This window comes from Streptomyces sp. NPDC107498 (assembly GCF_055582805.1).
Genome location: NZ_JBVJPE010000024.1, coordinates 53,980 through 102,330 on the forward strand (window position 1 = coordinate 53,980; position 48,351 = coordinate 102,330).

At 72.6% G+C, this 48,351-nt stretch carries 49 protein-coding genes, 1 tRNA gene and 1 pseudogene; 26 read left to right on the forward strand and 25 right to left on the reverse strand.

Going from position 1 to position 48,351, the window contains the following annotated elements; translation table 11 throughout:
* The first annotated feature begins 24 nt into the window (after positions 1–24).
* The 3 genes from ACZ66Z_RS31140 (at position 25) to ACZ66Z_RS31150 (ending at position 1,486) form a co-directional block, all read left to right on the forward strand.
* Positions 25–417: a helix-turn-helix domain-containing protein gene (locus ACZ66Z_RS31140; RefSeq protein ID WP_469938832.1), complete on the forward strand. Its 393-nt coding sequence runs from the start codon at positions 25–27 to the stop codon at positions 415–417.
* A 37-nt stretch (positions 418–454) separates the two neighbouring features.
* Complete coding sequence (locus ACZ66Z_RS31145; RefSeq protein ID WP_469938833.1) at positions 455–1,051, forward strand: hypothetical protein; 597 nt, start codon at positions 455–457, stop codon at positions 1,049–1,051.
* Positions 1,052–1,141: 90 nt separating this feature from the next.
* Entirely contained in the window at positions 1,142–1,486 is a 345-nt protein-coding gene (locus tag ACZ66Z_RS31150) for a DUF2516 family protein (RefSeq protein ID WP_469938835.1), read from the forward strand.
* Between the two features lie 36 nt (positions 1,487–1,522).
* Here ACZ66Z_RS31150 and ACZ66Z_RS31155 read toward each other — a convergent pair whose 3' ends face one another.
* The 3 genes from ACZ66Z_RS31155 to ACZ66Z_RS31165 all read right to left on the reverse strand — a co-directional run bounded on the left by ACZ66Z_RS31155 (position 1,523) and on the right by ACZ66Z_RS31165 (position 5,251).
* Entirely contained in the window at positions 1,523–2,758 is a 1,236-nt protein-coding gene (locus ACZ66Z_RS31155) for a PP2C family protein-serine/threonine phosphatase (RefSeq protein ID WP_469938837.1), read from the reverse strand.
* Positions 2,759–3,081: 323 nt separating this feature from the next.
* On the reverse strand, positions 3,082–4,131 hold the full coding sequence (locus ACZ66Z_RS31160; RefSeq protein ID WP_469938838.1) for a C40 family peptidase: 1,050 nt from the start codon (positions 4,129–4,131) through the stop codon (positions 3,082–3,084).
* Between the two features lie 325 nt (positions 4,132–4,456).
* Complete coding sequence (locus ACZ66Z_RS31165; RefSeq protein WP_469938840.1) at positions 4,457–5,251, reverse strand: class I SAM-dependent methyltransferase; 795 nt, start codon at positions 5,249–5,251, stop codon at positions 4,457–4,459.
* Positions 5,252–5,456: 205 nt separating this feature from the next.
* On the opposite strand from ACZ66Z_RS31165, the gene mshA reads away from it, so the two are divergent.
* Both mshA and ACZ66Z_RS31175 read left to right on the forward strand, forming a co-directional pair.
* Positions 5,457–6,824, forward strand: coding sequence for a D-inositol-3-phosphate glycosyltransferase (gene mshA, locus ACZ66Z_RS31170; RefSeq protein ID WP_469938842.1), 1,368 nt, complete (start codon positions 5,457–5,459; stop codon positions 6,822–6,824).
* Positions 6,817–7,317 (forward strand): type III secretion system chaperone family protein, encoded by a 501-nt coding sequence (locus tag ACZ66Z_RS31175; protein WP_469938844.1) that lies wholly within the window; start codon positions 6,817–6,819, stop codon positions 7,315–7,317. The genes mshA and ACZ66Z_RS31175 overlap by 8 nt, the downstream gene beginning before the upstream one ends.
* 78 nt (positions 7,318–7,395) lie before the next feature.
* Here ACZ66Z_RS31175 and ACZ66Z_RS31180 read toward each other — a convergent pair whose 3' ends face one another.
* Entirely contained in the window at positions 7,396–8,682 is a 1,287-nt protein-coding gene (locus ACZ66Z_RS31180; RefSeq protein ID WP_469938845.1) for an MDR family MFS transporter, read from the reverse strand.
* Between the two features lie 194 nt (positions 8,683–8,876).
* Between ACZ66Z_RS31180 and ACZ66Z_RS31185 the strand changes: the two genes are divergently transcribed.
* Positions 8,877–9,638, forward strand: a complete 762-nt coding sequence (locus ACZ66Z_RS31185; RefSeq protein ID WP_469938846.1) for a phosphoglyceromutase — start codon at positions 8,877–8,879, stop codon at positions 9,636–9,638.
* 78 nt (positions 9,639–9,716) lie between these two features.
* Here the strand turns inward: ACZ66Z_RS31185 and ACZ66Z_RS31190 are convergent, their stop codons facing one another.
* The 6 genes from ACZ66Z_RS31190 to ACZ66Z_RS31215 all read right to left on the reverse strand — a co-directional run bounded on the left by ACZ66Z_RS31190 (position 9,717) and on the right by ACZ66Z_RS31215 (position 14,889).
* Complete coding sequence (locus ACZ66Z_RS31190) at positions 9,717–10,952, reverse strand: tyrosine-type recombinase/integrase (protein ID WP_469938848.1); 1,236 nt, start codon at positions 10,950–10,952, stop codon at positions 9,717–9,719.
* Positions 10,953–11,376: 424 nt separating this feature from the next.
* Positions 11,377–11,601 (reverse strand): helix-turn-helix transcriptional regulator, encoded by a 225-nt coding sequence (locus ACZ66Z_RS31195; protein ID WP_469938849.1) that lies wholly within the window; start codon positions 11,599–11,601, stop codon positions 11,377–11,379.
* A 240-nt stretch (positions 11,602–11,841) separates the two neighbouring features.
* Positions 11,842–13,500: an ATP-binding protein gene (locus tag ACZ66Z_RS31200; RefSeq protein ID WP_469938851.1), complete on the reverse strand. Its 1,659-nt coding sequence runs from the start codon at positions 13,498–13,500 to the stop codon at positions 11,842–11,844.
* Positions 13,497–14,054, reverse strand: a complete 558-nt coding sequence (locus ACZ66Z_RS31205) for an HNH endonuclease (RefSeq protein ID WP_469938853.1) — start codon at positions 14,052–14,054, stop codon at positions 13,497–13,499. Before ACZ66Z_RS31205 ends, ACZ66Z_RS31200 begins: the two co-directional genes overlap by 4 nt.
* Complete coding sequence (locus ACZ66Z_RS31210; RefSeq protein WP_469938855.1) at positions 14,051–14,503, reverse strand: helix-turn-helix transcriptional regulator; 453 nt, start codon at positions 14,501–14,503, stop codon at positions 14,051–14,053. The genes ACZ66Z_RS31205 and ACZ66Z_RS31210 overlap by 4 nt, the downstream gene beginning before the upstream one ends.
* Entirely contained in the window at positions 14,500–14,889 is a 390-nt protein-coding gene (locus ACZ66Z_RS31215) for a hypothetical protein (RefSeq protein ID WP_469938856.1), read from the reverse strand. The genes ACZ66Z_RS31210 and ACZ66Z_RS31215 overlap by 4 nt, the downstream gene beginning before the upstream one ends.
* Before the next feature lie 213 nt (positions 14,890–15,102).
* Here ACZ66Z_RS31215 and ACZ66Z_RS31220 point away from each other — a divergent pair, with 213 nt between their 5' ends.
* Positions 15,103–15,882 carry a GntR family transcriptional regulator gene (locus tag ACZ66Z_RS31220; protein WP_469938858.1) on the forward strand — a complete coding sequence of 260 codons (780 nt, stop codon included), beginning with the start codon at positions 15,103–15,105 and terminating at the stop codon, positions 15,880–15,882.
* Positions 15,879–16,439, forward strand: a complete 561-nt coding sequence (locus ACZ66Z_RS31225) for a P-loop nucleotide/nucleoside kinase family protein (protein ID WP_469938859.1) — start codon at positions 15,879–15,881, stop codon at positions 16,437–16,439. The genes ACZ66Z_RS31220 and ACZ66Z_RS31225 overlap by 4 nt, the downstream gene beginning before the upstream one ends.
* Positions 16,440–17,336: 897 nt before the next feature.
* Here ACZ66Z_RS31225 and ACZ66Z_RS31230 read toward each other — a convergent pair.
* Complete coding sequence (locus ACZ66Z_RS31230) at positions 17,337–17,693, reverse strand: hypothetical protein (protein ID WP_469938861.1); 357 nt, start codon at positions 17,691–17,693, stop codon at positions 17,337–17,339.
* Between the two features lie 605 nt (positions 17,694–18,298).
* A complete protein-coding gene (locus tag ACZ66Z_RS31235) occupies positions 18,299–19,549 on the reverse strand; it encodes a beta-ketoacyl-[acyl-carrier-protein] synthase family protein (protein WP_469938863.1) in 1,251 nt (416 codons plus the stop codon).
* 67 nt (positions 19,550–19,616) lie between these two features.
* On the opposite strand from ACZ66Z_RS31235, the gene ACZ66Z_RS31240 reads away from it, so the two are divergent.
* The 3 genes from ACZ66Z_RS31240 to ACZ66Z_RS31250 all read left to right on the forward strand — a co-directional run bounded on the left by ACZ66Z_RS31240 (position 19,617) and on the right by ACZ66Z_RS31250 (position 21,773).
* Positions 19,617–20,234, forward strand: coding sequence for a TetR/AcrR family transcriptional regulator C-terminal domain-containing protein (locus tag ACZ66Z_RS31240; RefSeq protein ID WP_469938865.1), 618 nt, complete (start codon positions 19,617–19,619; stop codon positions 20,232–20,234).
* A gap of 231 nt (positions 20,235–20,465) precedes the next feature.
* A complete protein-coding gene (locus tag ACZ66Z_RS31245) occupies positions 20,466–21,188 on the forward strand; it encodes a hypothetical protein (RefSeq protein ID WP_469938867.1) in 723 nt (240 codons plus the stop codon).
* Between the two features lie 117 nt (positions 21,189–21,305).
* Complete coding sequence (locus ACZ66Z_RS31250; RefSeq protein ID WP_469938869.1) at positions 21,306–21,773, forward strand: GNAT family N-acetyltransferase; 468 nt, start codon at positions 21,306–21,308, stop codon at positions 21,771–21,773.
* 56 nt (positions 21,774–21,829) lie between these two features.
* Here the strand turns inward: ACZ66Z_RS31250 and ACZ66Z_RS31255 are convergent, their stop codons facing one another.
* Together ACZ66Z_RS31255 and phoU are read right to left on the reverse strand one after the other, a co-directional pair.
* Positions 21,830–21,982, reverse strand: a complete 153-nt coding sequence (locus ACZ66Z_RS31255) for a hypothetical protein (RefSeq protein ID WP_469938871.1) — start codon at positions 21,980–21,982, stop codon at positions 21,830–21,832.
* A 91-nt stretch (positions 21,983–22,073) separates the two neighbouring features.
* Complete coding sequence (gene phoU / locus ACZ66Z_RS31260) at positions 22,074–22,754, reverse strand: phosphate signaling complex protein PhoU (RefSeq protein WP_093874867.1); 681 nt, start codon at positions 22,752–22,754, stop codon at positions 22,074–22,076.
* Between the two features lie 264 nt (positions 22,755–23,018).
* Here phoU and phoR point away from each other — a divergent pair, with 264 nt between their 5' ends.
* Entirely contained in the window at positions 23,019–24,248 is a 1,230-nt protein-coding gene (gene phoR / locus ACZ66Z_RS31265; RefSeq protein WP_469938873.1) for a two-component system sensor histidine kinase PhoR, read from the forward strand.
* Positions 24,249–24,253: 5 nt separating this feature from the next.
* Entirely contained in the window at positions 24,254–24,925 is a 672-nt protein-coding gene (gene phoP / locus ACZ66Z_RS31270; protein WP_465270246.1) for a two-component system response regulator PhoP, read from the forward strand.
* Positions 24,926–24,998: 73 nt separating this feature from the next.
* Here the strand turns inward: phoP and ACZ66Z_RS31275 are convergent, their stop codons facing one another.
* Positions 24,999–25,646 carry a DUF461 domain-containing protein gene (locus tag ACZ66Z_RS31275; RefSeq protein WP_469938874.1) on the reverse strand — a complete coding sequence of 216 codons (648 nt, stop codon included), beginning with the start codon at positions 25,644–25,646 and terminating at the stop codon, positions 24,999–25,001.
* Positions 25,647–26,275: 629 nt separating this feature from the next.
* On the opposite strand from ACZ66Z_RS31275, the gene ACZ66Z_RS31280 reads away from it, so the two are divergent.
* The 6 genes from ACZ66Z_RS31280 (at position 26,276) to ACZ66Z_RS31305 (ending at position 32,507) form a co-directional block, all read left to right on the forward strand.
* Positions 26,276–26,758, forward strand: coding sequence for a CarD family transcriptional regulator (locus tag ACZ66Z_RS31280; protein ID WP_003953493.1), 483 nt, complete (start codon positions 26,276–26,278; stop codon positions 26,756–26,758).
* A 317-nt stretch (positions 26,759–27,075) separates the two neighbouring features.
* The gene (gene ispD / locus ACZ66Z_RS31285) at positions 27,076–27,834 is read left to right on the forward strand and encodes a 2-C-methyl-D-erythritol 4-phosphate cytidylyltransferase (protein ID WP_469938876.1); all 759 of its coding nucleotides are present in this window, start codon (positions 27,076–27,078) and stop codon (positions 27,832–27,834) included.
* On the forward strand, positions 27,824–28,333 hold the full coding sequence (gene ispF / locus ACZ66Z_RS31290) for a 2-C-methyl-D-erythritol 2,4-cyclodiphosphate synthase (RefSeq protein WP_469938878.1): 510 nt from the start codon (positions 27,824–27,826) through the stop codon (positions 28,331–28,333). Before ispD ends, ispF begins: the two co-directional genes overlap by 11 nt.
* Positions 28,334–28,414: 81 nt before the next feature.
* Positions 28,415–29,812, forward strand: coding sequence for a cysteine--tRNA ligase (gene cysS, locus ACZ66Z_RS31295; protein WP_469938880.1), 1,398 nt, complete (start codon positions 28,415–28,417; stop codon positions 29,810–29,812).
* A 77-nt stretch (positions 29,813–29,889) separates the two neighbouring features.
* On the forward strand, positions 29,890–30,846 hold the full coding sequence (rlmB, locus tag ACZ66Z_RS31300; protein WP_469938882.1) for a 23S rRNA (guanosine(2251)-2'-O)-methyltransferase RlmB: 957 nt from the start codon (positions 29,890–29,892) through the stop codon (positions 30,844–30,846).
* 95 nt (positions 30,847–30,941) lie between these two features.
* A complete protein-coding gene (locus tag ACZ66Z_RS31305) occupies positions 30,942–32,507 on the forward strand; it encodes a DoxX family membrane protein (protein WP_469938884.1) in 1,566 nt (521 codons plus the stop codon).
* 83 nt (positions 32,508–32,590) lie between these two features.
* Here the strand turns inward: ACZ66Z_RS31305 and ACZ66Z_RS31310 are convergent, their stop codons facing one another.
* The 3 genes from ACZ66Z_RS31310 to ACZ66Z_RS31320 all read right to left on the reverse strand — a co-directional run bounded on the left by ACZ66Z_RS31310 (position 32,591) and on the right by ACZ66Z_RS31320 (position 35,134).
* A complete protein-coding gene (locus ACZ66Z_RS31310; protein WP_469938886.1) occupies positions 32,591–33,307 on the reverse strand; it encodes a nucleotidyltransferase family protein in 717 nt (238 codons plus the stop codon).
* Positions 33,308–33,419: 112 nt separating this feature from the next.
* Entirely contained in the window at positions 33,420–33,830 is a 411-nt protein-coding gene (locus ACZ66Z_RS31315; protein WP_469938887.1) for a hypothetical protein, read from the reverse strand.
* A 206-nt stretch (positions 33,831–34,036) separates the two neighbouring features.
* Positions 34,037–35,134 (reverse strand): ABC transporter ATP-binding protein, encoded by a 1,098-nt coding sequence (locus tag ACZ66Z_RS31320; protein WP_469938889.1) that lies wholly within the window; start codon positions 35,132–35,134, stop codon positions 34,037–34,039.
* 182 nt (positions 35,135–35,316) lie between these two features.
* Between ACZ66Z_RS31320 and ACZ66Z_RS31325 the strand changes: the two genes are divergently transcribed.
* Both ACZ66Z_RS31325 and ACZ66Z_RS31330 read left to right on the forward strand, forming a co-directional pair.
* Positions 35,317–35,390: transfer RNA gene (locus tag ACZ66Z_RS31325), tRNA-Thr, on the forward strand.
* A gap of 120 nt (positions 35,391–35,510) precedes the next feature.
* Positions 35,511–37,652, forward strand: a complete 2,142-nt coding sequence (locus ACZ66Z_RS31330; protein ID WP_469938891.1) for a restriction endonuclease — start codon at positions 35,511–35,513, stop codon at positions 37,650–37,652.
* Positions 37,653–37,702: 50 nt separating this feature from the next.
* On the opposite strand, the gene ACZ66Z_RS31335 is transcribed toward ACZ66Z_RS31330, so the two are convergent.
* The gene (locus ACZ66Z_RS31335; RefSeq protein WP_469938893.1) at positions 37,703–39,103 is read right to left on the reverse strand and encodes an NAD(P)/FAD-dependent oxidoreductase; all 1,401 of its coding nucleotides are present in this window, start codon (positions 39,101–39,103) and stop codon (positions 37,703–37,705) included.
* 67 nt (positions 39,104–39,170) lie between these two features.
* Here ACZ66Z_RS31335 and ACZ66Z_RS31340 point away from each other — a divergent pair, with 67 nt between their 5' ends.
* Genes ACZ66Z_RS31340 through ACZ66Z_RS31350 form a run of 3 tightly spaced genes read left to right on the forward strand, consistent with a single transcriptional unit; the run spans position 39,171 to position 40,938 of the window.
* Entirely contained in the window at positions 39,171–40,100 is a 930-nt protein-coding gene (locus tag ACZ66Z_RS31340) for an aminoglycoside phosphotransferase family protein (RefSeq protein ID WP_469938908.1), read from the forward strand.
* Between the two features lie 19 nt (positions 40,101–40,119).
* Positions 40,120–40,599 carry a GNAT family N-acetyltransferase gene (locus tag ACZ66Z_RS31345; RefSeq protein WP_469938894.1) on the forward strand — a complete coding sequence of 160 codons (480 nt, stop codon included), beginning with the start codon at positions 40,120–40,122 and terminating at the stop codon, positions 40,597–40,599.
* A 9-nt stretch (positions 40,600–40,608) separates the two neighbouring features.
* Positions 40,609–40,938, forward strand: coding sequence for a hypothetical protein (locus tag ACZ66Z_RS31350; RefSeq protein ID WP_469938895.1), 330 nt, complete (start codon positions 40,609–40,611; stop codon positions 40,936–40,938).
* Between the two features lie 97 nt (positions 40,939–41,035).
* Here the strand turns inward: ACZ66Z_RS31350 and ACZ66Z_RS31355 are convergent, their stop codons facing one another.
* Together ACZ66Z_RS31355 and ACZ66Z_RS31360 are read right to left on the reverse strand one after the other, a co-directional pair.
* The gene (locus ACZ66Z_RS31355) at positions 41,036–42,034 is read right to left on the reverse strand and encodes a zinc-binding dehydrogenase (RefSeq protein ID WP_469938896.1); all 999 of its coding nucleotides are present in this window, start codon (positions 42,032–42,034) and stop codon (positions 41,036–41,038) included.
* 52 nt (positions 42,035–42,086) lie between these two features.
* Positions 42,087–43,274, reverse strand: a complete 1,188-nt coding sequence (locus ACZ66Z_RS31360; protein ID WP_469938897.1) for an FAD-dependent oxidoreductase — start codon at positions 43,272–43,274, stop codon at positions 42,087–42,089.
* Positions 43,275–43,372: 98 nt separating this feature from the next.
* Here ACZ66Z_RS31360 and ACZ66Z_RS31365 point away from each other — a divergent pair, with 98 nt between their 5' ends.
* Positions 43,373–44,041, forward strand: coding sequence for a pentapeptide repeat-containing protein (locus ACZ66Z_RS31365; protein WP_469938898.1), 669 nt, complete (start codon positions 43,373–43,375; stop codon positions 44,039–44,041).
* A gap of 21 nt (positions 44,042–44,062) precedes the next feature.
* Here the strand turns inward: ACZ66Z_RS31365 and ACZ66Z_RS31370 are convergent, their stop codons facing one another.
* The 4 genes from ACZ66Z_RS31370 to ACZ66Z_RS31385 form a co-directional block, all read right to left on the reverse strand.
* The gene (locus ACZ66Z_RS31370) at positions 44,063–44,563 is read right to left on the reverse strand and encodes a hypothetical protein (RefSeq protein ID WP_469938900.1); all 501 of its coding nucleotides are present in this window, start codon (positions 44,561–44,563) and stop codon (positions 44,063–44,065) included.
* Between the two features lie 190 nt (positions 44,564–44,753).
* Positions 44,754–45,959 carry an FAD-dependent monooxygenase gene (locus ACZ66Z_RS31375; RefSeq protein WP_469938901.1) on the reverse strand — a complete coding sequence of 402 codons (1,206 nt, stop codon included), beginning with the start codon at positions 45,957–45,959 and terminating at the stop codon, positions 44,754–44,756.
* A 105-nt stretch (positions 45,960–46,064) separates the two neighbouring features.
* Positions 46,065–46,685, reverse strand: a complete 621-nt coding sequence (locus tag ACZ66Z_RS31380) for a response regulator (protein WP_469938903.1) — start codon at positions 46,683–46,685, stop codon at positions 46,065–46,067.
* A complete protein-coding gene (locus tag ACZ66Z_RS31385; RefSeq protein ID WP_469938905.1) occupies positions 46,685–47,851 on the reverse strand; it encodes a sensor histidine kinase in 1,167 nt (388 codons plus the stop codon). The genes ACZ66Z_RS31380 and ACZ66Z_RS31385 overlap by 1 nt, the downstream gene beginning before the upstream one ends.
* A gap of 264 nt (positions 47,852–48,115) precedes the next feature.
* Between ACZ66Z_RS31385 and ACZ66Z_RS31390 the strand changes: the two are divergent.
* Positions 48,116–48,351 (forward strand): annotated as a pseudogene (locus tag ACZ66Z_RS31390) (heme-binding protein); the annotation flags it as partial.

The following is a 48,351-nucleotide window of genomic DNA, read 5'->3' on the forward strand; positions in this document are numbered from 1 at the left end:
GCAATGGCTGGCATGGTCGAGGACATGGCATCGCTCAACGTCGGCAACCTCGGCGAGTACCTCCGCGAACAGCGGCGGACCGCGCAGCTCTCCCTGCGTCAGCTCGCCGACGCCGCCGGGGTGTCGAACCCGTACCTCAGCCAGATCGAGCGCGGGCTGCGCAAGCCCAGCGCCGAGGTCCTGCAGCAGGTCGCGAAGGCGCTGCGGATCTCCGCCGAGACGCTCTACGTACGGGCCGGGATCCTCGACGAGAAGGAGCGGGACGAGCTGGAGACGCGCGCCGTCATCCTGGCCGATCCCTCGATCAACGAGCGGCAGAAGCAGGTGCTGCTCCAGATCTACGACTCCTTCCGCAAGGAGAACGCCGCCGACGCCACCGCGACGGCCGACGTGGAGGCCGCACCGCCTTCGAGCTAGCCCGCACCAGTACGTCACATCCGGGAGGACCACCAGCATGGCCATCATCGACGAACTGCGTACCCCCCTCTACTTCGCCGCCGGCACCGCCGACCTCGCCGTCCAGCAGGCCAGGAAGGTTCCCGGCCTGATCGAGCAGATCGCCGCCGAGGCGCCCGCCCGCATCGACGCCGTACGGAAGACCGACCCGAAGGCCGTCCAGGAGAAGGTGACCGCGCAGGCCAAGGAGGCCCAGGCCACCGCGCGGACGAAGTTCGCCGAGGTCGTCGGCGGCCTCGACACCGACCTCAAGAAGCTCGGCGAGACCGCCCAGGACCTGGCTCTGCGCGGGGTCGGCGTCGCCGCCGAGTACGCGGTCAAGGCGCGCGAGAAGTACGAGGAGGTCGCCGCGCACGGCGAGGAGGCCGTCCGCGCCTGGCGCGGCGGGGTCGCCGACGAGATCACCGAGATCGCCGTCGTCGTCGAGCCGGAGTCGAGGCCCGAGCCGGAGGCGAAGCCCGAGCCCGGGGCGAAGGCGGACGGAAGCGCCGACGTCTCCGAGCCCGGGACCGGGGAAGAGGAGGCGCCCGCGCGGAAGACCACCGCCCGCAAGGCCTCCGCCAAGAAGACGCCCGTCGCCGCCGAGAAGGAGTAGGGCGGGCACTCCTGGGGGTACCCGGTGCGTTGTACCGGGTACCTTGACCGCGAGGCGCTCTCTCTCCATCCCCACTAGGCGGTGCTCAGCATGTTGCGCGCGGGATTCGACTCCCTTCTCTCCCTGGTGATCTTCCTTGTCTTCACCGGCTTCGCCGTCGCCGCGCTCGTCTTCGCCGCCATGGCGCGCGAGGACGCCTACCGCGCCGCCGACAAGCAGACGAAGAAGTTCTGGCTGATCGTCCTGGGCATCAACCTCGTCCTGAACCTGCTGCTGCCGATGCTGTTCCTCCAGATCGCGGGGCTGATCGCCGCCATCGTCTTCATGGTGGACGTGCGGCCCGCGCTCGCGCAGGTCTCCGGCGGCGGCCGGGGCGGCCGCCGCGGCGGCTCCAGCAGCGACGGACCGTACGGCCCGTACAACGGCGGCCGTTAGGCGGTACGGCTCACACGGACAAGGACCCGGGAGGTGCTACCCCCGGGTCCTGTCCCTTTCCAGGGCCAGGACGGCGACGTCGTCCGTCAGCTCGCCGCCGTTCAGGGACCGGACCTCCGTCACGGCCGCCTCGAGCAGCTCCTCGCCGCGCAGGCCCGAGGCCAGCTGGCGGTTGATCATCTCGACCATCCCGTCCTGGCCGAGCCGCGGCGAGTCGGGGCCCGCCGAGCGGCCCTCGATGAGGCCGTCCGTGTACATGAGCAGGCTCCACGCCCCGCCCAGCTCGACCTGCCGGCGCGGCCAGCGGGCGCGCGGCAGCAGCCCGAGGGCCGGGCCGCCGTCCTCGTACGGGAGGAGACGGGCGGCCCGCCCCTGCCGGGCGATCAGCGGCGAGGGGTGCCCGGCCAGGCAGAGCCCGGCCCGGCGCCCGTCGGGCGCGATGTCGACGGTGCAGAGGGTCGCGAAGATCTCGTCGCTCTCCCGCTCGTGTTCCAGGACCTGCTGCATCGTGGAGAGCAGCTCGTCCCCGCAGAGGCCCGCGAAGGTCAGCGCCCGCCAGGCGATCCGCAGCTCGACGCCGAGCGCGGCCTCGTCGGGGCCGTGCCCGCAGACGTCGCCGATCATGGCGTGGACGGTGCCGTCGGGGGTGCGGACGGTGTCGTAGAAGTCGCCGCCGAGCAGGGCGCGGGAGCGGCCGGGCCGGTAGTGGGCGGCGAAGCGCAGGTCGGAGCCCTCCAGGAGCGGGGTCGGCAGCAGCCCGCGTTCGAGCCGGGCGTTCTCCTGGGCGCGCAGCCGGGACTCGGCGAGCTTCACCTGGACGGCGTCGGCCCGCTTGCGTTCCACGGCGTACCGGATGGCCCGGCTGAGCAGCCGCCCGTCGAGCTCCTCGCGGAAGAGGTGGTCCTGGGCCCCGACGCGCACCGCCTCGGCCGCCAGTTCGGCGTCGGCGGAGGCCGCGAGCGCGAGGACGGCGTGGCGCGGGGCGAGGCGCAGGATGTGCCGCAGCGGGGCGAGCGGGTCGTCGCCGGCGGCGGCCCGGGGGCCGGGCAGGGAGAGGTCGACGAGGACGCAGTGGACGTCGTCGGTGAGGAGCCGCTCGGCCTCGGTGAGGTTCCGGGCGGTGCGGATGCGGACCCGTGTGCCGGCGGCGTCGGCCGCGTCGAGCAGTTCGGGCACGGCGAGGGCACCCGCCGGGTCGTCCTCGACGACCAGGAGGGTGAGATCGGTACGGTCGGTGCCGGTGACTGTGCCTGTCATGGGAGTGGCGTCCATTGGGGTGGCCCCGCCGGGTCCCGCAGCGGCAGAGACGTTTCTCTGACGCGGTACGGATGCGGGCATCGGTCCGGGTTTCCTTCCCTCCCCCGAGGGTGCGCAGGGCGCCGGGTGGCGTCCCGCCCGTCCCGGACCATAGCGGTAGGGCGGTGCGCAGCGGAATGGTGATCAGTCCCCGAGGGCGCGCGCCGGACTTGGCATATGCCGCGGAAGGGGAGGTACTTGCCCCGTGCGGTCCCGCGAGGAGGCCCCGGACCCATGAGAAACGTCACGCGGTGGCAGTGGCGCCGGTCACGCGCCCCGGGTGCCGGAGGTGGCTCCCGTCACGAAGGACGGACCACGCCCAGGATCTCCATCGAGCCCGCGCCCGCGAGGGTCACGTTCCGCCCCGGGCGCGGCGCGTGCACGATCATCCCGTTCCCGACGTACATCCCGATGTGGCTCGCGTCCTTGAAGTAGACGATCAGGTCGCCGGGCCGCATGTCCCCGATGTCCACGTGCGGCAGGAGCCGCCACTGCTCCTGCGAGGTGCGCGGGATGCCCTGGCCGGCCGCGCCCCAGGCGCTCTGGGTCAGCCCGGAGCAGTCGTACGAGAGCGGTCCCTCGGCGCCCCAGACGTACGGCTTGCCGATCTGGGCCGTCGCGAACTCGACCGCCTTCCTGCCCTCCGTGGTCGCGCCCTCCTTCAGGCCCTTGAGGACGCCGGTGCCGAGCCAGGTCGTCTGGGCCCGGTTCTGGGCCTGCTCCTCCAGGAGCCGCAGCCGCTCGCGCTCCTCGGCGGCGAGCTCGGACTCCAGCTTCTCGGCGGCGGCGATCCTGTCGTTGATCTCCTTCTTCGCCTTCGCCTGCCGGACGCGGTTGGCCTCCAGTTTGGTCCAGTTGGCGCCGGCGTCCTTGGCGTACGTGTCCAACTCGGCCTGGGCGCGGACCATCTCGCCCAGGAGGTCGTGGGTGGCCTTCGCGCCGGCCTGGAGCCGTCCGGTGGCGTCGAGGAAGAGCTGCGGGTCGTTCGTGAGGACGAGCTGCGCGCCGTCCGGGAGTCCGCCGTTGCGGTACTGGGCGCGGGCGGCGGCGCCGGCCTTGGCCTTGAGGTTCTCGATCTTCTCGCGGCCGTCCGTGATCATCCGGGCGAGCCGGACGATCTCGGCGGACTGCTCCTTCGTCTTCTCCTCGGCGAGGTTGTACGCGTCGGTGGCGACGGCGGCCTTGCGGTACAGGTCGTCGATCTCCGCGCGCACCTCCTCCAGGCTCTTCCTCGGCGGGGGAGGCGGGAGCGGCGCGGCGGCGGCCTGGAGGGTCAGCGCGGGAGAGGCCAGCACGGTCAGGGCGCAGATCACGGTGATCGCGGCGATGGCGTGGCGGCGTCGGTTCACGAGCTCCCCCTCGAGTGACCCATATCTGATTTACCGTCAGTAACTTGGTGGTGGCCTGGCGATAGTGCCATGCGGAACCGGAAAACGACAGGGGAAACCGGGGCCTGGCGAGCCCGCTCCCCCCACGGGTGACGAGTGATGCGCGTGTGGCGTTCCCTGCGCACGGGAAATTCAGTGGGAGTTGGGGAAAAAGGGGGAGGAGAGCCCCGGCGGAAGCGCCTGCCGACGCACCGCGGAAGCACGTGCCCCCGCACCGTCACCCACGTGCCGCCGCAGCTACCCCCCGCACCGTCACCCACGCGGCGCCACCGCTTCTTTCGGGCCCTCACCCGCGCGGCGCCAGCGCCTCCCAGCGGACCGTCACCTCGCCCTGTCGCCAGCGGCGCGGGCCGTCCGTCAGCGGCCAGTCCGCCGCGAGGTCGCGGACGGAGCGGATCCAGCGCTGCCGCGCGCCCAGCGAGGCGTACGGGGCGGCCGCGGCCCACGCCCGGTCGAAGTCCCGCAGGAAGGCGTGCACCGGCTCGCCCGGCACGTTCCGGTGGATCAGCGCCTTCGGCAGCCGTTCCGCGAGGTCCGAGGGCCGGTCGAGCGAGCCGAGCCGGGTCGCGAAGGTCACGGTGCGCGGCCCGGCCGCGTCGAGCGCCACCCACACGTGCCGGCGGCCGATCTCGTCGCAGGTCCCCTCCACCAGCAGCCCGCCGGGCGCGAGCCGCCCGCGGAGCCTCGCCCAGACGGCCGCGACCTGGTCCTCGTCGTACTGGCGCAGCACGTTCGCCGCCCGGATCAGGGCGACCCGGCCGGGCACCGGCACCTCGAAGCCGCCGTGCAGGAAGGAGAGGCCCTCCCGCTCGTACGGCTTCGCGGCCTCGACCCTGGCGGGTTCGATCTCGATGCCGTAGAGCCGGGTGCGGGGCTCGGCGGTGCGCAGCCGGGCCAGGAGCTCCACGGCGGTCCAGGGGGCGGCCCCGTATCCGAGGTCGACGGCGAGCGGGGGCTCGGGGGAGCGGCGCAGGGCGGGGCCGTGGACGGCGGCGATCCAGCGGTCCATGCGGCGCAGCCGGTTCGGGTTGGTGGTCCCGCGGGTCGGGGTGCCGACGGGGCGGGTGGTGCGCGGGGCCATGCCACGAGCGTAAGGGGTGCGGGGGAGGGCCCCGGGCGGGGCGGCGGCCCGGCAACGAATTGGCAAAGCGCCCCGCCGATGGAAATGAAAGGGGTGATTCCGATGTTGTCGCCGCTGGAGGACGCACCCCGCCCTCCACCTGCCCTGCCCGCCCAGCTCAGCCCCCGGGGCCCGTGAGCGGCCCCCGAGCGGAAGGACCGCCGACGTGAGCCAGTACGTGTCCCGGTTCACCGGTACCCGGCACCGGCACCCGGCGCCGGCCAGGCTCCGGCTCCCCGGACGGCACCGCACCCCCCGGCGCGTGGCCATGCTCAGCGTCCACACCTCGCCGCTGCACCAGCCCGGCACGGGCGACGCGGGCGGCATGAACGTCTACATCGTCGAGCTGGCCAAACGCCTCGCGGCCATCGACGTCGAGGTGGAGATCTTCACCCGGGCCACCACCGGCGGCCTCCCGCCGGTCGTCGAGCTGACCCCGGGCGTGCTCGTGCGGCACGTGGACGCCGGTCCGTACGAGGGACTGGCCAAGGAGGAGCTGCCGGCGCAGCTCTGCGCCTTCACGCACGGCGTGATGCAGGCGTGGGCGGGCCACCGCCCCGGCCACTACGACCTGGTGCACTCCCACTACTGGCTCTCCGGCCACGTCGGCTGGCTCGCCGCCGAGCGCTGGGGCGTCCCGCTCGTGCACGCCATGCACACCATGGCGAAGGTCAAGAACGCCGCGCTCGCCGAGGGTGACACGCCCGAGCCGGCGGCCCGGGTGATCGGCGAGACGCAGATCGTCGCCGCGGCGGACCGGCTGATCGCCAACACCGCGGAGGAGGCCGACGAGCTCGCCCGCTTCTACGAGGCCGACGCCGGCAAGATCGCGGTCGTGCACCCGGGCGTCAACCTCGACCGCTTCCGCCCCGCCGACGGCCGCGCCGCCGCCCGCGCCCGCCTCGGCCTCCCGCAGGACGCGTTCGTCCCGGTCTTCGCCGGCCGGATACAGCCGCTGAAGGCCCCGGACATCCTGCTGCGCGCCGCCGCCCGGCTGCTGGAGCAGGACCCCTCGCTCCGCTCCCGGATGGTCGTCCCGGTGGTCGGCGGCCCGAGCGGCAGCGGTCTGGCCAAGCCGGAACAGCTGCAGAAGCTGGCCGCCCGGCTCGGCATCGCGGACATCGTGCGCTTCCACCCGCCGGTGGGGCAGGACCGTCTCGCCGACTGGTTCCGCGCGGCGAGCGTCCTCGTCATGCCCTCGTACAGCGAGTCCTTCGGCCTGGTCGCGATCGAGGCGCAGGCGGCCGGCACCCCGGTCGTCGCGGCGGCGGTGGGCGGTCTGCCCGTGGCCGTACGGGACGACGTGACCGGCTTCCTCGTGCAGGGGCACGACCCGGCGGACTACGCCCGGGCGCTCGGCCGGTTCGTGGCGGACCCGTCGCTGTCGGCCCGGATGGGGGAGGCGGCGGCGCTGCACGCCGGCTCCTTCGGCTGGGACACGGCGGCCTCGGGCACGGCGGACGTGTACACGGCCGCCATGCACGACCACCGGCTGCGCGAGAACCGCCGTCGCGTACGCTCGCACCATGGCTGAGGACGTTCGGCGGATCATCGAGGACACGTTCAACGACGCGGAGCTGGACTGGGAGTCCCCGGAGCCCGGCTCGTACGTCGTGAAGCTCCCGGGCACGCGCAAGCTGTTCACCACGCTGTCGCTCCGGGTGGGCCGCCACTCCCTCTCCCTGAACGCCTTCGTCATCCGGCACCCCGACGAGAACGAGGCGGGCGTCCACCGCTGGCTCCTTGAGCGCAACCTCAGGCTGTACGGCGTGAGTTACGCGGTCGACGGCCTCGGCGACGTCTACCTCGCCGGCAAGCTCCCGCTCTCCGCCGTCACGCCGGAGGAGCTGGACCGGCTGCTCGGCTCGGTCCTGGAGGCGGCGGACGGCGACTTCAACACGCTCCTGGAGCTGGGCTTCGCGTCGGCGATCCGCCGGGAGTACGAGTGGCGGGTCTCGCGCGGCGAGTCGACCCGCAACCTGGACGCGTTCAAGAACCTGACCGGGAAGTCCTCGCACCAGGGGTGACGGGGCGTGCGGGGCGGGCCGGCCACCACCGGGCGAGGTGCGCCGTCGGGGGGCCGGCCCGCACGGGCGCGGACGGGGTCAGGCGCTGACGGAGGGGGCCGGGGCGACGACGGGGGCCTCGGGAGCGACGGCCGCGACCGCTGCCTCGGCCGCGACCGCTGCCTCGGCCTCGATCCCGGCCCTGGATTCGATCCCGGTCTCGATCCCGGTCTCGACGTGGTCGTCCGCGAGCGCCTTCCGCAGCCGGGTGAAGTACCCGACGGCGGCGACGACGCCGATCACGGTGGTCGCGGCCCACAGCACGTCGGGGCCGGGGCCGTCGACGATCGCGCCGGCGCCGATCGGGGCGACGAAGCCGGCGACGGCCCAGGACATGCCCATCACGCCCTGGTAGCGGCCCCGGGCGTGCTCCGGGGCGAGGCGGGCGGTGGCGGCGGCGTTCGTCGGGACGTGGATCATCTCGCCGACCGTCCAGACGACCACGGTCGCGGCGAAGGCGACGGAGGAGCCGGCGAGGGCGGTGGCGCCGGTGCCGAGGGCGAAGAGCAGGGCGGAGAGGGTCAGCAGGAGGACCGGGGAGCGCTTGTCGGTCAGCTTGTTGACGAGCAGTTGGAAACCGACGATCACGATGCCGTTGACGGCGATGACGACGCCGTACGAGGAGGGGGAGAGGCCCTGGTCCGCCATGGTGAGCGGCAGGCCGATCCACGGGGCGGTGAAGACGAGGCAGACGAGGAGGTTGAGGAGCACGAGCGTGCGGAAGGGCGCGTCGCGCAGCACGGTGAGCATGCTGACCTTCTCCTCGGCGACCGGCTCGCCCTGTGCGCCGACGGCGGCCTCGGGGCGGGTCTCGGGGAGCCGGAGGAAGACGATGACGGCGCAGAGGGTGGTGGCGACGGCGTCGACGACGAAGAGGGTGCGGTAGCCGAGGAAGGCGGCGGCGCCGCCGCCGATGGAGGCGATGGCGAAGCCGAGGTTGAGGGCCCAGTAGTTGAGGGCGTACGCCCGGCGCACCTCGTGGGCGGGGACCATGTCGGCGATGGTCGCGTTGATGGAGGGGCGGACGGCCTGCATGGCGACGCCCATGAGGAGGACGACGGCGGCGATGGCCCAGGCGCTGGTGACGACGGCGAGGGCGGCGGCGCAGGCGGCGGCCGCGAGGTGCATGGAGACCATGGTGGGGCGGCGGCCCCAGCGGTCGGTGAGCATGCCGCCGAGCGGGGAGCCGGCGACACCGCCGAGGCCGTGGAGGGCGACGACGAGACCGGCGAACCAGGCGGAGTGCCCGAGCTCGACGGTCAGGTAGAGGGAGAGGAAGGTGAGGACGAAGGCCCCGGTCCGATTGACCAGGGTCGACAGCCACAACCACCAGAAACCTTGGGGAAGACCGGAGACCGTCGCCCGGGCTGATCGTCTGAGCGAATCGATGGACATGTGTGGCGGCCCCCTGCTGTACGTAAGCCCTGCTTCCGGCTCTCGTAACTTACGCATCTCAGGTGCCGGACGCCAGCGAATTGACGACGCGCGTCAATCGTCAGCGGTCGATTAGGCTCGTGCGCATGGCCGACGCACCGTACAAGCTGATCCTCCTCCGCCACGGCGAGAGCGAGTGGAACGAGAAGAATCTGTTCACCGGATGGGTGGACGTGAACCTCACCGCCAAGGGCGAGAAGGAGGCGACGCGCGGCGGCGAGCTGCTCAAGGACGCCGGCCTGCTGCCCGACGTGCTGCACACCTCCCTCCAGAAGCGCGCCATCCGCACCGCGCAGCTCGCCCTGGAGTCGGCGGACCGCCACTGGATCCCGGTCAACCGCTCGTGGCGCCTCAACGAGCGCCACTACGGCGCCCTCCAGGGCAAGGACAAGGCGCAGACGCTCGCCGAGTTCGGCGAGGAGCAGTTCATGCTGTGGCGCCGCTCGTACGACACCCCGCCGCCGGCCCTGTCCGACGACAGCGAGTACTCGCAGGCCCACGACGCCCGCTACCAGACGATCCCGCCGGAGCTGCGCCCGCAGACCGAGTGCCTCAAGGACGTCGTCGAGCGGATGCTCCCCTACTGGTACGACTCGATCGTCCCGGACCTCCTCGCCGGCCGCACGGTCCTGGTCGCCGCCCACGGCAACAGCCTCCGCGCCCTGGTGAAGCACCTGGACGGCATCTCGGACGCCGACATCGCGGGCCTCAACATCCCGACGGGCATCCCCCTCGCCTACGAGCTCGACGAGGACTTCAAGCCCCTCAACCCGGGCGGCACCTACCTCGACCCGGAGGCCGCGGCCGCCGCCATCGAGGCCGTCAAGAACCAGGGCAAGAAGAAGTAGGAATAGTGATCATGCCCCTGACCTGCGCACACGGCGCAGATCAGGGGCATTTTCGCGCCCTGGGCCCACCCTGGGCCCTCAGCGCGGAGAGTCGTCCGGCCTCAGGGCCCTGCCGAGGGCAAGCCGTGCGCGGTCACGGCTGCTCGGCATCAGGTGGGCGTAGACCTTCAGCGTGAGCCCCGGGTCGGAGTGGCCCAGGTACTCGCTCACGGCCTTGATACTCTCGCCGGCGTCCAGCAGCACCGAGGCGTAGAAGTGCCTCAGGGCGTGCATGCCGTGCTCCCGCGCGGCGGCGTGCTCCCGGCTCTTTGCCGTGGGAATGACGCCCACCTTGGCCAGCGCGGGCTTCCAGTGGTCCTCGTTCAGTGACGTGCGCCAGACGTGCCCGCCCAGCGGTCCAGTGAAGAGCAGCCGCTTGGTCACCGGCGGACCGCCGGCGCGCATCCAGGGCAGCGTGATCTCGACTGGCGGGAAGAGCTTCATGTGGGCCTTGAGCGCGTCCGCCACGGGGTCGGGCAGGGGTACGTCACGCAGCTTGCCGCCCTTCGGCGGGGCGAACACCGGCTGACTCAGGCTCAGCTTGAGCTGCTGTACGACGTGCAGCGTGGCGTTCTCGAAGTCCAGCTCCTCGACGGACAGCCCGAGGATCTCGCCCTGCCGGAGACCGCATCCGGCGCCCACGTCCACCATGGGCTGGAACCGCTCGACCAGGGCCGCCCGCATGGCGAAGACCCGTTCCGGCGTCCAGGGGACCACCCGCCGCGCGCCCATCTCCGGGAGCGTCACCGTGCGCGAGTTGCAGGGGTTCCGGGGCAGGCAGCCGTCCTCGACGGCCGCGCTCAGGATGGCGCGCACGTTGGAGAAGATGACGCGGGCGTACGAGCCGGACATGCCGGAAGCTTCGAGTTGCGTCACGAACTCGCGGATGTGGCTCGGCTGGAACGAACCCAGCGGCCGGGTCCCGATCCGCGGGAAGGCGTGCAGCTTGAGCTGTGACTGCATCGACGCCTTGGTGTTCGGGTCGCCGCTCTGGCTCGCCAGCCACCGTTCCGCGAACTCCTGGAAGGTCGTCCGAGCTGCGTTCGGGTCGATGTACTGGCCCCGGGCCACGTCCGCGCTGATGCTGCTGAGCCACTGCTCGGCGAGACGCTTCTGCCCGTCGGCGAAGGACTTGGACTTCCGCTTGCCGTCCGGCGCGAAGTAGCGGGCCCGGTAGCGCAGACCGCTGCCGTGGCGGGCGGTCTTGGTGCGAACGGTCTTGCCGCCGGCGTCGGTCTCGGTCTTGAACCAGCGGTCCTGGATGCTGCCAGCCATCTGGGCTGTGTCCTCTCGGTTGGTGGTGTGCCTGCCCTCAGGGAGGGAGGCATGGGGGTGCCGTGGAAGCGGCTGTGGAGGGTGTTCGGGCGGCCGGGGAGGTTGCCTCCCTGCCTCCCTGGATGGGGTTCTGCGCAGGTCACCGGCAGGGAGGCGGGCCAGGGAGGCGCTGAGGGAGTTCTCCCTGCCTCCCTGGCGCCTCCCTGACCGTGACGGGGGCGTGACGGGGGGAGTCACGGCCGTGACGGCCCCCTTTACCCGCCTTACCTCGCAGGTCAGCGGCCTTTACCGCCCCCTCTACCGGGGTAGAGGGCTCCCTCTACCTGAGGGGCTCAGGCGGGGGGTGTGACGGTGGGGTGTGACGGGGGGTGTGACGGCGTCACGGGTAGCGGGGAGGGGCTTTACCTCCCGCTCGGCCGGCGGGTCATGCGGCGGTGTCGTGGGCTTCCTGGTGCTGGACCCAGGTGCGGACGGCGGCGGGGTCGTAGCGGACGTGGCGGCCGACGCGGAAGCCGGGCGGGCCGGTGCGCTGCTTGCGCCAGCGGTAGACGGTCTCGATGGGGACGGAGAACATCGCGGCGATGTCCTCGGGGGTGAGGTAGCGGTCCGGGAGTCCGGCGCGCAGGGCCTCGATCGGCTCGTTGGCCATGGGTTTGGGTGACTCCTCGTGTCCGGTGCGCGGAGGGTGGGAGTGGTGCCGGTGGCCGTCCTGGAGAGTTGCCGCATTTCAGCGTCCGCAGCGTCCCAGCGTCCGCACCGACCAGTCTTCGCAGGTCGGATGGGGTGAGGGTTGCGGACTCTGGTGCGGACGCTGCGGGAACTGGACGGCTGTAGCGTCCGCAGCTCCGGCCGTGTCCGGGCCGCTGGTGTGCGGCCCGGTCCGGCATCGTCAGTACTGCTCAGAGGGCTTGTGGCCCTGTCCGATCGGGGGTACGTCGGGCCACAGGGAGCCCGTCTGGGGCTCGGACGCTGTCCCCTGCGGGAGGTCGGTCCGGGTCAGGATGAGGAGCTTGTGTCGGTGCCGGTCCCGGCTGCGTTGCGTGTCGTCCACGGTGATGCCGATCGACCGCAGGAGCGGGGCGAGACGCTTGACCTTCCCGCCGGCGCGGGTGGCGTCCTTGGGCCACGTGGGCGGCCGGATGCCGCCACCCGGGGGCTGGGCGTGCTCCAGGAGCTGCGCGGCGGTCCCGGTCCAGGTGCCGCACTGCTCGACCAGCGCGGCGACGGCCGAGCCGAACGGGTCGCCCTCCAACGCGTCCCCGGCGACGTTCGCGGACGCGGCCAGGTAGTCGTTCAGCGTCGTCCACTCCATGACCTGGTCGACGGCCGCGAGGATGCGGGCGAAGTCGGCCATCCGGGGAAGCGAGTCCAGCTTCACGTGAGGCAGGACGGCGAGGACGGACGCGAGGAGGTCGAAGAGTGAACCGAGAACGGCCGGCCGGATGGTCTCGAACGCGGTCGCCAACTCCTCCTCCGTACGCCGCTGCTCCGGCTCGATCAACTGCAGGTCGAGCATGAGCAGCCGCTCCGCCAGGTCCCCTGCGAGAGCTCCGGCGTCGATGGTCGTCATGGCCAGCACCCGGCGGAAGGAGAGGACCACGACGTCGTCGTCGGTGTAGAGGGCCCGGTCGACGATCCCGTCTCCGGTGACCGCCTTGCACAGGGTGTCGGAGAGCCACTGCGGCAGGGTGGAGATGTTGTCCAGGCACAGGGCCCAGGAGCTGAACGCCTGTGTCGCCCACGCCTTGTGGTCCCTCGGCTGGGAGCGTTTCGCGGCCGGGGAGGGGTCGATCAGGTTGACCATCATCTGCGCGGCGGCGGACTTCCCCGTGCCCTGCTCGCCCTTGAAGGTGAGGACGGGGTGGGGGATGGTCGGCATCCACGCGGCGATCAGCCATGTGACGAGTTGCCGGAAGGCGGACTCGTTCATGTTCAGCAGGCTGTGGAGCATGGACAGCCCGTCCCCGAGAAGGACCGGTGCGGGCATGGGCGCCATGGCCCCGGACCGGCGGAAGAGGACCGGGGAGCGCTCGACGACGTGCCAGCCGCCGGCGGTGACGGTGACCGCGCGGCCGTCGGCGGTGCCGAGGTCGACCACGATCGTTCCGGCGTCGTCGTGCCCGACCCGCAGGTGCACCGGCACCGGGTCGTCCGACTCCGCGATGCCCTCCAGCACGGTCATCGCGTCCGCCAGAGCCGACTGAGAGGCCACGTCCCCGTCGAACGTCTCCGCGTACAGGCGGGCGAGACGCTGCCGGACGCCGGACCGGCCGCGCAGAGGCAGGGCGATGTTCGGGCCGTCGATCGCGACCGCGTAGGGGCGGCCGTCGGTCGACATGACGAACCGGTACCGCTCCCGAGCAAGGGCGACCAGCCGCACGGCGGCCGACGGCTTCTTGCCCCCGTCGTCGACCGGCGGGCGCGTGTTCACGGACCCCCTCCCGGTGTTCACGGCCGACTGCCCGGTGTTCACGGGCGCCGGGTCGGTCGACCGGGCGGAGTCGACCGGTCGGGCGGTTCCGTTCACCGGCTTGGTGGTGCTGTTCACGCGCTCACCCCTCGATCGGTCGACTGCTCACAGGTGTTCATCCGGGCCGTACGCCGCCGCTGGTCGAGTCGACCGACCCGCACGCGACGCTCGGCCGGTTCGCGATGCTTTGCCTGGTCAGCGGTAGACCGTGCGGCCGATGAACGGGCGTGAAGAATCCGCGCGAGCATCAGCCAGTCGACCCGGTCCGGCCCGAACCGGAACGGCTCCGAGTCGGCCGACGAGTCGGGCGCAGGGGACGGCAGGTCGGTCGGGGCGTCGGTCGGCTGAACACCCTTGAACGCGGGGTCGGTCGACCAGACCAGCAGCAGCGCGAGCGACAGGAACAGTCGGTCGGCCTTGGCGTGGTTGCAGGGCTGGCAGGCGAGCACGAGCGCGTTCGCGGACCACGACCGGTAGAGCGAGATCGGCACGACGTGATCCATCGTCGCCTCACGCAGATCGCGGAAGCGGTGCCGGCAGTAGGCGCACCGCCAGCCGTCGCGGGCCGCGAGCTGGACCTTGCGGGCGCGGCGGCGGGCGGCGTTGAGCCGTGGAGAGGCGTGCAGGCTCACCGGGCCACCCCGGAGACGTCGACCAGGTCGAGCACGGTCCGCAGCGCGGCGGACAGGGAGCCCAGGTGCATGGCCATGGCGGTCGGGCTCGCCGTGCCGAGGTCGAGGTTCTCGACCCGGCTCAGCGCGTCTCGGGCGGCCGTCAGCAGGACCGGCGGCACCGGCACCACGGCGGGCGCCTGCGGGGCCAGTTCCTTCGGGCGCATGGCGGGCCACAGGTCCCACACGGTCGTCCCCAAGACGCGGGCGACAGCGTGGGCGTGACGGGCGTAGGGGCGCCGTCCGGGCTCGTTCACCCACCGCTCGACGGTCTTGGGGTCCACCTGGAGCGCTTCGGCGAGTTCGGCGTAGGTGAGACCGGCTTCGACGACGGCCGCCGCCAGCCGCATGTTCCCCTCGGCGAGTACGGGGGTCGGCAGCTTCAACGGGGTCTCGGGTGTGATCGTCACAGCGCCGCCTCCAGCCCGAACACGCGGGTGATCGCGGAGCCGACGCAGCGCAGGTACTCGAACGGCGGCATGGCGTGGCTCCGGGGCGCGTCGCCCCGGTAGATGGCCATGACGCGTTCGGACCGCTGGTCCAGGGAGAGGAGATCCGTGGTGATCAGCGCGAACCGAACCGAGTCGCGCACGACGTCGTCCCTGACCAGGTCCGTGTACTCCAGGCACACGCCCGGCGTCGTCACCAGCAGCGTCAGCAGCTCCGCGAACGACACATGCGCTGCGACGGGGATGCTGATCCGTACCGGCTCGTTCGGGTCCGGGTCGCCGAACGCGTCGACGTGACCGCCGGCCGGGCGACTGACTAACCCAAGAGCAAGAGATCCAGGCATCATGGGAATACCCCTTCGTGGGTCGGGGAGCGGCTATCTGCTTGGCGGTAGGGAGCCGCTCCCTGCTTCGTCCTAGGCCACTGACCAGGACTTTTCCATGCCTCAGCCCCCATGCAGGGAGCCGTACCCGCTTCGATCGAACCGACCGGCGGGCACATCCCTAAGGTTCCCTAGGGCACCCTAGGGTGTCAAGCGGTACGCTAGGGAACGCATCCAATGAGCAAGGGAGTTGACGTGGTGTCGGATCAGGCCGGCCATCGGGCGCCGTACGCACGGATCGCCGCGCACTACGAGGAACTGATCACGTCCGGCCAGCTTCAGCCGGGCGAGCTGCTGCCCAGCATCAAGACCCTCTCCCAGGAGTGGAGCGTCAGCACCGCGACCGCCGAGAAGGCACTCCGGAAGCTCCGCACTGACGGGCTCGTCCGGGGTATCCACGGCATCGGCACTGAGGTGATCGACCGCCCCGCTCCCATGTCCTCCGGCGCCCAGCGGCAGGACCGGGGCCGCCGTAGTGGGTCGAGCTGGGGAGCGGGCGAACGATCCGACTCCCACAAAGCAGCGGTGGTCTCGGCGCCGGCCGACGTGGCGCAGGTGCTCGACATCGAGCCAGGCGCGGACGTGATCCGCCGTAGCCGCGTCTACCGTGACCGGCACGGCATCGTCGCGCACTCCACGTCGTGGATCCCAGTGCAGTACGGGAAGCTTGTCGCCCAGCTTGCGGAGAGCGAGCGTCTGACCGGCGGAACGTCCCTCCAGCTCATCGCCCAAGCCACGGGACGGCCGATCACCCGCCGGATCGACACCGCGTCGGCCCGACTCCTGACGCCGGCGGACGCGGAGCTCCTGGAGCTGGACCCCGCAAATCCGCCCACGGAACCGGTGGTCGTGATGACCGCGAAGTTCGTCGACAGCGGGGACCACGTCGTGGAGTACGGCGTGGACCTCGGCGGCCCGGGCCGGACGTGGCTCACGGAGTCGGAGCTCGCGCAGTGACGGCGGACCAGGCCGCGGGGCCCTTCTGCGTGCTCATGGCGGGGCTTCCCGGGTCGGGCAAGACGACGCTCTCGCGCGCGCTCACGGCTCGCGGGTTCGTCCGGCTGTGCCCGGACGAGGAGATGTTCCGCCGACACGGCGTGTACGGGGTCGACTTCCCGCGGGGCACGTTCCCGACCCTGGAGCGCCCAGTGCTCGAAGAGATCGCCGTGGAGCTCGGTGACCACCTCCGAGCCGGCCGCAACGTGGTGGTCGACCACGGATTCTGGACTCCCGACGACCGTGCCCGGTGGATGGCGATTGCCACGGACGCCGGCGCCCTGCCGCTGCTGGTCTACCTCGAAGCGAGTCACGAAGAGCTCTGGTCGCGGGTGAGCCAGAGGAACGCTCAGCACGAAGCTGATCCGAACTCGATCTACTTCTCGGAGAACGACCTGGCCCGCTACCGGACCCGGTTCGTCCCCCCGGAGGCTGCGGAGCCTCACGTCCTCTACAGAGGTGACCCCGAGTCGGTGCTGAAAGCGCTCGAAGGGGCTGGGCTGAAAACTGAGTGCTAGACGCTAGATCGCAGGTCAGGAGCCCATTCGCCTGCTAGCGCCCCTGCTAGACCTAGCGGCAACGGCTGCTAGACCTAGCAGGGGCGCTGCGGTGTCAGGAGGTGTCATGCGCGGGTGTCAGGGCAGTGTCACGCGAGGTGTCAGAGCGCGTGACACCCACGTTCGCCTAAGGGTTTGGGTGTCAGGGGCCCGTGACGGTGTCAGACATCAGGCCGCTGTCAGGCCCGGTGTTCCGATCGGAGAGAGATCGAAGACGGGTGCCCTGCGGGCACGCGACCTTTGGCAGCTCGCTCCGCTCGCGCTGCGGCGATCGCCGTCGGAAGCGGGCCGGTATGCGCTCTTCGCCTTGTCGCTTGTCTTGTCGCCCATCCGGAGGCGCCCGCTACATCGGTCCTTGCGCGCCCAAGGGCCCTCTGACCTGCGGGGCGACAAGCGACAAGACAAGCGACAAGACAAGCGTCAGCGCTCCGTCCTCGGGACCGAGGGGCCCTGAGCGGTAGCCGCGTACAGACAAGAGGAGCACGCCGCGCCCGCCCGGGGTGCTCCTCTTGCCTGTACGCAGTTCCGTGACACGGGAGGTTCAGCGTCCGACGGCCGTTCTGCCCTAAGAGCGCTCTGGCCTGGGGTGACGCGCTTAGAGGGGAGTAGATCTCGCGGACGCTGCGGATGCTGGCGGACGCTATGAATCTTGTTTAGCGTCCGCACGGGAGTCGCAGGTCAGGAACCGTACGGGACGGGTTGCGGACGCTGCGGACGCTGTTTTCCCTCAACTTTCCAGGACGAGAGGAAGAGGCTTTTCAGTGGCGGGGTGGCCGAGGGTGCGCACCGTTCTCCGACCCTTTGAAAAGCCCTCCCGGAGCTCCGTGCAGCGGCAGGTGCCCGGGGCCAGGCAGTGGGTCAGTTCACAGCTAGGGTGCCCTGTTCTGTCTCGTAGAAGGACAGCCCGCGGCGGATGTCCTCGCGGGTGTACGGCATCGGCTCGAAGTTGCCGATGATCAGCTGGTAGTTCTCAGATGCACCGGGAACCTTGAACGAGAAGTCGACTGAACAGCCCTTGACCAAGGCGTGGCCCCGCGTGATGCCGCCTTCGATCTTTCCAGTGCCGAGGACGGTGCCTTCGCCATCCGTCACGCGAACCTCCTGCCCGAGCTGTGTTTTTGCGTTCGGCGGGGGCGTGCACGGTGCGTTGAGCTCGGCACCGGCACCGTTGTTGGCCAGCATGACGTCGATCCCGCCGCTGATGGCGAGCATCACGGGGGAGGGCGTCGCGGTCGGCGGTGTGCCTCCCGCTTCTTCCGAGGTGCTTGTGCAACCCACCAGACCAACCACACTCAGAACCGCGCCACAAGCCCACAGCGTTCTCATACGTCCCACCCCTTGCATCCTGCGGACAGACCGTCCACCGCAGGTAGCGTGCACCCTACATAGGCGTGTTCCGTTCCAGCTCGCCTTTCTTCGGCGGCCGGCGGTAGCGGCCCCGCCGGCCGGTTCCACTCACCGCCTCACGCCGAGATTTGGCATGGCGGTCGGACGGCAGCTAACGGCTAACACGCTGCTCACGGCTGGTTTGGCCCGCTAGCGGGGGCGCTAACGTTAGCGGGCCGTACCGCTAGCGCTAGCGGCTTTGGCGGGCCCTGGGCTGGGCCCTCTCTGGGCCCTCCGAGGGTGACCGGTGACGACCAACAGCGACCAACAACGACCGCTCGACCGCAGGTCACTTGGGGTGCGCGACCCTCTGACCAGGGGCGGAAAACGGGCCCGCCAGACCCAGGGCAAGAAGAAGTAACCCTTTTGTTCTCTTATCTCCGAAAGAGCCCCCTCCCTGCGGTTTCCCCGCTGGGAGGGGGCTTCTTCGTGGGTCAGGGCGTGCGGGGCGCGTGGGGGCGGGGGGCGGTGACGACGAGTGAGACGTTCTGGCCGCCGAAGCCGAAGGAGTTGCTGAGCACGGCCTCCTGGGGGACGTCCCGGCGCTCCGTGACGACGTCGAGGTCGATGTCGGGTGCGACGCCGGCCGCGGCGAGGTTGCGGGTCGGCGGGATGACGCCGTGTTCCACGCTGAGGACGGCGATGAGCGCCTCGATCGCGCCGGCCGCGCCGAAGAGATGGCCGAGCGCGGCCTTGGGGGCCGTCACGGTGGCGCGGCCGAAGACCTCCCCGATCGCGCGCGCCTCCGCGACGTCGCCGACCGGGGTCCCGGTGGCGTGGGCGTTGACGTGGCCGATCCGCTCGGGGGCCAGGCCGGCTTGTGCGAGGGCCTTGCGCATGGCCGAGATCTGGCCGGAGCCGTCGGCGGCGGGGGCCGTGATGTGGTGGGCGTCGGCGGCGATGCCGGCGCCCGCGAGCACCGCGTGGACGCGGGCGCCCCGGGCGGCGGCGTGCTCGGCGCTTTCGAGCACCACGACGGCGGCGCCCTCGCCGAGGACGAATCCGCTGCGGTCCGCGGCGAACGGCCGGGACGCCGAGGCGGGTTCGGCGGCGTGCCGCGACAGCGCCTGCGCCTGGGCGAAGCCGGCGACGGTGATCGGGGTGATCGCGGCCTCGGTCCCGCCCGCGATGACCACGTCCGCCTCGCCGGCGCGGATGAGCCTGGCCCCCAGGGCGATCGCCTCGGCACCGGAGGAGCAGGCCGAGACGGGCGTGTAGACCCCGGCCCGGGCGCCGTACTCGATGCTGATCAGCGCCGCCGCCGCATTGGGCATGAGCATCGGGACCGTGCGTGGCGAGACGCGCCGCACCCCGGTCGTCTCCAATATGTCGTCCTGCTCCAACAGCGTGCCCACACCGCCGATGCCCGTGCCGATCGCCGATGCGAGCCGGTCCGGATCCACCTCCGGGGCGCCGGCGTCGGCCCAGGCCTCGGCCGCCGCGGTGAGGGCCGCCTGCTGCGAGCGGTCGAGCCGCCTGGCCCGTGCCGGCGGCAGCGACCCGGCGGGGTCGCTCGCCATCGTCCCCGCGGCGACGTCGGGAAGGCCGGTGGCCCCGTGGCCTCGCAGGGCGCCGGCGCGGATGCCGGACTCGCCGGCGAGCAGGGCTTTCCAGGTGGACTCCACGTCTCCGCCGAGTGGCGTGATCGCGCCGAGTCCGGTCACGACGACCTCGGTCCGGTGCATGCCTTTCCACCTTTCTTGTATGCGATACAAGCGAACAGGCCTTTGTTGTATCACATACAATTCGGGGGTGGAGAAGAAGCGAACCGAAGCCCGGGCGACGTCGGCGCGGCCACGTGACCGCGGTCGCGCGACGAGGCGCCGGCTGATCGAGGCGACCGCACGGCTCTGCAAGGAGCGGCCCGGAGCCGAGGTGAGCGTCGCGGAGATCGCGAACGCGGCGGGCGCCTTCCCCAACCAGGTCACCTACTACTTCGGCTCCAAGGACTCGCTGCTCGTGCACGCCGCCTTCCTCGGGCTGCTGCACGACGCCCGGCGCATCGAGCGCATCGGACGCCAAGCCCCCGACGCGGCCGCGTTCCGGCGGAACATCGCCCGCGCCGTACTGGCCATGCCCTCGCTCCCGTCGGTCGCGCGGGCGCTCGCCGCGGCGATCTCCAGGCCCGAACTCGCCCCCGTGGTCGACCGGCACCTCCAGTTGCTGTTCCGGCAGTCCGAGCACTTCGTGCGCCGGCTCGTCGACGGTCGCGGCTGGAGCGCCCGCCGACCGCTCGACGTGGAGGCCAGGACGTTCTGGAGCACCGCGCTCGGCGCGGTGCTGCTGGTCCGCGCCGGAGCGCAGGGCACGGGTGCCGATCTCGACCTCGCCGGAGCGCTGACCATCCACGACGGACCCGGGCCCGGCTAGCCCGGCCGCGCGGGCCCGCGGCGACGGCGTGCGTGGTTCCCGCGCGACGGCGCCGCAGGCGCGGGGAGTCCGTCGTGCTCCGGGGGCGTTCCGCAGGTGTTCCGGGGGCGTTCTGGGGGCGTACCAGGTGTGTGACATCGCGAGCTGGGGCGCTGTGCCCGGGGGCGGCCGTTGCTACGTTTCCCGGAGGGGGCGGCCGCGTGGGGCCGTCCGTGAAGAGGGGGACTTCCGATGAACGCCGACCGTCTCAGACCTGCTGTCCTCGCGCTTGCCGCCGGCGCGCTGGCCGTCGTCCTCACCGGCTGCCAGGAGGGCGGCACCGCCGCCGGCCCCGCGCCCGCCGCGAGCACCGCGGCCCCCGCGCCGGCCGGAGCGGGCGGGGACGCCGGGCCGAGCTCCGCCCCCGCCGCCCCCTCCACCGCTTCGACCGTCGCTCCGGTCGTGAAGAAGCCCGCCGCCCCGAAGACCGACGCTCCCGAGCCCACGGCCCCGCCCGCGCCGAAGCCCCAGCCCAAGTCCAAGCCCCAGCCCAAGTCCAAGCCCAAGTCCACGCCGACGTCCGGGCCCGCCGCGGCCGGTGGGGACTGTGTCGACTCGCCGCCCGGGCCCGACGACGTCGACCCCGCCGCGTTCGCCCTCTACCGGATCGAGGAGCTCGACGGCAGCACCGGGAAGGTGAACCTCGTCGTCCAGCACGGGGCTTGGGGCTGCCCTTCGGCGGACTCCGACGGCGTTCCGTTCGTCGGCACCGGGGAGGAGAGCCGCTGGGCGCTCGACCAGGCCGCGTACGTCACCGTCACCAACCCGATCGTCAGCAGCTCCACGAACCGCCGGATCGGCGTGCAGGAGCTGATCGACTGGGTCCGCGCCCACCCCGACTCGGGGCTCGTCTTCCGGTACGAGACCGGGGACGACGGGGCGATCCACCGTCTCGAAGAGGTCTACGCACCGTAGCCCCGCCCTCGCGCCGGACGGGCGAGGGCGAAACCTGCCGACCGTGATGTCGCCGCGCGCGTCTGCGCCTCGATATTCGCGCGCGGTGACCGCGGGTCCGTCGTTACCGTCCACCGCATGAGCACGTCACTTCGCCTGGAGCAGGTCACCCCCGCCACCATCGACGCCGCACTCGCCCTGCGCGTCCATCCCCATCAGGAGCGCAACGTCGCCCCCGTCGCGCACTCCCTCGCGGAGGCGTACGCCTTCGGAGAGAACGCCTGGCCGCGGCTGATCTTCGACGGCGACCGGCTCGTCGGCTTCCTGATGGCCTTCCTCGACATCCGGTGGAACGAGGAGAAGGACCCGGACGACCGGCGCAGCGGCCTCTGGCGGCTCAACATCGCCGCCGACGCCCAGGGCAAGGGGTACGGGCGCTTCGCCGTCGAAGCCGTGCGCGACGAACTGCGGCGACGCGGCGAGCGGCGGTTCCACGTGACCTGGGAGCCCGGCGGGGACGGCCCCGGCGCCTTCTACGAGCGGCTGGGATTCCGTACGACCGGCGAGACCAGCGGCGGCCAGACCGTCGGCGTGCTCGACATCTAGGAGCGGGCGGGCGGGGGCGGGGTGCGTGCCCGCACCCCGCCCCCGCCCCTCACCGGTCAGCCCGAGCAGCCCCCGCACTGGCACGGGGAGCCCGACTGGCAGCCGCAGCCGCAGCCCGAGCCGCAGCCGCAGGCGCCGAGCACGGGCAGGAACACCGCCTCACGCGGCGCCTCCGTCCCGGATCCGGTCGTCATGGGGGATTCGGCCATGGGGGTCCCTCCCTTTCGAGGCGCGTCTCGCCTCCCCCCATTGCATGCCCACTCGGACCGGCGCATCAACGGCGCATCGGCGCCCGTGCGCCTATGCGCCCTCCACCGGCGCGTCCGCCGCCTGCAGCTCGTCCGCGTGCTCGCCCGTCACCAGGTAGACGACGCGCTTCGCCACCGACACCGCGTGGTCCGCGAACCGCTCGTAGTACCGGCCGAGCAGCGTCACGTCCACGGCCGTCTCGATGCCGTGCTTCCAGCGGTCGTCCATCAGGTGCTGGAAGAGCGCCCGGTGCAGCAGGTCCATCTCGTCGTCGTCCTGCTCCAGCTGGAGCGCCAGGTCGACGTCCTTCGTGATGATGACCTCCGCCGCCTTCGCCATCAGGCGCTGCGCCAGCTGGCCCATCTCCAGGATGGTCGCGTGCAGGTCCCGCGGCACCGCCGTGTCCGGGAACCGCAGCCGCGCCAGCTTCGCCACGTGCTGCGCCAGGTCGCCGGAGCGCTCCAGGTCGGCGCTCATCCGCAGCGAGGTCACCACGATCCGCAGATCCGTCGCCACCGGCTGCTGCCGGGCCAGCAGCGCTATCGCCCGCGCCTCCAGGTCGTGCTGGAGGTCGTCGACCTTCTGGTCCGCCGCGATCACGCTCTCGGCGAGCTTGAGGTCCGCGTCGAGCATCGCCGTCGTGGCGCGCCCGATCGCCGACCCGACGAGCCGGGCCATCTCGACCAGGCCCTCGCCGATCGAGTCCAGTTCCTCGTGGTACGCGTCCCGCATGGATGTCCCTCTCTACGCAAAGCTCCGGGGTCCGGGTGGGGCTCGGACCCCCACGCTCCCACGTTCGGCCCCCTGTGCGTCCGGTTTCACCCCCTGATGTGAACCGGCACTTTCCCCCAGGTGAACTCTGGGCGACACGCGCCACCCCGGTCGCCGGGGCAAATGAACCACCCGGGTCTCCTCGGTGAACTCTGGGCGACGACTGTTCGAGCAGCCGCTCGGACGGCTGGGAGAGTGTCCGTGACCCCGCATAACCTTGGGGACATGGACGTGAACGCGGCGGTCGCCGCATTGGCAGCGATCGCCGGAGTGTGCACCGGCGTGATCGCCGTGCTGGCGTTCCGCTGGAGCGAGCGCGACCAGGCGCGACCGACCCGTACCTCACTGCACACCGACGCCGTGCTCCCGCCCGGCGTCGACACCGTGCTGTCCGTGCTCCGCTCCTCCGCGGTCGTCCTCGACGAGAGCGACTCCGTGGTGAAGGCGAGCTCGGCGGCGTACGCGCTCGGCCTGGTCCGCGGCGGCAAACTGGCCGTCGAGCCCATGCTCAACATGGCCCGCGACACCCGCCGCGACGGGGAGATACGGCAGGTGGAGCTGGACCTGGCCCGGCGCGGCACCGGACGCGGCGAGGTCCTCGCCGTCTCCGCCCGGGTCGCCCCGCTGGGCTCGCGGCTCGTGCTGCTCCTGGTCGAGGACCTCACCGAGGCCCGCCGCATCGAAGCGGTGCGGCGCGACTTCGTCGCCAACGTGAGCCATGAGCTCAAGACCCCCGTCGGCGCGCTCTCCCTGCTCTCCGAGGCGGTCATGGACGCCTCGGACGACCCCGAGGCGGTCACCCGCTTCGCCGGCCGGATGCAGATCGAGGCGACCCGGCTCACCAACCTCGTACAGGAGCTCATCGACCTCTCCCGCGTGCAGAACGACGACCCGCTGGAGGACTCCGAGCCGGTGTCGGTGGACGAGCTGGTCGCCGAGGCGATCGACCGCTCCCGGCAGCCCGCCTCCACCAAGCAGATCAGCATGGTCTCCGGCGGCGCCGCCGGCCTGTACGTGTGGGGCAGCCGGGGCCAGCTCGCCGCGGCCCTCGGCAACCTCGTCGAGAACGCCGTCAACTACTCGCCGGCCCGCACGAGGGTGGGCATCGCGGCCCGCCGCGTCGCCGCGCCCTCCGGCGACGTGATCGAGATAGCCGTCACCGACCAGGGCATCGGCATCCCCGACAAGGACAAGGAGCGCGTCTTCGAGCGCTTCTACCGCGTCGACCCGGCCCGCTCCCGTGCCACCGGCGGTACGGGACTCGGCCTGGCCATCGTCAAGCACGTGGCCGCCTCGCACGGCGGGGAGGTCACCGTCTGGAGCACCGAGGGTCAGGGCTCCACCTTCACCCTGCGGCTGCCCGAGGCGGGCGCCGTACGGGACCGCCGGTCCGACTCTTCCCCCACCCCAGATCTCATGACCGAACCGCTTCCCGCCCCGGAGGTCCTTCCGTGACCCGAGTGCTCGTCGTCGAGGATGAGGAATCCTTCAGCGACGCCCTGTCGTACATGCTCCGCAAGGAAGGGTTCGAGGTCGCCGTCGCGGCGACCGGGCCCGACGGCCTCGACGAGTTCGAGCGCAACGGAGCCGACCTCGTCCTCCTCGACCTGATGCTTCCGGGCCTGCCCGGTACCGAGGTGTGCCGCCAGCTGCGCGGCCGCTCGAACGTCCCGGTGATCATGGTGACCGCCAAGGACAGCGAGATCGACAAGGTCGTCGGCCTGGAGATAGGGGCCGACGACTACGTGACCAAGCCCTTCTCCTCGCGCGAGCTGGTCGCCCGCATCCGTGCGGTGCTGCGCCGTCGCGGGGAGCCGGAGGAGGTCACCCCGGCGGCCCTGGAGGCCGGCCCGGTCCGCATGGACGTCGACCGCCACGTGGTGACGGTCTCCGGCGGCAAGGTCGACCTGCCGCTGAAGGAGTTCGACCTGCTGGAGATGCTGCTGCGCAACGCGGGCCGCGTGCTGACCCGCATGCAGCTCATCGACCGGGTGTGGGGCGCGGACTACGTCGGCGACACCAAGACCCTCGACGTCCACGTCAAGCGCCTCCGCGCCAAGATCGAGCCCGACCCCGGCGCGCCGCGGTACCTCGTGACGGTGCGGGGCCTGGGCTACAAGTTCGAGCCGTAGACACGCGAGGCGTGCGGTACGCCGAAGGGGCGCCCCCGGACGGGGGCGCCCCTTCGCGCGTGACCGCGTGCCGTCAGTGGCCGGCGGTCGTCGCCTCGCCCGACGCCGGGGTCCCGGCACCGTGCGAGGCCTCGCCCGAGGGGGAGGCCGGGGTGGCCGGCGTGCCGGTCGGCGCGGGGGTCGGCGTGGCGGCCGGAGGAGCCGGGACGGTCTCGGGGCCGAAGTCCGCGAAGTAGCTCGTCGCCGGGACGATGAAGGCGTTCAGGGCCACGTCGCCGGTCTTGCTCAGCTTGAAGACGACCTTCTGCGCGTCGCCGTTGCGGGCGGCCTCGGAGCCGTTCTCGATGACGGCGGAGGCGTTGCCCTTGCCGCCGATCAGGACGGAGCCGTGGGCCGGGACGGTGATCGGGCCGGTGCCCTCGGCCGCCTTCAGCTTCACGACGGCGGTCGTGCCGGGCAGGCTGATCGCGTCGATGGTCTGCGGCAGGCTGCCGTTGTTGAAGACGGCGGCCGAGACGGCGGCCGGGCCCTTGACGCCGGGCTCGGGCTGGGTGACGACCAGCGCGTTCTGGATCTTGACGTCGTCGACCGTGACGGCGGCGTTGTCCGGCCGCACCTCCAGCGTCTGCGCGTCGTTGCCCGCACCACAGGCGGACAGCGCGGCGATGGAGAACACGAGGGCGGTGGCGGCGAGGGCGCCGCGTCGAAGGCTGCGGCTCACGGCGGCGGCATCTCCTAGGACGTACGGACGGGCGTGGGAACCGAGGGACAGCTAAGGGTGTGTCAGCGCGCTTAGGTTACCGAGCCTCCCTCCGCGTCCCGCACCCGACCCGCCCCTAACCGGTCGCGGCCGTCCCCCGGGAGGCACCGCCGGGACGCCCGCGCACCCGTCGTACATCGGCCCGTGTGGCCGGATCACGCCCCATTGACCCGGTGTTCACATAACCGCCTTGATCAATTCGGAGACGTCCCCGCATTCCCCGCAGCCGCCCGCGCGGAAAATCCCGCACCGGCATCACTTGATGTCCACTGATCAATTTCGGGAATCTCCCCCACATGCATCCGTACGGGTGACCGATCCTCGAACGGAGTACGTGAAGAAGGCCACTCCGAACCCGACAAAACAGGACATCACCCCTCCTTGGGGGGTCTCCGGGCATGTGTAACGTGTGCGTTTCTCTCCGTCCGCACAGCCGCTCCGACCTGCGAATACCGCCTTCCGCAAGGCCTCCGCAGCACGTCCCTGTCACCGTTGTCAAGCCCCGAGATATGCCCTGACCTGCGAAAACGCCATTCAGAAGAAGCCGAATCCGTGTTACCCTGGATAGCCACGGAAGGGGTACCTGTCACATGACGTTCAAGGTTGGCGACACCGTGGTCTATCCCCATCACGGGGCCGCGCTGATCGAGGCCATCGAAACTCGCCAGATCAAAGGCGTGGACAAGACCTACTTGGTGCTCAAGGTCGCGCAGGGCGACCTGACGGTTCGCGTGCCGGCGGACAACGCGGAGTTCGTCGGTGTTCGCGACGTGGTCGGTCAGGACGGGCTGGACCGGGTCTTCGAGGTGCTGCGTGCGCCGTACGCCGAAGAGCCGACGAACTGGTCCCGTCGCTACAAGGCAAATCTCGAGAAGCTCGCCTCCGGCGATGTCATCAAGGTCGCCGAAGTGGTGCGTGACCTGTGGCGTCGTGAGCGCGAGCGCGGACTTTCCGCAGGTGAGAAGCGCATGCTCGCCAAGGCTCGGCAGATTCTGGTGAGCGAGCTGGCCCTCGCGGAGAACACGAACGAGGACAAGGCCGAGGCTCTCCTCGACGAGGTCCTCGCGTCCTGAGCCGCCACTCCGCGATGAAGCACGGCGGAGTGGCGAAGTAGTGAGCGATGCCGCGGTGCCCGCTGGCGTACTGTGATCCACACAGTACTGTCGCCGGGCGCTGCGGCATGTTCGCATACGTATGCGGCTCGGCCCTGTGGCCGCACCGCTGCAGTAACCCGCACCCCCTGAACTTTCTCTCCACGTCCGAGCCCCTGTGCCGACGCGGCCACGCCTCGACCGTCGTCACGGAAAGGGCCCGGTCAAGGCGGAGCGTCCGGCACGGTGAAGGCCATACCCATGTCGGCCGCGGAAACAAACCTGCCGGAGTGCAACCGATGTCAGACGAAGAGCGTCCCCGTCGTACCGCCGTGGTGATCCCGGCCGCAGGGCGGGGCGTACGCCTCGGCCCGGGCGCCCCCAAGGCGCTCCGCGCGCTGAACGGCACCCCCATGCTCGTCCACGCCGTCCGCGCGATGGCCGCCTCCCGCGCGGTCTCGCTCGTCGTCGTGGTCGCGCCCCCCAACGGCGGTGTCGGGGCCGCCGAGGTCAAGAACCTCCTCGACGCCCACGCCCTGCCCGAGCGGACCGACTACCTCGTCGTCCCCGGCGGCGAGACCCGCCAGGAGTCCGTCCACCTCGGCCTCCAGGCGCTCCCCGAGGGCATCACCACCGTCCTCGTCCACGACGCGGCCCGCCCCCTGGTCCCCGTCGAGACCGTGGACGCCGTCATCGAGGCCGTACGGGACGGAGCCGTCGCCGTCGTCCCCGCGCTGCCCGTCGCCGACACCGTCAAGGAGGTCGAGCCGGCCGAGGAGCCCGGCGGCCCCGAGCAGGTCGTCGCCACCCCGGTCCGCGCCCGCCTCCGCGCCGTTCAGACCCCGCAGGGCTTCGACCGCGACACCCTGGTCGACGCCCACGCCACCGTCGCCCTCACCGGTGAGGGCGCCACCGACGACGCCGGCATGGTCGAGAAGCTCGGCGCGCCCGTCGTCGTCGTGCCCGGCCACGAAGAGGCCTTCAAGGTGACCCGCCCCCTCGACCTCGTCCTCGCCGAGGCCGTACTCGCCCGCAGGAGGGCCAACGATGGCTTCTGAGCCGCCGCTTCTTCCCCGTACCGGCATCGGCACCGACGTCCACGCCTTCGAGAAGGGGCGGGAGCTGTGGTGCGCCGGCCTGCTCTGGGAGGACTCCGACAGCGACGGCTACGGCCTCGCCGGGCACTCCGACGGCGACGTCGCCGCCCACGCCGCCTGCGACGCGCTCTTCTCCGCCGCCGGCATCGGCGACCTCGGCGCCCACTTCGGCACCTCGCGCCCCGAGTGGTCCGGCGCGTCCGGCGTCGCCCTGCTCGCCGAGGCCGCCCGGATCGTCCGCGCCGAGGGGTACGAGATCGGGAACGTCGCCGTGCAGGTCGTCGGCGTGCGCCCCAAGATCGGCAAGCGGCGCGACGAGGCCCAGAAGGCGCTGAGCGAGGCGGCGGGCGCGCCCGTCTCCGTCTCCGGCACCACCACGGACGGACTCGGCCTCACCGGCCGCGCAGAGGGCCTCGCCGCCCTCGCGACCGCACTCGTGTACCCCGTCGTCACCCCGTAGCGCCCCGAGAGCGGTGAAAAACGTCATCGGTGACCCCGATCAGGTCGCGGGGCACCACCACGCGCCCACTACCCTGGAGGGGTGACCATTCGCCTGTACGACACCAGCGCCCGGCAGATCCGTGACTTCACCCCGCTCACGCCGGGCTGCGTCTCGATCTACCTCTGTGGTGCCACCGTGCAGGCGGCCCCGCACATCGGCCACATCCGGTCGGGGCTGAACTTCGACATCATGCGCCGCTGGTTCGCGTACCGCGGCTACGACGTCACGTTCGTCCGCAACGTCACCGACATCGACGACAAGATCATCAGGAAGGGCGCCGAGCAGGGCCGTTCCTGGTGGTCCATCGGCTACGAGAACGAGCGCGCGTTCAACGCCGGTTACGAGGCACTCGGTTGCCTCCCGCCGACCTACGAGCCCCGCGCCACCGGCCACGTCCCCGAGATGATCGAGATGATGCGGGGTCTGATCGAGCGCGGCCACGCGTACGAGGCGGACGGCAGCGTCTACTTCGACGTGCGCTCCTTCCCGGGGTACCTGGAGCTGTCCAACCAGGACATCGACGACCTGCGTCAGCCCGACGAGGGCGTCTCCGGCAAGCGCGACCCGCGCGACTTCGCCATGTGGAAGGCGACCAAGCCGGGCGAGCCCGACTGGGAGACCCCGTGGGGCCGCGGCCGTCCCGGCTGGCACCTGGAGTGCTCGGCCATGGCCCACAAGTACCTGGGCTCCGCCTTCGACATCCACGGCGGCGGCCTCGACCTGATCTTCCCGCACCACGAGAACGAGATCGCCCAGGCCAAGGCCTTCGGCGACGAGTTCGCCCGGTACTGGGTGCACAACGCCTGGGTCACCATGAGCGGCGAGAAGATGTCGAAGTCGCTCGGCAACAGCGTGCTGGTGTCCGAGATGGTGAAGAACTGGCGCCCCATCGTCCTGCGCTACTACCTGGGCACCCCGCACTACCGCTCGATGATCGAGTACAGCGAGGAGTCCCTGCGCGAGGCCGAGTCGGCGTTCGCCCGCATCGAGGGCTTCGTCCAGCGCGCCACCGAGAAGGCCGGGGCGGCCGTCGCCCCCGCCGACGAGGTGCCGCCGGCCTTCGCCGAGGCCATGGACGACGACCTGGGCGTGCCGCACGCGCTCGCGATCATCCACACCACCGTCCGCCAGGGCAACAGCGCGCTGGCCGCGGACGACAAGGACGAGGCCATCGCCCGCCTCGCCGAGGTCCGTGCCATGCTCGGCGTCCTCGGCCTGGACCCGCTCGACCCGCACTGGGCCGAGGAGTCCGGCGGCGGCGAGGAGCTCCACGGCGTCGTCGACACCCTCGTGCGCCTCGTGCTCCAGCAGCGCGAGTCGGCGCGCGAGCGCAAGGACTGGGCGACCGCGGACGCGATCCGCGACCAGCTGTCCCAGTCCGGCCTCGCCATCGAGGACAGCCCCGACGGCCCCCGCTGGACGCTGGGCAACCGTTAGAAGAAGTGCCGCTCGGGACTCCGGGCGGCACACTTCAGTTACAGACTTCGTACGTCAGCAGAGGAAATCAGGTAGTCATGGCCGGGAACAGCCAGCGCAGGAACCGTCGCACGTCCAACAAGAAGGGTGCGACGGTCGGCAGCGGTGGCCAGCGGCGCAAGGGCCTCGAAGGCAAGGGTCCGACGCCCAAGGCCGAGGACCGCAAGGGCCACAAGGCGTACCGCGTCTCCAACGCGATGGCCCGGAACGCGGCCAAGCGCAAGCCCGTCGCCCGCCGCGGCGGCAAGGGCCTGTCCGAGATGGTCGTCGGCCGCAACCCGGTCTTCGAGGCCCTGCGCGACGGCGTGCCCGCCACGACCCTGTACGTGCAGCAGTTCATCGACAACGACGAGCGCGTGCGCGAGGCCCTGAACCTCGCCACCGGCCGCGGCAACATCCACATCATGGAGGCGCCGCGCCCCGAGCTCGACCGGATGACGAACGGCCTCAACCACCAGGGCCTCGTCCTCCAGGTCCCGCCGTACGAGTACGCGCACCCCGAGGACCTCGCCGCGGCCGCCTACGACGACCACGACGACCCGCTGATCGTCGCCCTCGACGGCGTCACCGACCCGCGCAACCTCGGCGCCGTCGTCCGCTCCGTCTCCGCCTTCGGCGGCCACGGCGTCGTCGTCCCCGAGCGGCGCGCCGCCGGCATGACCGCCGGCGCCTGGAAGACCTCGGCCGGCACCGCCGCCCGCACCCCGGTCGCCCGCGCCACCAACCTGACCCGCTGCCTGGAGCAGTACCAGAAGGCCGGTCTCACGGTCGTCGGCCTCGCCGCCGACGGCGACCGCGAGGTCCACGAGCTGGAGGAGCTGGGCGGCCCGGTCGTCATCGTCGTCGGCTCCGAGGGCAAGGGCCTCTCCCGACTCGTCGGCGAGACCTGCGACTTCCTGGTCCGCATCCCGATGCCGGGCGGCGCCGAGTCGCTCAACGCCGGTGTCGCCGCCGGCGTCGTGCTCTACGAGGCGGCCCGCCGCCGCATGGGCTGACCCGAACGAGGGACGCGCCCCGGCCGTGATCTTGACGGGCCTCGGACATTTGGCAACCGTCAAGGCAGTGTCCTAACCGCACATCACTCGGTTAGATGAGTGTGGACACCAGAACGCCCCGGCCGGGGTTCGACGATCAGCCCGCGCTGAGCATGGTCAAGGTGGATTCCGATCCCGCCCAGGTGATCGTGAACCACGCCAGCTTCCGTGTGCGGCTCGCGCCGGCCCCGCAGCCGAAGTTCGCGGCCCGCACCGCCGCCCTGTCCGGAGTGGGCGCGGCCGGCCCGCGCCGTCGCCCCGTCGTGTGGACCGGAAAGTCCACGCCGGGCGCGACCGGCCTCCTCCAGGCCGTGCGCGAGTCGTCCGTCTCCACGCTCGAACCCCCCGGGCCCGGCGGCCACGGCGTCGGGGACACCCAGGCCATCCCGCGCATCGACGCCACCACGGCCGCTCCCGTGGTGCCCGCCGGGGCCGGTCCCCTGTTGCCGCCGATGCGCCGCGCCGAGGGCGCCTACGACGAGCTGTACGACCTCGGGCCCGAGCCCGTCGAGCCGTACGAGAACGACGAGCCGGGCGCCCGGGCCGCGCAGCGCCACGGACAGGACAACGTCCGGCACGCCTACTACCCCGGGCGCCGGATGAACCTCGGAGTCGTCCTCCTCCCGCTCCGCGTCTTCCTCGGCTTCATCTCCATCTACGCGGGCATGGGCAAGCTCTGCGACCCCGTCTACTTCGACGGCGGCGAGCGCGGCTCCATGGTGAAGTGGCTCAACTCCCTGCACCCCTGGGCGCTCGCCGAACCGCTGCGCGACTTCGCCCTCCAGCACCCCGTCGGCGCCGGACTCACCGTCGCCTTCCTCCAGGTCGTCGTCGGCGTCCTCACGGTCCTCGGCCTCTGGCAGCGCGTCGCCGCCGTCGTCGGCGGCCTGCTCTCCGCCGCCCTCCTCCTGACCGTCAGCTGGAGGACCGTCCCGGTCTACGACTCCGCCGACATCATCTACCTGGCCGCCTGGTCCCCGCTGATCATCGCCGGCGCCCCCGTCTACTCCCTCGACGGACGCCTCGCCGGCGAGGCCTGGCGCACCCTCGGCCCCCGCGCCGAACTCTGGGACCTCCGCCGCCGCGTCACCCGCCGCAGCACCCTCCTCGCCGCCGTCGTCGTCGGCCTCACCCTCCTCGTCGGCTCCGTCCTCGGCGGAGCCGTCCGCTCCACCGAGATGGTCACCGTCCCGGGCCCCAACGACGACCCGATCAACCACCTCCCCGGTCAACCGCTCCCCGAGGAGCCGACGCGCAGCGCCCCGTCGAAGAAGGCCGCCTCCACCGCGCCCGAGCCCGCCGCCGCGACCGCGACCAGCGAGGCGCCCGCGCGGAGGGAGGAGACCCAGGAGGCCGCGCGGCCCACCGAGACGACCCGCGAGTCCACCCGGACCCGGGAGCAGCGCCCCACCGCCACCCAGGGCACGAGCACCGGCGGCACCACCAGCCGTACGCCCACGCACTCCAAGCCGGCGCCGCCGCCGACCACCAGCGACAGCCCGGCCGGCACCACCGGGGGCACGACGAGCGGGGGTTCGACGGGCGGCTCCACCAGCACCCCGTCCGAGGGCGGCTCGACGACGGGCGGCGCGCGGAACCCGATCGGCGGCCTGCTGGGCTGACGCCGGTACGGGAGAAGAGGAAGGGCGGCACCGCGAGGGGCGGTGCCGCCCTTCCGCGTCCGTACCGCGGTCAGGCCTTCCGGTCAGGCCTTCTGGGCGGCCAGTTCCTTGGCCGCCTCCGTCAGGTCCTTGGCGGTGTCGATGGCCCTCCAGTAGGCGCCCTGGGGCAGCGGGAAGCCCGCCAGGCGGCGCTCGCGGGCGAGGCGCGGGAAGGTGGCCCGCTCGTGGTCGCCGACGTCAGGGAGGAGCTCGGTGAAGGACGCGGAGAAGACGTACACGCCCGCGTTGATCAGGAACGGCGAGGGCGGCGCCTCGATGAAGTCGGTGATGTTCCCGAAGGTGTCGGTCTCGACGGCGCCCCACGGGATCCGGGGGCGGGCCAGGGCGAGCGTCGCGAGGGCGTCCCGCTCCGTGTGGAAGGCGGCCATCTCGCGCAGCGAGAAGCGGGTCCAGATGTCGCCGTTGGTGGCGTACCAGGGCCGGTCCGGGGCGGGCAGGTGCGCGGCGGCGTGCTTGAGGCCGCCACCGCGGCCGAGGGGTTCGGTCTCGACGACCGTCGTCACCCTCAGCGGCAGGTCCGCGGAGGCCAGCCACTCCTGGAGCACTTCGGCGAGGTGGCCGCAGGAGACGACGGCGTCCGTCACGCCCTCGGCGGCCAGCCAGGAAAGCTGATGGCCGATGATCGGGGTCCCGGTGCCCGGGATCTCGACCATCGGCTTGGGGCGGTCGTCGGTGTACGGGCGGAGCCGTGAGCCCTGGCCGCCCGCCAGGACCACGGCCTGCGTCGGAGTGGTGTGCATACGGGGAACGATAGGGGCCCGGTACGCGCCAGGCCTTTCAGGTCGCGACCTTCCAGCTCGCGGCCCTTCGGTTCGCGGCCCTCGGGCTCGCGGACGTTCAGCTCGCGGCCCTTCAGCTCGCGCGCATCACGCCGGTCGCGTACGAGGTGTCGCAGACCGGGCGGGAGAAGGACTGGGCGCGCGAGGGGCCGTAGTGCTCGACGGCGGCGCGGCCGAGGGCGCGGGCGATGGAGAAGCAGTGCCTGGCGAGGGAGGGCCGGTTCTCCACCTCGCGCTGGAGGTGGGTGAGGGCCGTGCCGGGGTCCTTCTCCTGAAGCTCTGCGAGGAGCTGGTCGCGGAGAACATCCTGCGGGGCACGGGACTTGGCCCGGGTGGAGACGTCCGTGGAGGACGCCGTGAGCTGGGTCCCGGAGTCCTGGCCGGCCCACGGAACGGCGGACACCGCGAGCGTTCCCGAGAGCACCAGGACGACGGGCAGGACGAGGGCGAGAGAGCGGCCGATTCGGCGGGCAGTGTGCGTCACGCAGGCGAGCGTAGCGGCCGGTAGTGATATGGCGACATTTAGTCACTCTCGCGAGCGATGGTTCGAGGCGCCTTTTCGAATTCCGTGTTGACGCGGCGGCCCGGACGGGGCCCTGAATGCCGGGGTTTTCCGGAGTAAGCCCGTTTAAACGAACGGCCCCGCATCTGCAACAGACGCGGGGCCGTACGGCAGAGCTCGGGGCGGTCTCAGTCGCTGAGGCGCTCGCCCGTGGAGGTCGAGAAGACGTGCAGCTCGGCGGCGCGCGGGACGACGTGCAGCGTGGAGCCCTTGGCGGGCACGTCACGGCCGCCGACGCGGACCACCAGGTCCTTGTCCTCGCCGCCGACGCGGGTGGCGCCGTACACGAAGCCGTCCGAGCCGAGCTCCTCGACGACGTTGACCGTGACCGCCAGGCCGTCCTTGCTCGTCGGGCCCGAGACGTCGAAGTGCTCGGGGCGGACGCCGACCGTCACCGTGGTGTCGCCCTTGGCGGACGCGGCGGCGATCGCGTCGCGGGAGACGGGGACGACGCTGTTGCCGAACTTCACGCCGCCGTCGGTGATCGGGACCTCGACCAGGTTCATGGCCGGGGAGCCGATGAAGCCGGCGACGAAGAGGTTGGCGGGCTTGTCGTACATGTTGCGCGGCGAGTCGACCTGCTGGAGCAGACCGTCCTTCAGGACGGCGACGCGGTCGCCCATGGTGAGCGCCTCGGTCTGGTCGTGCGTGACGTAGACCGTGGTGATGCCCAGGCGGCGCTGGAGGCCCGCGATCTGCGTACGGGTCGAGACGCGGAGCTTGGCGTCGAGGTTCGACAGCGGCTCGTCCATGAGGAAGACCTGCGGCTCGCGGACGATGGCGCGGCCCATCGCGACGCGCTGGCGCTGACCGCCGGAGAGCGCCTTCGGCTTGCGGTCCAGGTACTCGGTGAGGTCGAGGATCTTCGCGGCCTCCTCGACCTTGGCGCGGATCTCGGACTTGTTGACGCCCGCGATCTTGAGCGCGAAGCCCATGTTGTCGGCGACGGTCATGTGCGGGTACAGCGCGTAGTTCTGGAACACCATGGCGATGTCCCGGTCCTTCGGCGGCAGGTGCGTGACGTCGCGGTCACCGATGCGGATGGAGCCGGCGTTGACGTCCTCGAGACCCGCGAGCATGCGCAGGGAGGTCGACTTGCCGCAGCCGGAGGGGCCGACGAGGACGAGGAACTCGCCGTCGGCGATCTCGATGTCGAGCTGGTCGACGGAGGGCTTGGTGGCACCCGGGTAGACCCGGGTGGCCTTGTCGAACGTGACGGAAGCCATGGTGATGCGTCCCTTCACCGGCAGGAACGTGCCGGACGATCCGAGTAAAGGAAGGATTGAGGTCTAGTCCACCAGGGTGAACTCCGGGTGACGCTACCCCGCGCCGCCCGATCTGTCAGCACTCACGGGCCCGTGAGATTTCCGACCGTCGCCCCGGCCGGGTTGGTTACACTTCACTCGCTGCCGCCTTAGCTCAGTTGGCTAGAGCGCTTGACTTGTAATCTTGAGGTCGTCGGTTCGATTCCGACAGGCGGCTCTGATCGTTCAGGTGTCCCGGACCACTTCGGTCCGGGACACCTGTGCGTTGCGGGGGTGCGGTGCGCCCATGGTGGGGGCGCGCCCGTGAGGTGGGGTTTCTCCGGGGAGGGGTGCGCGGATGGGTCGGCGTTCCGGTGGGCTGATCGGGGTGTGGGCCGAGCAGCAGCGGGTGGCGCAGCGGCAGCGGGAGGGGCAGCACCAGGCGGCGCTGCGGCAGCAGCGGGACGCGGAGCGGGCACAGCGGGCGCACGAGCGGGACGTGGCCCGGACGCAGCGGGAGCAGCGGGCCGCCTACCGGCAGCAGCGGGACGCGGACGCCCTGCGGCGGACCCAGGAGCTCGACCAGCGGGTCGCCGTGCTGGAGTCCCTGCTCGCGACGGGCTGCCGGGCGCCCGCCTTCGGCGTGGAGTCGTTGCGGCGGGAGGACGACGTCGCGCCGTTCGCCCCCGGGCCGCTGGGGGAGCCCGTCGCCATGCCGGACCGGCGGTCCTACCAGCCGCAGGGGGCCTGGACCGCGTCCGGGCGCGCGCAGGCCGAGCGGGACGCGCGGGCCCGGTTCGAGCGGGACCGGCACGCGGCCCTGGTTGCCGAGGCGCGGCGGGTCGAGCAGCTGGCGGCGTACCGGCGCGCGTACGACGACTGGGCGGCTGCCCGCCGCGCCGAGACGCGCGCCCACAACGGCGGGATCGACGGGACCGTCGCGGCCTTGCGGGAGGGGGAGGCCGGGACGGTCGTCGAGTTCTTCTCCGCCGTGCTCTTCGCGTCCGCCTCGTGGCCCGAGGGCTTTCCGCGCGAGGTGTCGGCGGCGTACGACCGGTCGGGCCGGAGCCTGGTCCTCGACTGGGGCCTGCCGGGGTACGAGGTCGTGCCGGAGGCGAAGGGCGTCAAGTACCTGCCGGGCACGGACCAGGAGAAGGAGGTCCCGCGGCCGGTGACGCAGCGGCGCGCGCTCTACCGGGACGTGCTGGCGCAGAGCGTGCTGCTCGCGGTGCGGGAGCTGTTCGCCGCGGACCGGTTCGGGGCGCTGGACGCCGTGGCCCTTAACGGGTACGTGAGCGGGGTGGATCCGGCGACGGGCCTGGACGCACGGGTGTGCGTGGCGTCCGTGCTGGTGGAGCGGCGGGCCTTCGAGCGGCTGAACCTGGAACTGGTGGCGGCCGTGGAGTGCCTGACGGGGGCGCTCGGGGGCCGTCTGTCGGCGAAGCCCGAGGAGCGGGCGGCGGTGGAGCCGCTGATGCTGCCGGGCCGGGTCGGTTCGGACGTGGTGTCCCAGGGGGACGGCGAGGAGCCGGACCTCCTCGCCATGGATCCGATCGCCTTCGAGGGGCTCGTGGCCGAGCTGTTCCGGGCCCGGGGGCTCCAGGCGGTGACCACGCGGCGGTCGGGCGACGGCGGGGTGGACGTGGAGGCGCTGGATCCCGATCCGATCAGCGGCGGGTCGATCGTGGTGCAGGTGAAGCGGTACCGGAACACCGTGCCGCCGAGCGCCGTACGGGACCTGTTCGGGACCGTGCAGGACAAGGGGGCCAACAAGGGCGTCCTCGTCACGACGTCGAAGTTCGGGCCCGGTTCGTACACCTTCGCCAACGGCAAGCCGCTGACCCTGATCCCGGGGACCGAACTGGTGGACCTGCTGCACCAGCACGGTCTGCGGGGCCGGTTGGGCGGGCCCGCCCCGGCGACGGCGCCCGCGTCCGGCTCCGCGTCCGGTTCCGTGTCCGGTTCCGTGTCCGGCTCCGCGTCCGGTTCCGTGTCCGCCCCCGCCGAGGCCGCCGAGGACTTCAACCTGCTCGGGATGGTGTGGTCGGGGTCCGCCGCCCTCGACGTCTGCGCGCTGGTCTGCGCGGGGAACCGGGTCCTCGGCGACGAGTGGTTCGTCTTCTTCAACAACCCCGCGACGCCCGACGGTTCGGTCGCCGTGGTGGCGGCCGTGCCCGGTGACCGCGCGGCCGTGCGGGTCGGCTTCGACGCGCTGCCCGCACGGGCGGACCGGCTGGTCCTGGTGGCGGCCGTGGACCCGGAGGTGAACCCCGACGCGGATCTGGGCGGGTTCACGGAGGCCGGGATACGGCTGCGGGACGACGCGGGCGCCGAGCTCGACCGTCTGGAGGTCTCCGACGGCCGGCCGGGGGAGAAGGCGCTCGTCCTCGGGTCCTTCCGGCGGCGGACCGGCGGGGACTGGGACTTCGTCCTCGGCGGGAAGGGGTACCGGGGCGGACTCGAAGAACTCGTGGGGGACTTCGGCATCGAGGTGGAGTAGCGGCCGTCCGTCGGGCGGGGGCGCGGTGCGCGCCCCCGCCCGACGCGTTCTCAGCGGCCGCTCAGGCGGTTCGCCAGGGTCGCCACGCGGTCCGTCTCCGCCGTGCGGCCGACGGCCTCGCGGCGGTCGGCGCCCCGGAAGGCGGCGTACATGGTCTGGACGCCGAGCCAGCGCAGGGGTTCCGGTTCCCACTTGCGGACCTTGTGGTCGACCCAGGGGAGGGCCGTGAGGTCGGTGGGGCCCGACTGGCCCGAGTCCTGCTGGATCAGGTCGCGGAGGGTGCGGGCCGCGAGGTTGGCGGTGGCGACGCCGGAGCCGACGTAGCCGCCGGCCCAGCCGAGGCCGGTGGAGCGGTCGAGGGTGACGGTGGCGCACCAGTCGCGGGGGACGCCGAGGACGCCGGACCAGGCGTGGTCGATCCGCACGCCGGCGAGCTGCGGGAAGAAGCGGATCAGGATCTCGCGGAGGGCGTCGACGGTGTCCGGCTGGGTGCGGCCGTCGTTGTCGGTCTTCGAGCCGAAGCGGTACGGGACGCCCCGGCCGCCGAGCGCGATGCGGCCGTCGGCGGTGCGCTGGGCGTACATGTAGGCGTGGGCCATGTCGCCGAGGGTCTCGCGGCCGCCCCAGCCGATGGACTCCCACTGGGCGTCGGTGAGGGGCTCGGTGGCGATCATCGAGGAGTTCATGGGGAGCCAGGTGCGGCGCTGGTCGGCGAGGGAGGCGGTGAAGCCCTCGGTGCAGCGCAGGACGTACGGGGCGCGGACGGTGCCGTACGGGGTGATCGCGTGCTTCGGCCTGATCGCGGTGACGGGGGTCGACTCGTGGATCGTGACGCCGAGCGCCTCGACGGCCGCCGCGAGGCCCTGGACGAGCTTGACCGGGTGGAGGCGGGCGCCGTGCGGGGTCCAGGAGGAGCCGACGGCTCCGGCGATCCGGACGCGTCCGGCGGTCTCGCGGGCGCCGTAGAGCTCGCGGTCGGTCTCGCCGAAGGCGACCTCGGCGGCGTGGAAGGCCTTGAGGCGGGCGAGCTGGGCGGGGGAGAGGGCCACCTCCAGGACGCCGCCGCGGTGCTGGTCGGCGTCGATCTTCTCGGCGTCGCAGACGTCGAGGACCTCGGTGACGGTGGCGTTCATGGCCTGCTGGAGGCGGACGGCGGCCTCGTGGCCGTGGAGCCTCGCGTAGCGGTCGCGGCCGGCGATGCCGTTGTAGAGCCAGCCGCCGTTGCGGCCGGAGGCGCCGTAGCCGCAGAACTTGGCTTCGAGGACGGTGATGTTGAGGAAGGGGACGGCCTTCTTGAGGTAGTAGGCGGTCCACAGTCCCGTGTAGCCGCCGCCGACGACGCAGACGTCGGCGCCGGTGTCGCCGGGGAGCGGTTCGCGGGGCGCGGGGGCGCCCTCCTGCGCGTACCAGAACGATATTCCGCCGTTGACGGTGCCGTTGACCGTGCTCATCTCTATCCCTCTTCCGGATGCGTGGCCGGAGATTACCCCTGGCCAGGGGTCCGTGGATACGGGGGAAATCCGGAGGCGCGGGGCGCGGTCCGGTCACTGCGCTCGCCGCGTGATCCACGTACCGGAGGAATTGGCCCGGTCCCAGGCGAAGTACAACGGCGAGGCCGGGCGGGCGTTCGTCGACGGGCTGCCCGAGCGGGCCGAGGAGTTCCTCGGGCGGTGGGGGCTGCGGGCCACCGGGTCCTCGGTGCACGGGACGGCCTCGCTCGTGCTGCCCGTGGAGCGGGTCGCCGACGGTGCGCGCGCCGCCCTGAAGATGCAGCTCCTCGACGACGGGACGGAGGGGGAGCCCCTCGGGCTGCGCGTCTGGGACGGGGGCGGTGCGGTGCGGTTGCTCGATCACGACGCCGCGACCGGCACGATGCTCCTCGAACGGCTCGACGGGGCCCGGCCGTTGTCCGTGGTCGCGGACACCCGCGAGGCCCTCGGGACCGTCGCCGGACTCCTCGCCCGGCTCGTCGCCGTCCCCGCGCCGGAAGGACTCCGGACGCTCGGCGACATCGCCGCCGGGATGCTCGCCGGGGTGCCCGCGGCCGCCGCGCGGCTCGACGCGGACGGCGCCGCGTTGCTGCGGGACTGCGCCGCGGCCGTACGGGAGGTGGCGGGCGAGCCGGGGGGCCGGCTGCTCCACTGGGACCTGCACTTCGGGAACGTCCTGGCGGGCGAGCGGGAACCCTGGCCGGCGATCGACCCGAAGCCCCTGGCCGGGGACCCGGGCTTCGAACTGCTTCCCGCGCTGATGGACCGTTTCGAACCCGACGGGTTCCTGTGGGGGTTCGACCTGCTCGCCGAGGTCGTCGGGGACCGGCGGCGCGCAGTCGCCCGGACGTTGGGCCGGGTGCTTCAGAACGGCCTCTGGGGCGTCGGGGACGGGGAGCCCGCGCTCGACCGCGAGCAGGTGGCCGCCGCACGGATCCTGCTGGCCAGGAGGGCCTGAGGCGGGACAGGCTGGGGGCATGATCCGTACAGCCACGCCCGCCGACGTCCCCGTCGTCCACGCCCTGATCCGCGACCTCGCCGAGTACGAGAAGGCCCTCGACGAGGTCCGCACGACCCCCGAGCAGCTCCACGAGGCCCTGTTCGGCGAGCGTCCCGCCGCCTTCGCGCACATCGCCGAGACGGAGACGGGCGAGGCGGTGGGCTTCGCGCTCTGGTTCCTCAACTTCTCGACCTGGCGCGGGGTCCACGGCATCTTCCTGGAGGACCTGTACGTCCGCCCGGAGGCCCGGGGCGGCGGCCACGGCAAGGCCCTGCTGCGCGAACTGGCCCGCCTCTGCGTCGAGCGCGGCTACGAGCGCCTGGAGTGGTCCGTACTGAACTGGAACCGTCCCTCGATCGACTTCTACGCGTCCCTGGGCGCCCGTCCGCAGGACGAGTGGACGGTCTACCGGCTGACGGACGGGGCCCTGGCGGAGCTGGGCGGAGCGACGGTGTAGGAAGGGGGCATGGACATTGAGCAGCGGTTCCAGCGCATGACCGGCTTCATCGAGGCGCGGCTGACGCCCCTCTTCGACCCCGCCGAGGGCAGCGACCACGGGTTCGGCATGGACGACACGTCGCGGGCGCTGCGGGCCCTGCGCTACACCGTGCAGGCCGCGTCGGCGGTGAACGGGCTCGTGGAGAAGCGGGAGACGGCGCCGGAGCTGCGGCAGGTCGTCGACCAGGCCCTGGAGCACAACTGGGACGTGCTGCGCTCCATCGCCCGGATGTGGGAGGACCACCCCGACTTCACGAAGGAGTTCAAGGCGCACTCCTGGGACGTGCTGGGGGTGTGACGCCCCGGCCCCCCCACGGGGACGCCCGGGTCTCTTGCGGGGACGCCCGGGTCTCCTGCGGGGACGCCCGGGTCCCCCGCGGGGGCGTCCGGCTCCCCTACGGGATCAGGACCACCTTGCCCGTCGTGCCCCGGTTCTCCAGGGCGCGGTGGGCCTCCGCCGCCCGTGCGAGGGGGAAGCGGTGGACCGCCGGGCGCAGGGTGCCGGTGGCCGCGGCGTCGAGGGCGGCGAGTTCGAGCGCACGGATGTCGCCGCCCGCCTTCCGGATCATGACGGGGCCGAGGACGGACTCCGAGGTGATCCCGCGGGCGGTGAGCTCCTCCTCGGTGAAGGCGAGCGGTTCGCCGTCGTGGAGTCCGGCTCCGGACCAGCCGAAGACCAGGTGCTGTCCGCCCTTGCCGAGCAGGTCGACGGCGGCGCGGCCGGTGTCGCCGCCGACCGAGTCGAAGACGACGGTCGCGGCGCGGCCGTTCAGGTGGGAGCGGACCTCCTCCGGCCAGTCGGGCCGCTTGTAGTCGACGGCCAGGTCGGCGCCGTTCGCCTCGACGAGGGCGACCTTCGCGGGGCCGCCGGCGAGGCCGACGACGGTGGCGCCGGCGTTCTTGGCGTACTGGACGAGCAGGGTGCCGATGCCGCCGGCGGCGGCCGGGACGATCGCGACCGAGTCGGGGCCGAGTGAGGTGAACCCCAGGATGCCGAGGGTCGTGCGGCCGGTGCCGACCATGGCGACGGCCTCCGCCTCGCCGAGGTGGTCGGGCAGGGCGTGGAGGCGGGCGGCGTCGGTGACGGCGAGTTCGGCGTAGCCGCCGGGGTTCATGCCGAGGTGGGCGACGACCCGCCGGCCGAGCCAGGACGGGTCGGTGCCCTCGCCGAGGGCGTCGACGGTGCCGGAGACCTCGCGGCCGGGGATCGTGGGCAGTGCGGTGGGCGCGGGGAAGGGGCCCGTGGCGCCCTCGCGGAGGGCGGTGTCGAGGAGGTGCACGCCGGCCGCCGCGACCCGGACGCGGACCTGGCCGGGGCCCGGCACGGGGTCGGGCGTCTCCTCGTAGGTGAGGTTCTCGGCGGGGCCGAAGGCGTGGAGGCGGATGGCGTGCATGACGTTTCCCCTGTTCGTCGTACGGGTGGATCCTCGGCTCCACCCTCTGACCTCAAGCGCGCTTGAGGTCAAGGCCGTGCCGGTGGTGGCGGTCCACGAGGTCCGCGCGCAGCGCCAGCGACACCGCCTCGACCGCGCTCGTGAACGACACCTCCGACAGCACGCCCGGCGCCGCCACCTGGTCGCCCACCAGGTACACCCCGTCGCCCCGGTCGACGGCCGGCCGGTCGCGCCAGGTCGTGCCCGGCCGGTCCACCGCCCCCGTACGGCCCTGGGAGACGGACTCCCGCCGCCACTCCGTCCGCTCCCGCCAGCCGGGGAAGCCGAGGTCGAGCAGGTGCTCGGCGTGGGCGACGCCGTCCGCCTTCGAGGCGCCGGGGTCGATCGGCAACTGCGCCTGGACCAGCTGCTGCCCCGCCGGGGCCAACGAGGGGTCCTGCGCCGTGAACCGCTCGATCCAGCCGGGCGCGTCCAGGTCTGAGACCACGAACGGGTCGCCCTTCCGGGTCCGCAGGGCCAGGTCGAACAGGACCGTGCGGCCGCTCTCCCGGCTCAGCGACGGGTCTCCGAGCAGCCGGGCGGCGGCGGGCAGGGCGGTCGCGACGATCACCGGCCCTCCGCCGGTCGGCAGGGTGTCGATCCGGGACGAGGTCTCGATCCGTACGCCCAGCTCCCTCGCGCGCGTGGCCATCCGCTCGATCAGCTCGCCCCAGCCGCCCCGGACGTAGTGCGCCTCGGGAGGCAGGGCGGCGGCCCGGTGCAGCCGCTCCTGCACGAAGCGGGCCGAGAGGGCGCCGGGGTCGTGGTGGAAGAGCGCGACCCCGCTGTAGGCGGCGGCCGCGCGCGCGGTGCGCTCGCCCGCGAGTCCCGTCGCCCAGGTGCGGAAGTCGAGGTCCACGGGGGCCTGCTCGGGCGCCCGGCGGGCCTGGCGCAGCAGGCCGAGCGGCGGGGTGCGGCGCAGGGCGCCGCCGCGGTGGAAGCGGAACCGGAGGGCCTCGGCGGCCGGCAGCGCGGCGAGCGGCCCGAGGAGGCCGCGCTGCCTCAGCCAGGTCCAGTGGGGGCCGCCGCTGTAGAGGGCGTGCGGGCCCTCGTTCGTGCGGTACGGGCCGGCGGCCGTCCGCGCCCGGCCGCCGAGCGTCCGGTGCGCCTCGTGGACGGTCACCTCGGTGCCGGCCTCGGCGGCCGTGAGGGCGGCGGTCAGTCCGGCGAAGCCGCCGCCGATGATCGTGAGCTTCCGCATGTCCGTCTCCCTGGTGTCGGTCTCACACGGGGGACGGCGGGAGGGGGCGCGGATGTGACACCGGGGGCGCTGTCAGTGGCGTACCTCACGATGGGGTCATGGCGGTGACACGGAAGAAGAAGGTGGCGGGGGCGCGACGGCCGGAGGTCCGGCTGCCTCCCCTGGAGGAGTACGGGGGCGGGCTCGCACCGGACGGGGACTACGACGGCCTCGAACTGGCCGGGCTCGACCTGGCGGGCCAGTCGGGCGAGGGGGCCCGGTTCCTGGACTGCGCGCTGCGGGAGTGCGGGCTCGACGGGACGCGGCTGACGGGGGCGCGGTTCCTCGACTCGGTGCTGACGGGGGTGCGGGGAGTGGGCACGGAGCTCGCCGGGGCGCAGCTGCGGGACGTGGAGGTCGTGGAGGCGCGGCTCGGCGGGGTGCAGCTGCACGGGGCGGTCCTGGAGCGGGTCGTCGTCCGGGGCGGCAAGAGCGACTACCTCAACCTGCGGGCGGCGAAGCTGAAGGACGTCGTCTTCGAGGGGTGCGTGCTGAGCGAACCGGACTTCGGGGGCGCGGTCCTGGAGCGGGTCGAGTTCGTGGACTGCGTGCTCACGGGCGTGGACTTCACGGGGGCGCGGCTCACGGACGTGGACCTGCGCGGCGCGCAGCGCCTCGAGATCGCCCGGGGGGTGGAGTCGCTGGCGGGCGCGGTGATCTCGGCGGCGCAGCTCCTGGACCTGGCGCCGGTGCTGGCGGCGCGGTGGGGGGTGCGGGTGGAGGGGTGAGCCGCGGTCGCGCCGCCCGCCCTAGGGCAGGCGGGGGAAGCGGGACTGGAGGGTCCAGATGGCGGGGTTGTCCGCCAGGCCCTCGTGCATGTCCGTGAGGTCCGCGATCAGGTCGTGCAGGAAGTCCCGCGCCTCGCGCCGCAGTTCCGCGTGGTTGAAGGTGACCGGAGGCTCGTCGCCCGGCATCCAGTCGGCCTCGACGTCCACCCACCCGAAGCGGCGCTCGAAGAGCATCCGGTCCGTGGACTCGGTGAAGTCGAGCTCCGCGTACTGCGGCTGCGCGGCGCGGCTGCCGCGCGGGTCCCGGTCGAGCTGCTCGACGATGTCGCACAGGGCCCACGCGAAGTCGAGCACCGGCACCCACCCCCAGGCCGTGGACACCTCGCGGTCGGCCTCCGTGTCGGCGAGGTACACGTCCCCGCAGAACAGGTCGTGGCGCAGGGCGTGGACGTCCGCGTGGCGGTAGTCGGTCTGCGGCGGGTCGGGGAAGCGACGCGAGAGGGAGTAGCCGATGTCGAGCACGGGACCGATGGTGTCACGGCCCCGTCCCCGCCCCGCACGCGAGGACCGTCCGCCGCACCCTCACGGCCCCGTCCCCGCCCCGTACGCGACGACCGTCGGCCCCGTCCCGTACGAGGGCGTCACCGGCCCCGTCCCGTACAGGAGGGGGCCCGGGTCACGCGGGCCCCGGGGGAGGGGTCCGTCGGTGGCGTCAGCGGCGGCCGTGCACCGCTCGTGCCACCCGGGGGCCCAGCCAGCGCTTGAGGCGGCGCAGGGGTTCCAGTTGCCCGGCGGCCCGGTCGATGCGGTAGTACAGCTGCGGCGGGACGTGCGGGAGGAGCGGCGAGTGGCGTTGGCCGAGGAGCGCGAACATCGTGGCCGGCTCCAGGTTCATGTAGCGCGGCAGGTTCTCGTACCACTGGGCGCTGTAGCGGGCGGCGCTCTGCGCGGAGACGAGTTCGGCGCGCCGCCGCTTCCCGTACGCGGTGAGGGCGGCGTCCAGGTCGCCGGGGGCGCGCAGGGCGTCCGCGAGGGCGAGCGCGTCCTCCAGGGCGAGGGTGGTGCCCGCGCCGATCGAGTAGTGGGTGGTGTGGGCGGCGTCGCCGAGCAGGACGAGGTTGCCCCGGTGCCAGACCCGGTTGGTGAGGGTGCGGAAGGTCAGCCACCGGGCGGCGTCGTCGGCGCGTTCGCGGCCGATCAGCTCGTGCCCGTCGAGGAGGTCGTGGAAGAGCTTCTCCAGGAGGTTCAGGCTGTCGGCCTCGCCGCGCGTGTCGAGGCCGAGGCCGGTCCAGGTCTCCGGGGAGCACTCGACGACGCAGGTGGAGCGCTCGCCGCTGAAGCCGTAGGCGTAGCACCAGATCCAGCCGTGCTCGGTCTCCTTGAAGGCGAAGCTGAAGGAGTCGAAGACCTTGGTCGTGCCGAGCCAGATGTACGGGTTGCGGCCGCTGGTGACCTCGCTGCCGAAGTGGTCGGCGTGCGCCTCGCGGAGCGCGCTGTTGACGCCGTCGGCGGCGACGACCAGGTCCGCCCCGGCCAGTTCGGGCGCGTCCGGGCCGGAGACGTCGTGCGCGAACCCGACCCGCACGCCGAGCTCCCCGGCGCGGTCGGCGAGCAGTGCGAGCATCCGCCGCCGCCCGATGCCGAAGCCCGCGTCGCCGCGGTGGACGGTCCGCTCGTCGCGGACGATGGCGACCCCGTCGGTCCAGGTCACGGACGCCTCGGCGACGGCGGCCGCGGACTCGGGGTCGCCGGCGCGGAGCTTGTCGAGGAGCCCCGCCCAGTACGTCACGCCCCAGCCGTACGTGGAGCCCTCGGGGTTCCGTTCGTACACGGTGATCTCGTGGGCGGGATCCTGCCGCTTCAGCAGGATCGAGAGGTAGAGGCCGGCGGGGCCGCCGCCGACGATCGCGAGCTTCACGTGCGCTCCCACTGAGACATGACACCGTGCGGTCGAGTGAGGACGCAACGTAGCAGCGGGGGCGGCCCGACGTGGGGGAACGGCGCCCAAGTCCAGCCCTACGGCTTACGGCAGCAGCCGTCGTTCCTTCGCCACCGCGACCGCGCCCGCGCGGGTGTCGACGCCGAGCTTGGCGTAGATGCGGCCCAGGTGCGTCTTCACCGTCGCCTCGCTGATGAACAGCGCCCGCGCGATCTCCCGGTTGCCGAGGCCGTGCCCCAGCTGCCCGAGGATGTCCCGTTCCCGGTCGGTGAGCGAAGGGCCCGCCGCGCCCCGCATGCGGTCCATGACCCGGCTGGCGACCGGCGGGGAGAGCGCCGTGCGGCCCTGGGCGGCGGCGTGGATCGCGGCGAACAGCTCCTCGGGCCGCTCGGCCTTCAGCAGGTAGCCCGTCGCGCCCGCCTCGATCGCCCGCGTGATGTCCGCGTCCGTGTCGTACGTGGTGAGGACCAGGACGTGGACGCCGGTGGGCGCGATCCGCCGCGTCGCCTCCACGCCGTCGATGCCCGCCCCGAGCTGAAGGTCCATCAGGACCACGTCCGGCTTCAGCTTCGCCGCCATCGCGACGGCCTCCTCGCCGCTGCCCGCCTCGCCCACCACCTCGATGTCGGGGGTGCTGCCGAGCAGCGCGAGCAGACCGGCACGGACGACGACGTGGTCGTCGCAGAGGAGGATCCGTACGGACATCAGGACTCCAGGGAGAGCGGGATCGCGGCGGAGAGCACCGTGCCCTCGCCCGGGGTGGACTCGACCGTCAGGGTGCCACCGAGCTGCTGGGCGCGCACGCGCATCGCGGGCAGGCCGTGGCCCCGCTCGGCCTGCTCGCGCGCGAGCGCCGGGTCGAAGCCGCGGCCGTCGTCGGCGATGTCCAGGACCACCTGGTCGTCGAGGTAGGTCAGGGTCAGGGCGGCGGAGTCGGCGCCGGCGTGCTCGCGGATGTTGGCGAGGGCGCCCTGCGCGATCCGCAGCAGCGCCGACTGCGCCCGGTCGGGCAGCGGCACCGGGGTGCCGTCGACCCGGAAGGCCGCCGACTCGCGGGCGGCGAGGGTGCGCAGGGCCTCTTCGAGGCCGCCGCCCCCGGCGAGGTCGGCGGGGGCGAGGTCCTGCACGAAGCGGCGGGCCTCGGCGAGGTTGTGCTCGGCGATGGACTCGGCGGTGCGGACGTGCCGGCGGGCGGTGGACGGATCGCCGTCCCAGAGCCGGTCGGCGGCCTGGAGCAGCATCTGCTGGCTGGACAGGCCCTGCGCGAGGGTGTCGTGGATCTCCATGGACAGCCGCTGGCGCTCCGCGAGGGTGCCCTCGCGGCGTTCGATCGCGGCGAGTTCGCGTCGGGTGCGGATCAGGTCGTCGATGAGCGCCCGCTGCCGGGCGGCCTGCCGGTCGGAGTGCACGAAGACGCCGGTGGCGAGGGCGGCGACGGCCGGCGGGGCGACGATCAGGTTCGGGTCCCAGCCGCCGTGCGAGAGCTGGACCTGCGCGAAGACCACGAACGCGGTGAGCAGGGCCACCAGGCCGAGCGCGGCGCGCGACGGGAGGGTGCGCAGGCCCGTGTAGAAGAGCGGCACCGCGCACCAGGCGAAGCTGGGCGCGAGGACGACGAGGACGACCCAGACGGTGACGACCGTGCCGAGCCAGGTGATCCGGCGCGGGGTGGCGCGGGTGCCGAGCACCGGGCCGAGCAGGTAGAGGGAGGCGAGCGCGCCGGTGAGGGCGACGATCCAGGGGCTGCGGGCCTCCCACGGGTGCCGCAGCAGGAAGCGGGCGAGGGAGGCGCCGAGCAGCAGGAAGAACGCGGTGTGCATGACCCGCGCGAGCCAGCGGGCGTCCGGGTCGTGCTCCGTGGGCCGGATCACCGTGCCGCCTCCCTGCCGTCCTGACCTGGGTGTACCCGTCCATGGTGGCCCGGAGGGGCCAGGGGGGCATCAACCGATCGGCTGACGGACCCGTCGTCCGGTGCGCGCGCGGAGGACAGCCGGACCGTGGACCGGTGGGCGCCGGTTCCGGCCGGAGGATCGATGCAGAGCGAAGGACGGACCGAGCGGGGCGGGAGACCCGGTGGTCCGCCCGGGCTCGAAGGCTTCTCCTCCCCTCTCCTCCTCACCCCTACGGAGTCCCTCATGAAGAAGATCCTCCTCGGTGCCACCGTCGCCGCCGTCGTCGCCGCCGGTACCTTCGGCGTGGTCTCCGCGAACGCCGCCGCCCCGGCCGCCGCTCCCGCCGCCGTCACGGCCGACGCGGACAACGGCAACCTCCGGACGTCCACGCACCTGACGATCGAGGCGGCCACGCAGGCCGCGCAGGCGACGCTGGACGCCGCGCAGAAGGAGAACCAGCGGGTCTCCGTCGCGGTCGT

Bases quoted from the DNA above. Each gene is read 5' to 3' on its own strand.
- ACZ66Z_RS31335 (WP_469938893.1), bottom strand. From the start codon at position 39,103: ATGAGCACGGTCAACGGCACCGTCAACGGCGGAATATCGTTCTGGTAC.
- ACZ66Z_RS31355 (WP_469938896.1), bottom strand. From the start codon at position 42,034: ATGCACGCCATCCGCCTCCACGCCTTCGGCCCCGCCGAGAACCTCACC.
- ACZ66Z_RS31195 (WP_469938849.1), bottom strand. From the start codon at position 11,601: ATGGCCAACGAGCCGATCGAGGCCCTGCGCGCCGGACTCCCGGACCGC.
- ACZ66Z_RS31350 (WP_469938895.1), top strand. From the start codon at position 40,609: ATGGACATTGAGCAGCGGTTCCAGCGCATGACCGGCTTCATCGAGGCG.
- ACZ66Z_RS31185 (WP_469938846.1), top strand. From the start codon at position 8,877: ATGGCCGACGCACCGTACAAGCTGATCCTCCTCCGCCACGGCGAGAGC.
- ACZ66Z_RS31220 (WP_469938858.1), top strand. From the start codon at position 15,103: ATGAGCAAGGGAGTTGACGTGGTGTCGGATCAGGCCGGCCATCGGGCG.
- ACZ66Z_RS31140 (WP_469938832.1), top strand. From the start codon at position 25: ATGGCATCGCTCAACGTCGGCAACCTCGGCGAGTACCTCCGCGAACAG.
- ACZ66Z_RS31310 (WP_469938886.1), bottom strand. From the start codon at position 33,307: ATGCACACCACTCCGACGCAGGCCGTGGTCCTGGCGGGCGGCCAGGGC.
- ACZ66Z_RS31365 (WP_469938898.1), top strand. From the start codon at position 43,373: ATGGCGGTGACACGGAAGAAGAAGGTGGCGGGGGCGCGACGGCCGGAG.
- ACZ66Z_RS31150 (WP_469938835.1), top strand. From the start codon at position 1,142: ATGTTGCGCGCGGGATTCGACTCCCTTCTCTCCCTGGTGATCTTCCTT.
- phoU (WP_093874867.1), bottom strand. From the start codon at position 22,754: ATGCGGGACGCGTACCACGAGGAACTGGACTCGATCGGCGAGGGCCTG.
- ACZ66Z_RS31320 (WP_469938889.1), bottom strand. From the start codon at position 35,134: ATGGCTTCCGTCACGTTCGACAAGGCCACCCGGGTCTACCCGGGTGCC.
- ACZ66Z_RS31280 (WP_003953493.1), top strand. From the start codon at position 26,276: ATGACGTTCAAGGTTGGCGACACCGTGGTCTATCCCCATCACGGGGCC.
- ispF (WP_469938878.1), top strand. From the start codon at position 27,824: ATGGCTTCTGAGCCGCCGCTTCTTCCCCGTACCGGCATCGGCACCGAC.
- ACZ66Z_RS31345 (WP_469938894.1), top strand. From the start codon at position 40,120: ATGATCCGTACAGCCACGCCCGCCGACGTCCCCGTCGTCCACGCCCTG.
- ACZ66Z_RS31175 (WP_469938844.1), top strand. From the start codon at position 6,817: ATGGCTGAGGACGTTCGGCGGATCATCGAGGACACGTTCAACGACGCG.
- ACZ66Z_RS31145 (WP_469938833.1), top strand. From the start codon at position 455: ATGGCCATCATCGACGAACTGCGTACCCCCCTCTACTTCGCCGCCGGC.
- ACZ66Z_RS31245 (WP_469938867.1), top strand. From the start codon at position 20,466: ATGAACGCCGACCGTCTCAGACCTGCTGTCCTCGCGCTTGCCGCCGGC.
- ACZ66Z_RS31360 (WP_469938897.1), bottom strand. From the start codon at position 43,274: ATGCGGAAGCTCACGATCATCGGCGGCGGCTTCGCCGGACTGACCGCC.
- ispD (WP_469938876.1), top strand. From the start codon at position 27,076: ATGTCAGACGAAGAGCGTCCCCGTCGTACCGCCGTGGTGATCCCGGCC.
- ACZ66Z_RS31250 (WP_469938869.1), top strand. From the start codon at position 21,306: ATGAGCACGTCACTTCGCCTGGAGCAGGTCACCCCCGCCACCATCGAC.
- rlmB (WP_469938882.1), top strand. From the start codon at position 29,890: ATGGCCGGGAACAGCCAGCGCAGGAACCGTCGCACGTCCAACAAGAAG.
- ACZ66Z_RS31330 (WP_469938891.1), top strand. From the start codon at position 35,511: ATGGGTCGGCGTTCCGGTGGGCTGATCGGGGTGTGGGCCGAGCAGCAG.
- ACZ66Z_RS31235 (WP_469938863.1), bottom strand. From the start codon at position 19,549: ATGCACCGGACCGAGGTCGTCGTGACCGGACTCGGCGCGATCACGCCA.
- phoR (WP_469938873.1), top strand. From the start codon at position 23,019: ATGGACGTGAACGCGGCGGTCGCCGCATTGGCAGCGATCGCCGGAGTG.
- ACZ66Z_RS31380 (WP_469938903.1), bottom strand. From the start codon at position 46,685: ATGTCCGTACGGATCCTCCTCTGCGACGACCACGTCGTCGTCCGTGCC.
- ACZ66Z_RS31305 (WP_469938884.1), top strand. From the start codon at position 30,942: ATGAGTGTGGACACCAGAACGCCCCGGCCGGGGTTCGACGATCAGCCC.
- ACZ66Z_RS31165 (WP_469938840.1), bottom strand. From the start codon at position 5,251: ATGGCCCCGCGCACCACCCGCCCCGTCGGCACCCCGACCCGCGGGACC.
- ACZ66Z_RS31215 (WP_469938856.1), bottom strand. From the start codon at position 14,889: ATGATGCCTGGATCTCTTGCTCTTGGGTTAGTCAGTCGCCCGGCCGGC.
- ACZ66Z_RS31255 (WP_469938871.1), bottom strand. From the start codon at position 21,982: ATGGCCGAATCCCCCATGACGACCGGATCCGGGACGGAGGCGCCGCGT.
- ACZ66Z_RS31190 (WP_469938848.1), bottom strand. From the start codon at position 10,952: ATGGCTGGCAGCATCCAGGACCGCTGGTTCAAGACCGAGACCGACGCC.
- ACZ66Z_RS31155 (WP_469938837.1), bottom strand. From the start codon at position 2,758: ATGGACGCCACTCCCATGACAGGCACAGTCACCGGCACCGACCGTACC.